General features: G+C 38.5%; 58 protein-coding genes and 3 pseudogenes. 9 read left to right on the forward strand and 52 right to left on the reverse strand.

The window, feature by feature from the left end:
• The 5 genes and pseudogenes from BM211_RS18225 to BM211_RS18245 all read right to left on the reverse strand — a co-directional run.
• Positions 1–389, reverse strand: a pseudogene (locus BM211_RS18225) (NADH-quinone oxidoreductase subunit C); the annotation flags it as partial.
• Positions 386–904: an NADH-quinone oxidoreductase subunit NuoB gene (gene nuoB, locus BM211_RS18230; protein ID WP_035430612.1), complete on the reverse strand. Its 519-nt coding sequence runs from the start codon at positions 902–904 to the stop codon at positions 386–388. The gene nuoB and the pseudogene BM211_RS18225, both read right to left, overlap by 4 nt.
• Complete coding sequence (locus tag BM211_RS18235; RefSeq protein WP_035430613.1) at positions 895–1,263, reverse strand: NADH-quinone oxidoreductase subunit A; 369 nt, start codon at positions 1,261–1,263, stop codon at positions 895–897. The genes nuoB and BM211_RS18235 overlap by 10 nt, the downstream gene beginning before the upstream one ends.
• A gap of 268 nt (positions 1,264–1,531) precedes the next feature.
• The gene (locus BM211_RS18240) at positions 1,532–2,185 is read right to left on the reverse strand and encodes a DUF975 family protein (RefSeq protein ID WP_035430614.1); all 654 of its coding nucleotides are present in this window, start codon (positions 2,183–2,185) and stop codon (positions 1,532–1,534) included.
• Positions 2,186–2,460: 275 nt separating this feature from the next.
• Positions 2,461–2,821, reverse strand: a pseudogene (locus tag BM211_RS18245) (low temperature requirement protein A); the annotation flags it as partial.
• Between the two features lie 107 nt (positions 2,822–2,928).
• Between BM211_RS18245 and BM211_RS18250 the strand changes: the two are divergent.
• From BM211_RS18250 to BM211_RS18260, 3 genes are all read left to right on the forward strand, one after another.
• A complete protein-coding gene (locus tag BM211_RS18250; RefSeq protein WP_035430615.1) occupies positions 2,929–3,372 on the forward strand; it encodes a MarR family winged helix-turn-helix transcriptional regulator in 444 nt (147 codons plus the stop codon).
• Positions 3,347–3,583 carry a (4Fe-4S)-binding protein gene (locus BM211_RS18255; RefSeq protein ID WP_081904787.1) on the forward strand — a complete coding sequence of 79 codons (237 nt, stop codon included), beginning with the start codon at positions 3,347–3,349 and terminating at the stop codon, positions 3,581–3,583. The genes BM211_RS18250 and BM211_RS18255 overlap by 26 nt, the downstream gene beginning before the upstream one ends.
• Positions 3,584–3,787: 204 nt before the next feature.
• A complete protein-coding gene (locus tag BM211_RS18260; RefSeq protein WP_035430616.1) occupies positions 3,788–4,063 on the forward strand; it encodes a GNAT family N-acetyltransferase in 276 nt (91 codons plus the stop codon).
• Between the two features lie 325 nt (positions 4,064–4,388).
• On the opposite strand, the gene BM211_RS18265 is transcribed toward BM211_RS18260, so the two are convergent.
• From BM211_RS18265 to BM211_RS18340, 16 genes are all read right to left on the reverse strand, one after another.
• The gene (locus BM211_RS18265; protein WP_035430617.1) at positions 4,389–4,790 is read right to left on the reverse strand and encodes a F0F1 ATP synthase subunit epsilon; all 402 of its coding nucleotides are present in this window, start codon (positions 4,788–4,790) and stop codon (positions 4,389–4,391) included.
• Between the two features lie 20 nt (positions 4,791–4,810).
• Complete coding sequence (atpD, locus tag BM211_RS18270) at positions 4,811–6,205, reverse strand: F0F1 ATP synthase subunit beta (RefSeq protein WP_035430619.1); 1,395 nt, start codon at positions 6,203–6,205, stop codon at positions 4,811–4,813.
• 109 nt (positions 6,206–6,314) lie between these two features.
• Positions 6,315–7,172: an ATP synthase F1 subunit gamma gene (gene atpG, locus BM211_RS18275; RefSeq protein WP_035430620.1), complete on the reverse strand. Its 858-nt coding sequence runs from the start codon at positions 7,170–7,172 to the stop codon at positions 6,315–6,317.
• A gap of 207 nt (positions 7,173–7,379) precedes the next feature.
• On the reverse strand, positions 7,380–8,888 hold the full coding sequence (atpA, locus tag BM211_RS18280) for a F0F1 ATP synthase subunit alpha (protein WP_035430622.1): 1,509 nt from the start codon (positions 8,886–8,888) through the stop codon (positions 7,380–7,382).
• 11 nt (positions 8,889–8,899) lie between these two features.
• Positions 8,900–9,442, reverse strand: a complete 543-nt coding sequence (locus tag BM211_RS18285; RefSeq protein WP_035430623.1) for a F0F1 ATP synthase subunit delta — start codon at positions 9,440–9,442, stop codon at positions 8,900–8,902.
• Positions 9,439–9,948 (reverse strand): F0F1 ATP synthase subunit B, encoded by a 510-nt coding sequence (atpF, locus tag BM211_RS18290; protein WP_035430624.1) that lies wholly within the window; start codon positions 9,946–9,948, stop codon positions 9,439–9,441. The genes BM211_RS18285 and atpF overlap by 4 nt, the downstream gene beginning before the upstream one ends.
• A gap of 126 nt (positions 9,949–10,074) precedes the next feature.
• Positions 10,075–10,293 carry a F0F1 ATP synthase subunit C gene (gene atpE, locus BM211_RS18295; RefSeq protein ID WP_020061436.1) on the reverse strand — a complete coding sequence of 73 codons (219 nt, stop codon included), beginning with the start codon at positions 10,291–10,293 and terminating at the stop codon, positions 10,075–10,077.
• A 57-nt stretch (positions 10,294–10,350) separates the two neighbouring features.
• Positions 10,351–11,073: a F0F1 ATP synthase subunit A gene (gene atpB / locus BM211_RS18300; protein ID WP_035430626.1), complete on the reverse strand. Its 723-nt coding sequence runs from the start codon at positions 11,071–11,073 to the stop codon at positions 10,351–10,353.
• A 7-nt stretch (positions 11,074–11,080) separates the two neighbouring features.
• On the reverse strand, positions 11,081–11,473 hold the full coding sequence (locus BM211_RS18305; RefSeq protein WP_090998915.1) for an ATP synthase subunit I: 393 nt from the start codon (positions 11,471–11,473) through the stop codon (positions 11,081–11,083).
• Positions 11,473–11,697 (reverse strand): AtpZ/AtpI family protein, encoded by a 225-nt coding sequence (locus BM211_RS18310; RefSeq protein ID WP_035430628.1) that lies wholly within the window; start codon positions 11,695–11,697, stop codon positions 11,473–11,475. The genes BM211_RS18305 and BM211_RS18310 overlap by 1 nt, the downstream gene beginning before the upstream one ends.
• 485 nt (positions 11,698–12,182) lie before the next feature.
• Complete coding sequence (gene upp / locus BM211_RS18315) at positions 12,183–12,812, reverse strand: uracil phosphoribosyltransferase (RefSeq protein WP_020061432.1); 630 nt, start codon at positions 12,810–12,812, stop codon at positions 12,183–12,185.
• Positions 12,813–13,635: 823 nt separating this feature from the next.
• Positions 13,636–14,877 (reverse strand): serine hydroxymethyltransferase, encoded by a 1,242-nt coding sequence (gene glyA / locus BM211_RS18320; protein ID WP_035430629.1) that lies wholly within the window; start codon positions 14,875–14,877, stop codon positions 13,636–13,638.
• 179 nt (positions 14,878–15,056) lie between these two features.
• Positions 15,057–15,629, reverse strand: a complete 573-nt coding sequence (locus tag BM211_RS18325; protein ID WP_035430630.1) for a TIGR01440 family protein — start codon at positions 15,627–15,629, stop codon at positions 15,057–15,059.
• A 66-nt stretch (positions 15,630–15,695) separates the two neighbouring features.
• A complete protein-coding gene (gene rpiB, locus BM211_RS18330) occupies positions 15,696–16,139 on the reverse strand; it encodes a ribose 5-phosphate isomerase B (RefSeq protein ID WP_035430631.1) in 444 nt (147 codons plus the stop codon).
• Positions 16,140–16,227: 88 nt separating this feature from the next.
• A complete protein-coding gene (locus tag BM211_RS18335) occupies positions 16,228–16,668 on the reverse strand; it encodes a low molecular weight protein arginine phosphatase (protein WP_035430632.1) in 441 nt (146 codons plus the stop codon).
• 146 nt (positions 16,669–16,814) lie between these two features.
• Positions 16,815–17,312: a PTS sugar transporter subunit IIA gene (locus BM211_RS18340; protein ID WP_035430633.1), complete on the reverse strand. Its 498-nt coding sequence runs from the start codon at positions 17,310–17,312 to the stop codon at positions 16,815–16,817.
• A gap of 318 nt (positions 17,313–17,630) precedes the next feature.
• On the opposite strand from BM211_RS18340, the gene BM211_RS18345 reads away from it, so the two are divergent.
• Entirely contained in the window at positions 17,631–18,017 is a 387-nt protein-coding gene (locus BM211_RS18345; RefSeq protein ID WP_035430634.1) for a DoxX family protein, read from the forward strand.
• A 184-nt stretch (positions 18,018–18,201) separates the two neighbouring features.
• On the opposite strand, the gene BM211_RS18350 is transcribed toward BM211_RS18345, so the two are convergent.
• Together BM211_RS18350 and BM211_RS18355 are read right to left on the reverse strand one after the other, a co-directional pair.
• A complete protein-coding gene (locus BM211_RS18350; RefSeq protein ID WP_090998919.1) occupies positions 18,202–18,621 on the reverse strand; it encodes a GNAT family N-acetyltransferase in 420 nt (139 codons plus the stop codon).
• Between the two features lie 261 nt (positions 18,622–18,882).
• Positions 18,883–19,500, reverse strand: coding sequence for an HAD family hydrolase (locus BM211_RS18355; RefSeq protein WP_035430636.1), 618 nt, complete (start codon positions 19,498–19,500; stop codon positions 18,883–18,885).
• A 248-nt stretch (positions 19,501–19,748) separates the two neighbouring features.
• Here BM211_RS18355 and BM211_RS18360 point away from each other — a divergent pair, with 248 nt between their 5' ends.
• Positions 19,749–20,357, forward strand: a complete 609-nt coding sequence (locus BM211_RS18360) for a flavin reductase family protein (protein WP_035430637.1) — start codon at positions 19,749–19,751, stop codon at positions 20,355–20,357.
• A gap of 166 nt (positions 20,358–20,523) precedes the next feature.
• On the opposite strand, the gene BM211_RS18365 is transcribed toward BM211_RS18360, so the two are convergent.
• The 14 genes from BM211_RS18365 to BM211_RS18430 all read right to left on the reverse strand — a co-directional run bounded on the left by BM211_RS18365 (position 20,524) and on the right by BM211_RS18430 (position 33,021).
• Positions 20,524–20,787 carry a DUF3935 domain-containing protein gene (locus BM211_RS18365; RefSeq protein WP_035430638.1) on the reverse strand — a complete coding sequence of 88 codons (264 nt, stop codon included), beginning with the start codon at positions 20,785–20,787 and terminating at the stop codon, positions 20,524–20,526.
• A gap of 32 nt (positions 20,788–20,819) precedes the next feature.
• Positions 20,820–21,380 (reverse strand): manganese efflux pump MntP, encoded by a 561-nt coding sequence (locus tag BM211_RS18370; RefSeq protein ID WP_035430639.1) that lies wholly within the window; start codon positions 21,378–21,380, stop codon positions 20,820–20,822.
• Between the two features lie 57 nt (positions 21,381–21,437).
• Entirely contained in the window at positions 21,438–22,481 is a 1,044-nt protein-coding gene (locus tag BM211_RS18375) for an L-threonylcarbamoyladenylate synthase (protein ID WP_090998921.1), read from the reverse strand.
• Between the two features lie 107 nt (positions 22,482–22,588).
• Positions 22,589–23,047 carry a GNAT family N-acetyltransferase gene (locus tag BM211_RS18380; RefSeq protein WP_090998923.1) on the reverse strand — a complete coding sequence of 153 codons (459 nt, stop codon included), beginning with the start codon at positions 23,045–23,047 and terminating at the stop codon, positions 22,589–22,591.
• A gap of 52 nt (positions 23,048–23,099) precedes the next feature.
• Positions 23,100–23,927 (reverse strand): stage II sporulation protein R, encoded by an 828-nt coding sequence (gene spoIIR, locus BM211_RS18385; protein ID WP_090998925.1) that lies wholly within the window; start codon positions 23,925–23,927, stop codon positions 23,100–23,102.
• A 330-nt stretch (positions 23,928–24,257) separates the two neighbouring features.
• A complete protein-coding gene (gene prmC / locus BM211_RS18390) occupies positions 24,258–25,106 on the reverse strand; it encodes a peptide chain release factor N(5)-glutamine methyltransferase (protein ID WP_035430643.1) in 849 nt (282 codons plus the stop codon).
• Positions 25,106–26,173 carry a peptide chain release factor 1 gene (gene prfA / locus BM211_RS18395; protein ID WP_035430685.1) on the reverse strand — a complete coding sequence of 356 codons (1,068 nt, stop codon included), beginning with the start codon at positions 26,171–26,173 and terminating at the stop codon, positions 25,106–25,108. The genes prmC and prfA overlap by 1 nt, the downstream gene beginning before the upstream one ends.
• 147 nt (positions 26,174–26,320) lie before the next feature.
• A complete protein-coding gene (locus BM211_RS18400; RefSeq protein WP_035430644.1) occupies positions 26,321–26,905 on the reverse strand; it encodes a thymidine kinase in 585 nt (194 codons plus the stop codon).
• A 209-nt stretch (positions 26,906–27,114) separates the two neighbouring features.
• Positions 27,115–27,360 (reverse strand): type B 50S ribosomal protein L31, encoded by a 246-nt coding sequence (locus BM211_RS18405; protein WP_034635411.1) that lies wholly within the window; start codon positions 27,358–27,360, stop codon positions 27,115–27,117.
• A 142-nt stretch (positions 27,361–27,502) separates the two neighbouring features.
• On the reverse strand, positions 27,503–28,774 hold the full coding sequence (gene rho, locus BM211_RS18410) for a transcription termination factor Rho (protein ID WP_035430645.1): 1,272 nt from the start codon (positions 28,772–28,774) through the stop codon (positions 27,503–27,505).
• Positions 28,775–28,987: 213 nt separating this feature from the next.
• On the reverse strand, positions 28,988–29,953 hold the full coding sequence (gene glpX / locus BM211_RS18415) for a class II fructose-bisphosphatase (protein WP_035430646.1): 966 nt from the start codon (positions 29,951–29,953) through the stop codon (positions 28,988–28,990).
• A gap of 80 nt (positions 29,954–30,033) precedes the next feature.
• Positions 30,034–31,323 carry a UDP-N-acetylglucosamine 1-carboxyvinyltransferase gene (locus tag BM211_RS18420; protein WP_035430647.1) on the reverse strand — a complete coding sequence of 430 codons (1,290 nt, stop codon included), beginning with the start codon at positions 31,321–31,323 and terminating at the stop codon, positions 30,034–30,036.
• Between the two features lie 261 nt (positions 31,324–31,584).
• Positions 31,585–32,442, reverse strand: coding sequence for a class II fructose-bisphosphate aldolase (locus BM211_RS18425; RefSeq protein ID WP_035430648.1), 858 nt, complete (start codon positions 32,440–32,442; stop codon positions 31,585–31,587).
• A gap of 210 nt (positions 32,443–32,652) precedes the next feature.
• Positions 32,653–33,021 carry a response regulator gene (locus tag BM211_RS18430; RefSeq protein ID WP_035430649.1) on the reverse strand — a complete coding sequence of 123 codons (369 nt, stop codon included), beginning with the start codon at positions 33,019–33,021 and terminating at the stop codon, positions 32,653–32,655.
• Between the two features lie 331 nt (positions 33,022–33,352).
• On the opposite strand from BM211_RS18430, the gene BM211_RS18435 reads away from it, so the two are divergent.
• Complete coding sequence (locus tag BM211_RS18435; RefSeq protein ID WP_090998929.1) at positions 33,353–33,880, forward strand: DUF2529 domain-containing protein; 528 nt, start codon at positions 33,353–33,355, stop codon at positions 33,878–33,880.
• 38 nt (positions 33,881–33,918) lie between these two features.
• On the opposite strand, the gene pyrG is transcribed toward BM211_RS18435, so the two are convergent.
• The 8 genes from pyrG to BM211_RS18475 all read right to left on the reverse strand — a co-directional run bounded on the left by pyrG (position 33,919) and on the right by BM211_RS18475 (position 43,952).
• A complete protein-coding gene (gene pyrG / locus BM211_RS18440; RefSeq protein WP_035430651.1) occupies positions 33,919–35,526 on the reverse strand; it encodes a CTP synthase in 1,608 nt (535 codons plus the stop codon).
• Between the two features lie 261 nt (positions 35,527–35,787).
• Positions 35,788–36,321: a DNA-directed RNA polymerase subunit delta gene (gene rpoE / locus BM211_RS18445; RefSeq protein ID WP_090998931.1), complete on the reverse strand. Its 534-nt coding sequence runs from the start codon at positions 36,319–36,321 to the stop codon at positions 35,788–35,790.
• A gap of 281 nt (positions 36,322–36,602) precedes the next feature.
• Entirely contained in the window at positions 36,603–37,247 is a 645-nt protein-coding gene (locus tag BM211_RS18450) for a TetR/AcrR family transcriptional regulator (RefSeq protein ID WP_035430653.1), read from the reverse strand.
• A gap of 71 nt (positions 37,248–37,318) precedes the next feature.
• Positions 37,319–38,458 carry an acyl-CoA dehydrogenase gene (locus BM211_RS18455; protein WP_090998933.1) on the reverse strand — a complete coding sequence of 380 codons (1,140 nt, stop codon included), beginning with the start codon at positions 38,456–38,458 and terminating at the stop codon, positions 37,319–37,321.
• A gap of 13 nt (positions 38,459–38,471) precedes the next feature.
• Positions 38,472–39,602 carry an acyl-CoA dehydrogenase gene (locus tag BM211_RS18460; protein ID WP_035430655.1) on the reverse strand — a complete coding sequence of 377 codons (1,131 nt, stop codon included), beginning with the start codon at positions 39,600–39,602 and terminating at the stop codon, positions 38,472–38,474.
• Positions 39,603–39,678: 76 nt separating this feature from the next.
• Positions 39,679–40,530, reverse strand: a complete 852-nt coding sequence (locus tag BM211_RS18465; RefSeq protein WP_035430656.1) for a 3-hydroxybutyryl-CoA dehydrogenase — start codon at positions 40,528–40,530, stop codon at positions 39,679–39,681.
• A 16-nt stretch (positions 40,531–40,546) separates the two neighbouring features.
• Positions 40,547–41,743, reverse strand: coding sequence for an acetyl-CoA C-acetyltransferase (locus BM211_RS18470; protein WP_371261890.1), 1,197 nt, complete (start codon positions 41,741–41,743; stop codon positions 40,547–40,549).
• Positions 41,744–41,843: 100 nt separating this feature from the next.
• Entirely contained in the window at positions 41,844–43,952 is a 2,109-nt protein-coding gene (locus tag BM211_RS18475; protein WP_090998937.1) for a (Fe-S)-binding protein, read from the reverse strand.
• 277 nt (positions 43,953–44,229) lie between these two features.
• On the opposite strand from BM211_RS18475, the gene cls reads away from it, so the two are divergent.
• Positions 44,230–45,423, forward strand: a complete 1,194-nt coding sequence (cls, locus tag BM211_RS18480; protein WP_035430659.1) for a cardiolipin synthase — start codon at positions 44,230–44,232, stop codon at positions 45,421–45,423.
• An 89-nt stretch (positions 45,424–45,512) separates the two neighbouring features.
• Here cls and BM211_RS18485 read toward each other — a convergent pair whose 3' ends face one another.
• A complete protein-coding gene (locus BM211_RS18485; RefSeq protein WP_035430660.1) occupies positions 45,513–45,659 on the reverse strand; it encodes a quorum-sensing peptide PapR in 147 nt (48 codons plus the stop codon).
• Positions 45,660–45,746: 87 nt separating this feature from the next.
• Positions 45,747–46,604 (reverse strand): helix-turn-helix domain-containing protein, encoded by an 858-nt coding sequence (locus BM211_RS18490; protein WP_035430661.1) that lies wholly within the window; start codon positions 46,602–46,604, stop codon positions 45,747–45,749.
• A gap of 242 nt (positions 46,605–46,846) precedes the next feature.
• On the opposite strand from BM211_RS18490, the pseudogene BM211_RS27605 reads away from it, so the two are divergent.
• Positions 46,847–47,128: pseudogene (locus BM211_RS27605) on the forward strand (hypothetical protein); the annotation flags it as partial.
• Positions 47,129–47,269: 141 nt separating this feature from the next.
• Here BM211_RS27605 and BM211_RS18495 read toward each other — a convergent pair.
• From BM211_RS18495 to BM211_RS18510, 4 genes are read right to left on the reverse strand one after another with little or no spacing between them, the layout of a single operon-like run.
• Positions 47,270–47,872 carry a response regulator transcription factor gene (locus BM211_RS18495; RefSeq protein WP_035430662.1) on the reverse strand — a complete coding sequence of 201 codons (603 nt, stop codon included), beginning with the start codon at positions 47,870–47,872 and terminating at the stop codon, positions 47,270–47,272.
• The gene (locus tag BM211_RS18500) at positions 47,869–48,996 is read right to left on the reverse strand and encodes a sensor histidine kinase (RefSeq protein ID WP_035430663.1); all 1,128 of its coding nucleotides are present in this window, start codon (positions 48,994–48,996) and stop codon (positions 47,869–47,871) included. The genes BM211_RS18495 and BM211_RS18500 overlap by 4 nt, the downstream gene beginning before the upstream one ends.
• 1 nt (position 48,997) lies before the next feature.
• Positions 48,998–49,732, reverse strand: coding sequence for an ABC transporter permease (locus tag BM211_RS18505; RefSeq protein WP_090998939.1), 735 nt, complete (start codon positions 49,730–49,732; stop codon positions 48,998–49,000).
• Positions 49,729–50,631: an ABC transporter ATP-binding protein gene (locus BM211_RS18510; RefSeq protein WP_035430665.1), complete on the reverse strand. Its 903-nt coding sequence runs from the start codon at positions 50,629–50,631 to the stop codon at positions 49,729–49,731. The genes BM211_RS18505 and BM211_RS18510 overlap by 4 nt, the downstream gene beginning before the upstream one ends.
• Positions 50,632–50,777: 146 nt before the next feature.
• Between BM211_RS18510 and map the strand changes: the two genes are divergently transcribed.
• Entirely contained in the window at positions 50,778–51,572 is a 795-nt protein-coding gene (gene map / locus BM211_RS18515) for a type I methionyl aminopeptidase (RefSeq protein WP_090998940.1), read from the forward strand.
• A gap of 213 nt (positions 51,573–51,785) precedes the next feature.
• Here the strand turns inward: map and BM211_RS18520 are convergent.
• Positions 51,786–51,962 (reverse strand): LPXTG cell wall anchor domain-containing protein (locus tag BM211_RS18520; protein WP_141771668.1); only part of this gene is annotated, 177 nt, incomplete at its 5' end.

The raw sequence follows: 51,962 nt of genomic DNA on the forward strand, positions 1-51,962 counted from the left end.
TTCTCACTATCTTCCGAACCTGATTCTTTTTCCTTTTCTTTCTGCTTTGCTAGTGCGGCCGCTTTCGCTTTTGCTGCTGCCGCTGCTTTTGCCTTTGCGGCGACGATTGCTTTCTCCTTCTCCTCATCTTCCGGCCCTGCTGCTTTTTCATCATCACCAGATGCCTTTTGTGCAGCTAGTTCCTTCGCCTTCGCTTTTGCTTCCTCTGCTGCGCGGCGCTTTGCTTCTACTATATCTATTTCACTCTCTTTTGATAGCGCTTTCTCTTTTTCTTCTACACGATGAACCTCATTTTCCTGACGTGCTGCGAGTCGCTTTTTTGCTTCTTCCTTTGCCCGTCTTGCCGCCTCTTTTTTCAGGTCATCTATATTTTTATCTTGATCGCTCATTTATTCGTCACCTGCTTTCCTGTCTTTGCTTCGTAACGAATTTTTTCTTTTAATTTATTAATCCCGTAGATTAAAGCTGCTGGATTCGGCGGACAACCAGGAATATACACATCCACCGGTACGATTTGATCTACCCCTTTTACAACAGCATATGAATTTACATACGGTCCACCCGCCGTTGCACACGATCCCATCGCAATGACCCACTTCGGTTCTGGCATTTGATCATATAAACGCCGAACAATTGGAGCCATTTTCTTCGTTACCGTCCCAGATACAATCATGACATCCGATTGACGCGGAGATGTACGGAAAAACGAGCCAAATCGATCTAAATCATAATGCGAAGAACCGACTCCCATCATCTCAATTGCACAGCATGCCAATCCAAATGTCATTGGCCATAATGAATTACTGCGTGCCCAACCTTTTACTTGCTCAAGCGTCGTAAAAAATATATTTCTTTCTAACTCAGCGCGTTCTTGCGGGTGAATATTTTCAAAATTTATAGCCACTGTAACACCTTCTTTTTCCAAGCATAGACAAGACCAATAAGTAGCATAATAACAAAAATGAGCATTTCCACTAATGCAAATAATCCCAGTTTGTCGTACGCTACCGCCCACGGATATAAAAACACAGTTTCTACATCAAAAATGACAAAAAGCAATGCAAAAATATAATAGCGGGCATGGAAGCGGACGTTTGCATCATGAAACGGCTCAATTCCACTTTCATATGTTGTTTTCTTCGCTGCACTTGGTTTATGTGGACGCAGTATTTTCCCCAAGGTGAGTGCTACAACCGGCAACAATATACCTAATAGCAAAAAAACACCGACAATCATATAACTATTTTCATATACATTTACCATCGTGAAACTCTCTCCCCCCTCATAAAAACAAGTTCACTTAGTACACGTTATGATTCATTTGCATCATTTATTATTTTTTAATTTTTCTAAATAATGCAATTATAGATATTATAGCAAATTTCAAATTCTTATGTCGATACATTGGGAAAAAGAAAAACCAAGTAACTAGAGAAAGACTTTCCCTTACGTTACTTGGTGTACAGTAATTGCAACTAATTTTACTCTCATAAAAACTAGCATGAATAATTCATTTCATGCTAGTTGCTTTTTAAATAGTAGTCTCTTCTTTTTTATAATATCTCTTTGAAATCTCCTCATAAAACGCTGCAGATGTCGTGTAAAAATATGGAGTTGACCATAAGAAACCAATTCCTAAAGTAACGACACTTAATAAAAACCAACCTAGAAAACTTAAGCATAATAAGAAGTAGTCCATTTTATGTCCGTCCATCATACGGCGACTTTCAGTAATTGCTTGATTCGCTGTATACTCTGGGTGATCATTTAAAATGAAATACGTCATGGAATAAGAAAATGATTTAATAATTCCTGGAATAATAAGAAGGAACATCCATAAAACAAGGTACACATACATTAATAAGTATGTTAAAAATGATTTCATAAACGTATCGCCATCACCGAACCATTTAAATAAATAACCGATACGAACCTCTTTCCCACGAACTGCGTTTAAAACAAGATAATAAGCACCAAACGTTAACGGACCGATAATAAGCATCGCCACAACACTTACTGTAATAGAATCCTTTGCCTCTTCCCATCCCCAAAAGATTGAGAAAATACCTGTAATTGCTAAGTTCACAGCAAAAATAAGAATTCCGATTAATAAAGTCGCCCATGCCGCAAATCCCCATCTTCCTCTTAATGCATCAAGTGCTTCTCTTTTTAATTGACTAATCATATATAACCTCCCCCTAAATGGCATTATTTTATTGATATACCATTTATTTCATTATATACCTAAATTTAAGTTAAACACTATCCTTCTTTTAATATAAATAAGTCGTTGTTGTACTAAAGTATGGAGAAAGCTAAAGAAATAGTAGTAAAAGTTTTGTATTTTTCTTTAGCCAATTTGTTTAATATGGCTTTCGGTTAGTTGTTTTTCTATGCTACAGTGGAAATCAAGGTTTTTCGTTACATCCTCACAGCTTATATTTACGTAGTTGTTAAATGAGCAGCTTTCTTTCTATTCCCTTTTTCTAACTTCCGAACAACAAGATATTGAATCGCTGTAAGTGCTCTTAGTCCAATATAACCAATAAGAAAAGAAAAATAGTATTAATCAAAATCAACCGATAAACTGGATATCATAATCAGGACGAACAACATTTGAAAGATCATAAACATACGTTGATGCAAAATATCTTGTCCAAGCCCAACATATCGGGATAAATATAAGAATAAATTTTTAAAAATATTCTGGTTAAATATATCCATTTTCAACGTGAATTAAAACCTTAGTAGCAGTTGAGACCGCTGCTACTAATAGTAAGTCATAAAAAAGTTCCAACCACGTTACTTTTTTCTCTTCCATTTTTAACACTCCTTTTCACACAAAGTGTGATGGTAAACAAGTATAATATTGACATTTTATCAGTTTAGTTATAAATTGAATGTAAAAAAGAAAAATCAGGTGACCTAATGGAAAAAAAGGCAAACAACTCTTTATTATCTAAACAAGAGGAACGTCTCGGTTTAATGTTATGGTTCCGTCTCTCACGAGTATATAACCAGAGCATTCGCGAATCGAATCAATACTTAAAAAAATGGAATCTATCGGTAGCCCAGTTTGACGTCTTAGTTCAGGTCGGTTCCCATGAAAAATTGTCTCAACAGGAATTAGCAAATAAGCTTTTTGTTACAAAGGGAAATATCACGCAATTGTTAAGCAAAATGGAAGTATTGGGATTGGTTAAACGAGAGCAAGAGTGGAAAACAAAATACCTTTCATTGACAGAGGAAGGCAAAAAGTTATTTCATGAAGTGGTTCCAGACCAAGAACACTTTCAAGCTTCACAATTTTCCAATTTGAATCACGAGGAAAAAAAGCAGCTTTTAGATTTACTTCGAAAAATTCAAAAGTAAACGTTATGCAGGAAAAGATATTGCTGTCTTTTTCAACGCTGAAATCTACGCCCATGCCGCAAAATGCGTAAAAGGATTACCAGAGGTTTTTGATATAAATAAGAAGCCGTGGGTTAACGCTAATGGCGCAGAGGCTGACGAAATTGCAAAGGTTATTGATCAATGTCCAAGCGGTGCATTGAAATATGTAAAAAAAGATAGTAGTAAATAAGAATATGAAAAGAAACGGTTCCACATACGTGCATTACATAAAATCACTGTAACTACTCAGTCACTCTATGAAAAAAGGCAGAAAAGCATTTTTAAAATGGCCTGGGAGAGCCTGGCTATATATAGGAGCGGTTAGGGCCTTTTCCTGCCACGCGTATAGTTTTAAAACAAAGAAAGGTACAGCATTAAAAGGAGGGCATATAAAATGCTTGAAATAAAAAAAGATACCAATAGTTTTTATGTAGGAGAACCAAATAACAAAGAGGCAGAAATAACTTATGTTCCAACTGGAGAAGAAAAAATTATTGTAGACCATACATTTGTTTCAGACAACCTGAGAGGTCAAAGAGTCGGAGAAGCATTAGTGAAAAGAATCGTCGAGTTCGCTAGGGAAGAAGGGAAAGTTATTATCCCACTATGTCCTTTTGCGAAAAGCCAAATTGAACGTAATGAAGAGTACCATGATGTGTTAGCAAAATAATAAAGTGACGCATTCTACATTATCATCAAAACATTGATATTATAGTAAAAAAGTCTGATCTCCCTGTACTAAGGAAGAATCGGGCTTTTTTATTATATATATCCACTTTGATTTTTTAACATCTAAGTTGCTGGTATGTAAAACAAAAAGTGATATGCTACTTCCCTTTGTTTTCATATTGCCTGTGGCAGAAAAAGGACCTGACCGCTCCAAGCATGGCCAGGCGCTCTCGCACATCTAAAAATAGTGGTTTTTATGTTGGTTTTTCTCGTTTATATATAAACGAGAAAAAGCCACAAAGGTTCATCCCTTTGCGGCCTTGTCTTTACTTCATATTGGAAACGTCTAAACGGTTAATCGCACGTTTAAGTGCCATTTCTGCACGTTTGAAGTCAACATGTGCTTGTTTATCTTGCATACGTTGCTCAGCGCGGCGCTTCGCTTCGTTTGCGCGATGAATGTCGATATGATTTGCTGTTTCAGCAGATGGTGCTAATACTGTTACTTTATCAGGGCGAACTTCAATAAAGCCACCGCTAACTGCTACGTAATCTGTATGCCCACCATTTTTCAAGCGAATTGCACTAATTTTAAGTGGTGCAACAGTTGGAATGTGACCTGCTAAGATCCCCATTTCCCCGCTCTCTGCTCTTACACTTACCATTTCAACTTCGTTTTCGTAAACCGGTCCATCAGGAGTTACAATACTGACTGGAAATGTCTTCATAATTCGTCCCTCCTAAGGCCTTATGCCATCATTTTCTTCGCGTTTTCAACAACTTCTTCAATACCACCAACCAGACGGAATGCGTCTTCTGGAAGGTCATCATGTTTTCCTTCTAGAATTTCTTTGAATCCACGAACTGTTTCTTTTACAGGTACGTAAGATCCTTTTTGACCTGTAAACTGTTCTGCTACGTGGAAGTTCTGTGATAAGAAGAACTGAACGCGACGAGCGCGATGTACAACTAATTTATCTTCTTCAGATAACTCATCCATACCTAAGATAGCGATGATATCTTGAAGCTCTTTGTAACGTTGCAGTGTTTGCTGAATTTGACGAGCAATTGCATAATGCTCTTCTCCTACGATTTCTGGAGATAGTGCACGAGATGTAGATGCCAATGGATCTACCGCTGGGTAAATACCCATTTGTGTTAAACGACGCTCTAAGTTTGTTGTTGCATCTAAGTGAGCGAACGTTGTTGCTGGCGCTGGGTCAGTGTAGTCATCGGCTGGTACATATACCGCTTGGATAGACGTGATAGACCCTTTATTTGTTGATGTAATACGCTCTTGTAATTGACCCATTTCTGTTGCAAGTGTTGGTTGGTAACCTACCGCAGATGGCATACGACCAAGTAGGGCAGATACTTCAGAACCAGCTTGCGTGAAACGGAAGATATTATCGATGAACAGAAGTACGTCTTGTCCTTGCTCATCACGGAAATGTTCAGCCATTGTTAAACCTGTTAACGCAACACGTTGACGCGCTCCAGGTGGCTCGTTCATTTGTCCGAATACCATCGCTGTTTTCTTGATTACGCCAGAATCACTCATTTCGTGGTATAAGTCGTTACCTTCACGAGTACGCTCACCTACACCAGCGAATACAGAGATACCACCGTGCTCTTGTGCGATGTTGTTAATTAATTCTTGGATTAATACCGTTTTACCTACACCAGCACCACCGAATAGACCGATTTTACCACCTTTAATATAAGGAGCTAATAAGTCTACTACTTTAATACCAGTTTCAAGAATTTCTACTTTTGTAGATAACTCTTCGAATGCAGGTGCTTGGCGGTGAATTGGATCACGGCGTACATCCGCTGCTACTTCTTCACCTAAGTCAATTGCATCACCTAATACGTTAAATACACGACCAAGTGTTGCATCACCAACTGGAACAGAAATTGGTTTACCAGTGTCTTCTACTTCTGTACCACGAACAAGTCCATCAGTAGAAGACATTGCTACTGTACGAACTGTATTATCACCAAGATGAAGCGCAACTTCTAAAGTTAAGTCCATTGCTTCTTCTTTGATTCTAAGGGCATTGTAGATTTCAGGTAGCTTTCCGCCGTCAAACTTAACGTCTACAACCGGACCCATGATTTGCGTAACGCGCCCTTTATTCATCGGGTTCCCTCCTAGCTTTCTTTTAATTAACCGGCTTTTCTACGAACAGTCGGTTTTCGTTTTTTATATTTCATTTCGCTTTTGAGATTATCGCTTCCGCTTTTTCTCTCTACTCTAACGCAGCTGCACCGCCAACGATTTCCGTAATTTCTTGCGTAATCGCTGCTTGACGAGCGCGGTTGAAAGAAAGTGTAAGTGTATCGATAACTTCCATTGCGTTGTCTGTAGCACTTTTCATTGCTGTCATACGCGCTGCGTGTTCACTTGCTTTACCATCTAGCAATGCGCCGTAAACTAAGCTTTCTGCGTATTGTGGCAATAATACTTTTAAAATATCTTCTTCAGATGGTTCAAATTCATATGAAGTTGTTGCTTTGTCAGATGCCACATCCGTAAGCGGTAAAATTTTCTTCTCCGTTACTTCTTGTGAGATCTTACTTACATAATGATTGTAGTAAATATACAATTCATCATAAGCACCATCTGTAAACATAGAAATTGCTCTTGAAGCAATGTCTTTAATATCAGCGAATACTGGTTGATCCGATAATCCAAGTACTTCATCAATGATATTAAAGCCACGACGTTTTAAGTAATCACGTCCTAGACGTCCAAGTACAATAATTGCGTACTGACTTGCATCCATGTTGTGACGCTCTTTCACTACGTTACTTACTGCACGTAAAACGTTACTGTTATATCCACCTGCTAGTCCGCGATCCGATGTAATAACGATGTATCCTGTTCGCTTTACAGGACGCGCTGTTAGCATTGGATGATTTACCCCGCTACCTTGCGCTATGCTCGCTACTACTTCTTGAATCTTATCCATATACGGAACGAAAGATTTAGCATTTTGTTCTGCACGGTTTAACTTCGATGCAGATACCATCTCCATCGCTTTCGTAATTTGACTCGTTTTCTTTGTCGAGTTAATTTTCGCTTTTATATCGCGTAAAGATGCCACAGGTTTTCACCACCTTTTTTCCGGAAGTTGGCATGATCAGAAAGACTTCCATTTTGTCGGTCTTCCTAATCGTTATACTTGTTCATGATTGAAGGAAAAGAATAGGTGCACCTACTCTTTTCCTCTTCATATCCGTTAGCACTCTATGTAAGAGCCCTGTTTATATAGAAGTGGAGCGGCTTAACGAGCCGCTTCCGCCTTTTATTATTACTCAGATGCTACGAAAACTTTTTTGAAGCCGTTAATAGCAGTTGCCATTTTTTCGTCTTCAGGAAGTTTTGTTGTTGTACGAATTTCAGTTAATAATTCAGCAGCATTTGTATCTAACCAAGCATGCAACTCGTCTTCGAAACGAGTGATATCTACTACTGGGATATCATCTAAGAATCCGCGTGTTAATGCGTAAAGAATCATAACTTGCTTCTCTACTTTTAATGGCTTATGTAAGCCTTGTTTTAATACTTCTACTGTACGTGCACCACGGTTTAATTTCGCTTGTGTTGCTTTATCAAGGTCAGAACCGAACGCAGCGAACGCTTCTAATTCACGATAAGATGCAAGGTCAAGACGAAGTGTACCAGATACTTTGCTCATCGCTTTGATCTGAGCCGCACCACCAACACGAGATACAGAAGTACCTGCGTCGATCGCTGGACGTACACCAGAGAAGAATAGATCAGATTGTAAGAAGATCTGTCCATCTGTAATAGAGATTACGTTTGTTGGGATGTAAGCTGATACGTCCCCTGCTTGTGTTTCGATGAAAGGTAATGCTGTTAAAGAACCAGCGCCTTTTGCATCACTTAATTTCGCCGCACGCTCTAGTAAGCGGGAGTGTAAGTAGAATACATCCCCTGGATACGCTTCACGACCTGGAGGACGACGTAATAGTAATGATAATTCACGGTATGCAGCCGCTTGTTTTGATAAGTCATCATATACAACTAATACGTGTTTGCCGTTGTACATGAATTCCTCACCCATTGTTACACCAGCATATGCAGCTAAGTATAATAATGGAGCAGGTTGAGATGCAGATGCAGTTACAACGATTGTGTACTCTAATGCACCGTGCTTACGTAATGTTTCAACTACGTTACGAACTGTAGATTCTTTTTGTCCGATTGCTACATAGATACAAACCATATCTTGATCTTTTTGGTTCAAGATTGTATCAAGTGCTACAGCTGTTTTACCAGTTTGGCGGTCACCGATGATTAACTCACGTTGTCCGCGGCCAATTGGTACAAGAGCGTCAATCGCCTTAATACCAGTTTGAAGTGGCTCATGAACTGACTTACGATCCATTACGCCTGGTGCTGGGCTTTCGATTGGACGAGTTTTTGTTGTGTTAATTGGACCTAAACCGTCTACTGGTTGACCTAGTGGGTTTACAACACGACCGATTAACTCTTCCCCTACTGGTACTTGCATGATGCGACCTGTACGACGTACTTCGTCACCTTCACGAATTTCAGTATAAGGTCCTAAAATAATGATACCTACGTTATTTTCCTCTAAGTTTTGTGCTAGTCCCATAACGCCGTTAGCGAACTCAACAAGCTCACCAGCCATAACGTTATCAAGACCATGAGCACGTGCAATACCGTCACCAACTTGAATAACTGTACCAACATCGCTAACTTCGATCTCAGACTGATAGTTTTCAATTTGTTGCTTAATCAGTGCGCTAATTTCTTCAGCTCTGATGCTCATGCGCTTCACCCCTATCTATTCTTCATAAGTTCACGCTGAATACGTGCTAACTTTCCTTGTAAACTGCCGTCGTAAATGCGGTTTCCAATGCGTACTTTAATACCGCCTAGTAAATCTTCATCTACAACATTTTGAACGCGAATTGCATCTTTTCCTGTTTTCTTTGCAAATGCTTCTGCAATGCTAATCTTCTCATCTTCTGATAAAGGACGAATAGAGTAAACAGTTGCATCCGCTACGTTACGCTCTTCATTAGCAAGGGCAACATACACATCTACAATTTCAGGTAATAATGTTTCGCGATGATTATCGATTAAAATATATAACGTGCTTAAAATCGGCTGAGAAACAGTAGAAAACACGTTAGAAAGAAATTGTTTTTTCTTTTCAGCTGAAATGCTTGGTTGACCTAAAAATGTATGTAGTTCTTTACTACTTACAAAAGCACTTTGCACAAGGCGCAGTTCTTCTTCAAACATTTCTAGTACGTGTTTTTCTTTTGCGATTTGAAAAAGAGCGACGGCATAACGTTTAGCTACAATCTCATTGCTCATCGCGCTTCTCCTACCTCTTTAATATAATCACGAATTAATTGAACTTGGTCTTCTTCTTTTAGTTCTTTTTGCATTACTTTAGAAGCAATTTGGACAGATAAAGAAGCAACCTGTTCTTGAAGAGCAGCAATAGCTTGCTCTTTTTCGCGTTGAATTTCTTGTACAGCAGATTCTTTAATAGATACCGCTTCTTCTTTGGCAGCAGCAACAATAACATCTTTTTGATCCTCTGCTTGCTTTTTCGCTCTCTCGATTAATTCTTGCGCTTCAATGCGCGATTGTTTTAACATTTCACGTTGTTCTTCTACTAACTTTCTCGCCTCTGCATTGTTCTTTTCCGCAGCGTCAATTTCGTTAGAAATATGATTTTCACGGTCCTTCATAATTCCCATTAAAGGTCCAAATGCATATTTACGAAGTAATGCTAATAGAATTAAGAAAACAACGATTGTATAAAGCATCGTTCCGTATGGAACAGCAGCAGCTCCTAATAATAGAGTTGGCACAAGGATTCACTCCCTTCAAAAATCTAAATTAAACAAATGAAAAGACAAGTAATGTTTCATTCATAAAGCAATGGCGAAGAAGGTCCCAAAACGATCTTCGCCACTTATTGTAAGGGGAGCTATCCCTTATTTGTTTAATACGATAAACGCGATTACTACACCGATGATTGGAAGCGCCTCAACTAACGCTACCCCGATGAACATGATTGTTTGAAGTACACCACGTAATTCTGGTTGACGAGCAACACCCTCAACTGTGCGAGATACGATAAGACCATTACCAATACCAGCACCTAATGCAGATAAACCAATTGCAATTGCAGCTGCGATTACACCTAAACTCATTTTAAAAGTCCTCCTTTTTATCAATAAAAAATAAATTTTGTACTTACTTTAAATATATTAATGGTCGTGGCTTACTTTATGAGCCATGTACACCATCGTTAACATTGTAAAGATAAACGCCTGGATAGCGCCTACGAAAATACTGAAGCCCATCCATGCTAACATCGGCAGAACAGCACCTAATGCGCCGCCAAACGTACCGCTTGCTCCTAACTGAGCAAGTAACGTTAATAAAATCTCACCCGCATAAATGTTACCAAATAAACGCAGACCTAACGTCAATGTATTTGCAAATTCCTCAATTACCTTTAAAGGGAATAAGAATTTCATTGGTTGAATATAGCCTTTTAAATATTCTTTCGTACCCTTCATCTTAACTCCATAATAATGGGTAAGGGCAACTACCATCACGGCTAATGTTAGAGTAACTGCTGGGTCAGACGTTGGAGATCTCCACCATGCAATATGCTCTCCGCCTTCAGCTGTCGCAATCATGAACGGCAAACCGAGCATGTTTGCTACAAAGATATACATAATGAGTGTAACTCCAAGCGTTAAAAAGCGTCCGCCTGTTTTCCAATCCATCGTACTATCAATCATACCTTTTACAAAGTCCACAACCCATTCAAAGAAGTTTTGCATTCCTGTTGGGCGCAAGGCTAAGCGACGGGTACACATAATAGCAATGATAAATACGATTACTGCCGCAACAGTCGTCATCATAACTGAGGACAAGTCGAACGTTAAACCTAGAAATTCAACTAATTTACCGTGTTCCACTAGTAATTCACCTCTCTTCCCTGCTCTTATACTGTAGATAAAGAAAATCTATGATCATGACAAGATATCCTGTCAGCAATCCTAATCCTAAGCTCCACATCGCCATTAAATGTTGATATTTAGCTGCAAACAAAATTAATAGCCCTATCGTGGCTAATCTCGAATATGTACTCACTGCAGTCGCTTTATACTTCACTTCCTCACCTTGTGTAACACGATCTAACAGCTTGTTCGTCTTATGTGCAACGATGCGCAAACTAAGAAAACCGAAAATCGTTCCGATAATCAGTCCTAAAAAGACATCTTTGTATGAGGTAAAGCCCCATCCTAATACAAAGAGTGCGAGAAGGTTGTACATATATTTCTTTTGTCTTTGGACAAGTTCATGTACTTCTATCATCATTGCTCTCCCGAATAAAATTGTCGAATGAGTCGAATCATCGCATAAACCCCTGTTCCAAGTCCTAATAATAAACCGATTACTAGAAATAATGGAAACGTTCCAAGCTTACCATCTATCCATTGCCCGCCAAAAATCCCAACTAAAATAGCGCCAACGAGCTGAGAAAGAATTCCTGTCATTAAAGCATATGCCTTAAATGGACTACGCTTGTTTCCTTCCAAGGATTCATCCCTCCATGATATACAGCCTCATTCACTATGTGTGTAAAGAATGTGTTAATAATAACTCATTTATTTGCATAAATCCTAATTAAATAAGAAAGTTATTTTTTTTGTCAAAGAATAGACGAAAATTTGACAATGAAAACCCTACCATCTATCCCCGTAGTTAGCATACAATAGGGTATTAAACAGTGTCAACGTCAAATCGAAAAAAATCAAAAAATTTGAGCTTTAGGTATTTCCTTCCATATCTGAAAACGTTCTCCTTCAAAAAAATGTTAAAATACGTCTAATTTCTAGACCTTTTCTATTTATAATAGAAGAGAAAAGTTCACAAGTTTGTCACTATTATGTTTTTTGAATATATAATTTCCCTTCTATTATATAACTTTCTCAAGTAAGAAGTTTCTATATTATATGCAATTTCACCTCATATTATGTTATATGAAAAAACAGACGAGAAGGATATCTTCTCGTCTGTTGTCTTACTTCGTTCCAAATAAACGGTCGCCAGCATCTCCAAGACCTGGTACAACGTATCCGTGATCGTTTAATTTTTCATCTAATGCAGCCACATAAATATCTACATCAGGATGGTCTTCTTGAATAACTTTTACCCCTTCTGGAGCACCGACGATACACATTAATTTAATATGCTTCGCACCGCGCTTCTTTAAAGAAGTAATTGCTTCCGATGCAGAGCCGCCTGTCGCTAACATTGGATCAAGTACGATAAAATCACGTTCTTCTACATCAGTTGGAAGTTTCACATAGTATTCTACAGGTTGTAATGTTTCTGGATCACGGTATAAACCGATATGACCTACTTTTGCTGCTGGAATTAATTTTAAAATTCCATCTACCATTCCTAAGCCTGCACGTAAAATAGGAATTAAACCAAGCTTCTTACCTGCAATCACTTTTGTTTTCGCTTTACTTACAGGTGTTTCAATTTCAATTTCTTCAAGCGGAAGATCGCGTGTAATTTCAAACGCCATCAAGCTTGCTACTTCATCTACTAATTCACGAAATTCTTTCGTGCCTGTATTCTTATCGCGAATATATGTAATCTTATGTTGAATTAAAGGGTGATCAAAAACATACAGTTTTCCCATGTGAATCGCTCCTTCAGATGATATTGATGCGTGAGACCACGCTGTTTTTACACTATGTACGATTGTAAAGAAAACGCTTCTAATATTCAAGGGTGAATTTGGGATATAGATGTAAAACAGCTATCATTTCTATTTATTTTCCTTATTTAGACAAAATACATACTTTTCTCTTCTCGAAAGGAAATACATGTGCTCCATATAGGAACCTACTCAAAAACAAGCAAAGAACAAGCCTACATTATAAAAATAGAATTAGCCGAATTGTTATTCACAAAAAAGGTTGCCCCATACATCCGTTACTCATACCGATGAAATAACCCTTTTTATCTACTCGGGCGTTTGTTTTGAGCATTTACAATTGAAATGCTATGAGGTGTGTAGAGCTTTTAAACTAGTTATATTGTATGCAATATTGCATACCAAAATAAGTTGTAAAGTGCATTATGCAAAAGTATAATAAGAATATAGATAGATAATTAAATATTCAGAAAGCAAGGGATTGTTTATGCAAATCGCTATGGAAATTTTAAAATTTCTAGGTTCAGTAATTCCATTCGTAGCAGATCTTTTAAAAGCAGTAATGTAAATCATATTTATTGCCATTATATTATTTTACAATTATTTCGCAAATGATCTGTGTATAAAACAAATATTGTATTGATATACAGATTTTTTGTATGAATGAAAAACAAATCATCCGCCTAAAAATAACATAGAAAAGGCGACTTTCCGTTCAATGTTGAACAGAAAGTCGCCTTTTCGCTTTACATGCTTTTTGCGAAATGAAAAACGTATGTTTTTCCGTTCACAATTTTTTTCTATCTTACAGCCCTTTATACATTGGGAATTTATCTGTTAAAGCATTTACACGCTTACGTGCTTCTTCTAATGCTGCTTCATTATCATGATTTTTTAATGTGTAAGCAATGATAGATGCAATTTCATCCATCTCAGCAAATCCGAAATCTCTTGATGTTACAGCTGCAGTTCCGATACGAACGCCGCTTGTTACAAATGGGCTCGCTGGATCAAATGGAATTGTATTTTTGTTTACTGTAATACCCACTTCATCTAATACATGCTCTGCAACTTTTCCAGTAATATTTAAATTACGAACATCAATTAAAACTAAGTGGTTGTCCGTTCCACCAGAAACAAGGGTAATTCCTTCTTTTTGTAGACCTTCAGCTAAACGTTTTGCATTGTTAATAATGTTTTGTGCATATGTTTTGAAGTCATCCTGCAATGCTTCTCCAAATGCAACTGCTTTTGCTGCGATTACATGCATAAGCGGTCCGCCTTGAATACCAGGGAAAATGGATTTATCAATTTGCTTTCCAAATTGTTCTTTACATAAAATCATACCGCCGCGTGGTCCGCGTAATGTTTTATGAGTTGTTGTTGTTACAAAGTCAGCGTATGGTACTGGGTTTGGGTGTAAGCCTGCTGCTACAAGTCCGGCGATATGTGCCATATCTACCATTAAATATGCGCCAACCTCATCAGCGATTTCACGGAATTTCTTGAAATCAATCTCACGAGGATATGCACTTGCACCGGCAACGATTAATTTTGGTTTATGCTCTTTTGCTTTTTCTAATACATCTTCATAATTAATACAATGTGTATCAGGATCTACACCGTATTCAATGAAGTTATATTGTATACCACTAAAGTTAACAGGGCTTCCGTGTGTTAAGTGACCGCCGTGGGATAAGTTCATACCAAGCACTGTGTCACCTTGCTCTAGAATTGTGAAGTATACAGCCATATTTGCCTGTGCACCAGAGTGCGGTTGAACGTTTACGTACTCTGCGCCAAAAATTTCTTTTGCGCGATCGCGCGCGATATCTTCGACGATATCTACATGCTCACAACCACCGTAATAACGTTTCCCAGGATATCCTTCTGCATACTTGTTCGTTAATACAGAGCCTTGCGCTTCCATTACTGCTTCACTTACAAAGTTTTCAGATGCAATAAGCTCAATTTTTGAACGCTGTCTTCCTAATTCTAATTCAATTGCAGCAAACACCTTTTCATCTTGACGTTTTAAATGCTCCACCAAAATCCCCCTTTTTTTGAGCGAACTACACCTATTTTCGATATTTTCCCTTCATTTCCTAAGAAAAAACGAAAGTTCTAGTTGTAATCCTTTTAAATCTTCACATTTTCAACTACATTCTAACACGACTACACACATGATAAAAGAAAAAAAAGACCGAATTTGGTCTTTTTTCTTACTTAAATACAAGTAAACGTTTCCTCTTTTATTGCATATACTGCACGCGCTCCGCCGATTAACTTCGGACGTGTTTTCGCCATCGTTACATGAGCATGCCCAATCTCTTTCACTCGTGTGCGCACTGGAACAGCTACATGTTTTAAATGCATACCGATAAATGTATCTCCAATATCAATACCTGCATCCGCTTTTACGAACTCCACAATAACTGGATCTTTCATATTATGATATGCATATGTTGCAAGAGCCCCACCCGCTGATCTGACAGGCGTAACATTTACAATTTCGAACTGATGCTTTTCTGCGACTTCCCTTTCTACCACTAAAGCACGGTTTAAATGTTCACAGCACTGAAATGCTAGGGCAATACTACACTGCTCTTGAAAATGTGTTAACTCAGAAAAAATTGCCTCTGCTACTTCCATCGTTCCTGATGTTCCAATTCTTTCACCAAGCACTTCACTCGTACTGCAGCCCACAACAAAAAGGTTTCCGTTTCGCAGCGCGGCTTGCTCTTGAAATTCAAAAAGCGCCGTTTGCAACTGCTCTTTTAATTGTAATATTTCACTCATTACGCTCTTCCTTTCGCAGGTAGGTTCAACAAATTATATTACTTCTTACTAGAAGTTAGAATACAATTACTTCGCTTCGTATGCTTTAATTTTTCCAACACGATTTTCGTGACGGCCACCTTCATAGTCCGTAGTTAACCAAATTTTCGCGATGTCGCGTGCTAATCCAGCTCCAATTACACGCTCACCCATTGCTATCATGTTCGTATCATTGTGCTCTCTCGTTGCTTTTGCACTAAATGTATCATGCACTAATGCGCAGCGAATGCCGTGTACTTTATTTGCCGCAATTGACATACCAATTCCTGTTCCACAAATTAAAATACCGCGATCTACTTCTCCATTTGCAACCATTTCTGCTGCTGGGAATGCAAAATCAGGATAATCTACAGATCCTGCCTCGCACTCACAACCTAAATCAATATATTCAATGTTCAATTCTTCTAATAGACTTACGATTTCTTTGCGAATATTCATTCCGCCATGATCAGATGCTACAACTACTTTCATTGTAAACCCCTCCAAATATAAAATGAAACTTCTATTAGTGGAAATCTCTTCTTTCCATTAACTCCAATATCGTATTATACACGAAACATTAGCTTTCTGAGTGTTTTTTCACCAAAGTTTGCACAAGTTGTTCCATTTCTTCTAATGTTGCTTTATAAATAGCAAGCGAACCGCCAAAAGGATCAGAAATATCCTTATTTGTACCTTCTACAAATTTATAGAATGTATGCACTTTTTCACTTATTTCTGGATGGTGCGCTAATAAAAGTTGGCGATGTCCTGCTGTCATCGTCAATACAACATCCGACCACTCTAACAACTCTGCCGTCACCAGCTTTGAAGAATGGGCAATTGAAATCCCCTTTTCTTCTAGCGCATTTTTAGCATGAAGAGATGCATCAGTACCAACCTCCGCAAAAACACCGGCAGATTGCACGTCAAACTGCTCCTTACCATGATGATGTAATAACGCCTCTGCCATCGGGCTGCGGCACGTATTACCTGTACAAACGAATAATACTCGCTTCACCAAACACCACTCCTTATGATGAATATCTATTTTCATCATAACGCACAATGGTAGCGAAAAAAAGAAATGTATGTATAAGTTAAAAAAACGGACATAAAAAAGAATCCACTCCAATTATGAAATGGATTCCTTACTTATCAAAATGATTATTTCATTGTTACTTTCATTACTCCAGTTGAACCTTTTGTAGCTGTTACACCTACAGTTGTTTCAATAGATTCTGTTTCACCTGTGTTTGTAATAACGATTGGTGTAATTGTACTTTTCGCTTTTTCACGAATTAATTCTAAATCGAAAGAGATTAATTTATCACCAGCTTTAACAGCTTGTCCTTCAGAGACGTATGTTTCAAAACCTTCGCCTGCCATGTTTACAGTTTCTAATCCAACGTGGATTAAGATCTCCGCACCGTTTTTCGCTTTAATACCTACAGCATGTTTTGTGTGGAATAATTGTACAATCTCACCATCTACCGGAGATACTACCACACCTTCAGTTGGATCAATGGCAACACCATCTCCCATCATACGACCAGCAAATACTGGATCTGGTACTTCTTCAATATTTTTCACTTCTCCAGTTAATGGAGAGACAATTGTTTCTGCATTTGTTTTAGAACCAAAACCAAATAATTTTTTAAACATAGGTTAATCCTCCTTATCATTCATCGCTTTAGCGATATAAAAACGTTCCCATAAAATGAAATCGTTAACCAGACTTTTATTGTATCTTCTCAAAAAATTCCAGTCAATTCAGACTGTCTGAATTCAATTGAAAAAGAAGTGAACTTTCTCCATTTTCCCCCATAAATTGTATAAACCCCTTAACAACATCATTGTTTTTTCATCTATTATTTGTAAAATTTATTTTCGTTTTTTAGATAATTAGCTTGACTAAAGTAAGTAACTATTTTATTATTACTTACATAAGGTAAGTAAATAACTTTTTGGAGGTTTTATAAAATGATGAACATTGGTCTTCTTATTATCCGTCTTATTATTGGGATTACTTTCATGGGGCATGGCACACAAAAATTATTTGGCTGGTTCGGCGGTCACGGTTTAAAAGGAACTGGCGGCTGGATGGAATCAATCGGTTTACGACCAGGCGTATTTATGGCATTTATGGCCGGAGCAACTGAATTACTAGGCGGTTTCTTATTTGCTGCTGGTATTTTCACTTGGGTAGGTGCTCTATTTATTGTCGGCACAATGTTAGTAGCCATCATCACAGTTCACGGAAAAAATGGCTACTGGGTTACACAAAACGGTTTTGAATATAACCTTATTTTAATTACAGTTGCAGTTGGCGTTGCCCTTATCGGACCTGGCGCTTACACTTTAATTTAACTAAAAATCTTGAATTCGAGATTTTTTCAACCCATTAAAAAAGTCGATCTCTTAACCAAGAAATCGACTTTTTTTATTTGTCCTTATTCAACTAAAGCTCCTGTTAGCTTAATAAGGAAAAAAGGTTACTAGAAGAATAATGGCTTTTATGTTGATTAATACCTTCTTCTAAAATTTATTATGTCTATTCTTTTGAAATTACAGTAAACATCCCCGTCATGTTGGGTGAGTAATCTTTAAAATCATATTTTTCATAGAATGGTTCTTTACCTTGTGATGCAAACAAACCAACAAACGCTTTATCTGGGGCATTCCGATTTAAGTATTCGACCAAAATACTCATTATTTCCTTTCCAATACCATTCTTTTGATAATCTGGATGAACCACTATATCTTGAATATAGAAATAGATAGCCCCATCGCCAACAATTCTCCCCATACCCACAATTTGATCATTATCATGGACTGTGATGCAGTGAATAGAATTTTGAAGTGATGTCTCCACCACTTCAAAATTCATATAATTAGTCCATCCCACAGAGTCACATAAATATTTATATTCTTCCAATGTTGGAATGTTATTTTTAATCTCATATTTCTTCAAAATGGATCCTCCCAGCCTTCAATTTCACCAAATAAAGTATATTCGAAACAGTTTTATCTAATCCTCTTACTAACTGAACCTGCCCCGTTAGGTTTTCCGCTTAACATTGTAAATCCGCATAAACCTGACGCTACTCCATGCCCATCAAGCTAAGAAAGGCAAATACCCAAAAAAATAAAAAAACCTTCAGATAAGCCGATAAGTATCTTAAAATCACAATCTGTTATTCTGTTAGTTCCTTTAATCATTTGTTATTATTCTTTAGAATAGGTCTAAAAGATCATCAAATTTCTCTATAACTTGATCATATTCACTTACATTTCCAAAACCGTACTTTGCGTAAACAAAAGGGATACCCGCATACCTAGACGCCTTTAGATCACTCTCTGTATCCCCAACATAAACAGGTTTTGAAAGGTTGTTTCTTTCAATTATTAATTTGATATTGTCTCCTTTTGAGAGACCCGTTCTACCAGGGTTTTCATAATCTAAAAAGTAATTCTCAAGTTTATGATACCGATAAAATCCCTCAATATAACCCTGTTGACAATTGCTAACGATAAAAAGTTTATATTTCTTAGAAAGGTTATATAGTACATCTTCCACGTTTTCAAAAAGAACCCCACCGTGTTTCTCTATATATTTACCTTCGATCTCAAAGCACTGTTTAATGATTTGTGTTCGAGTGTTTAAATCTAAGTTTGGAAATAACTTGCTACTTATGTCTTCCATTTGAAGTCCCATAGTACCTTCGAAGTCTCTTCTTGTTAACTTCTTTTCTATTTGCTTATTTTCCTCAACTACACTATTCCATGCAAGTAGTACAGTGTTTATAGAATCCCAAATAGTTCCATCCAAATCAAAAATTATACTATCCATATGTATGCTCTCCCCATCATTTATAATATATACGTACGAAACTCAGCTAAACCGCCCCGAATTTCCTATATATGTAAATCATATCATAAACACAAAATTTTTGTGTAGGCCTATTTAAAGATAGTAACTTGATAGGGATATGACGCTATCCCCTTTACAAAAATATATTTTTTCAGCAGGAGTTTCCCCCTCTTATCTTGTAAACAAACAAAGAAGTGTTACACATATTAAGAAGGGAGATTACATATATGCGATCTATTAATCCAAATGAACAAACTGAGAAAGACAATTACAAATTACTAACGGGGAGTATCATTCCACGCCCAGTTGCATTCGTCACAACCGTTACAAATGATGGGGTACTAAACGGCGCTCCATTTAGCTACTTTAATATCGTTGCGGCAAATCCGCCTCTTATCTCAGTTTCCGTACAACGAAAAGACGGAAAGCCAAAAGATACAGCACGAAATGCGATGGAGAAAGAAGAATTTGTCGTTCATATTTCTGATGAATCTTATGCAGAAGCCATTAACGAAACAGCAGCTAATCTTCCTCCAAATGAAAGTGAAATCGAACTCGCAAAACTAACACCGATCGATAGTGATGTAATTTCTGTACCAGGAGTAAAAGAAGCAAGCATTCGTATGGAATGTATATTAGAGAGCGCTATTCAATTAGGCGGAACAGAAAACTCCCCAGCATGCGATCTACTAATCGGTCGCATCGTACGATTCCATATCGCTGAGCACCTATACGAAAATGGACGCATTAACGCTGAACAACTAAAACCAATAAGCCGATTAGCCGGACATAACTACGCAAAACTTGGAGAACAGTTTGAGCTTGTAAGGCCATAATTAAAAGCGGAGGCGGCTCGATCAGAACAAGAGGGGGATGGAGCTTCTGACATAGAGGCGCTTTTTGCCTCGGCGGAAGACGCGAAGCCACCGACTGTTCTAGTCGCCGATATATTATGTATACAACTATGAAAGCCCAGCTACTTATCACAGCTGGGCCTTTACGCTATTCTTCACGAAATGATTCTACTTCTTCTTTCTTCGGTTTTTCTAATTTCACAACAAAGAAATATAAAGAAATAAGGGTTACAATAAAGACAATTAAAAATGGGTACGGAGAATAGAAAATATGCGCTCCGCCTGTTTGGTCATCCATAAATTTTAGTGCATCTATATCAAAAAACTCTGCTAATCTTTGAACACCTAGCATACTAAACCAGAAAACAAAAAAGCTAACAATAATACCGAAAAATTGTTTAATTTTAATCATAGCTGTCATCCTTTCTAAGAAGTTGGCTACGTTCATACCGAAAATAATAATTTTATCCCAAATCCAACAAGTATAATACCGCCAAGCACTTCTCCATATGTCCCAAAAATACTTTGTGCCCTGCGGCCAATTAACAATCCGAACCAAGTAAGCATCATGCTCACGACACCAAATATGAGAATTGTGACAAACGTACGCGCTCCGTAAATACCGAGACTTAAGCCAACAGAAAAACTATCCATACTTACACTAAAAGCAAACAATAGTAAACTTGCCCCAGCCGGAACACTTCTATATTCATCATTGTGAGATATTGACGTATACACAATGTGAAATCCTAATCCCATTAATAAAACACTACCTATAAAAGTGGCAATGGAGCCAAATTGCTCTGATAAAAAACGGCCAAGTATCATACCGATAAAAGGCATAATTATATGAAATGTACCAATTGTAATGCCGATAAAAAAAATTTGACGCAGCTTAAGCGCAATCATTCCCATACCGAGACTAACCGAAAACGCATCAAGCCCTAGCGCAAATGCCATAATAAATAGCGGCAACAATTCGCTTATAATATGTTCAATTGTCATAATGTCCCCCCTCGGACTTGCTACTTCACAATATGCACGTCCGAGGAGAGTTAGAATTTATTTTTCGAATATGATGTGGTGACCCGCGGCTTTTGTTAAACGATTCATGATTGCACTACCTATTCCTTCACTTGGGAACGACTCACTAAAAATAATATCAACACCGCTTGCGTCAAATGTACGCAATACATCATAAAGCTTTGTCGCAACGGTTGCTAAGTCACTGCGCTGTCCGCAAGATAGAACAACGTCTGCTTGATAGACATGCTCATATTCCTCTGTTGTTAATACGCCTACTTTATAACCTTCTTGCTTTTTATTATCCACAAGTTGTTGAATAAATGTACGCGAACCCTCAACAATACTAAGCGGAGCTTTCGGTGCATAATGCGTATATTTCATCCCTGGCGATTTTGGTTTTTCTGTTTCATCCTTTAATGCCGGATCTAATAAAACAGGTCCAATTACTTCTTCTAATTGCTCCTTCGTAATACCACCCGGACGCAAAATCGTTGGTATTTCACTCGTACAATCTAGTACAGTTGATTCCACACCAACACCAGTTGCCCCGCCATCCACAATACCAGCAATTTTCCCATCTAAATCTTCGTATACATGAGAAGCGAGCGTTGGACTAGGGCGCCCGGAACGATTCGCACTTGGAGCCGCTACTGGTACACTTGCTGCTTCAATAAGCGCTAATGCTACTGGATGATCTGGCATGCGAACTGCTACCGTCTCCAACCCAGCTGTTACTTTTTCAGAGATCCCGTCTTTTTTCGGAAAAACAAGCGTTAATGGCCCTGGCCAGAAATGCTTCATTAATACATTTGCAATTGGCGGAACATGAGCTACAATACCATCTAATTGTTCTTCCGTACCAATATGTACAATAAGCGGATTATCACTTGGTCTTCCTTTTGCTTCGAAAATTTTTGCAACAGCTTCGTCACTTAATGCATTCGCACCAAGCCCGTAAACTGTTTCAGTCGGAAAGGCTACTGCTTCATTTTCTCGTAATAAATGCGCTGCTTCTTGTAATTGTGGATAATCTTTTTTTATTTCCACAACATTATCCACAGTCCACATTTTTGTATTCATTTTTTTCCACGTCCTTTTCTGCCATGAAATACTTGTTATTTGTAGTTTACTATGAGATTTATCCAAAAGACAAATAAGATTTATCCACAAAATGTGGATAAATCCATTTAATCAGTGGATAACTTTGTGAATAGCTGACAATTTAGTATAATTACATTCGGTTGTTTTATATTTTCACAAAAATGTTCTAATTCCTGAATCCCTTCTGATACAACGTCCTTTTCAACCGTTTCAAATTGAAAAAACTGAAATATCGTCACAGATTGTGGACTATTTGTGAGTAAAAATAATTGCTCAATATTTTTTTCTTTAATATATTGTAAAAACGTTTCAAAAAAATGCAAGAACATAGATTTATCCACAGCAAGTGTGAATAAACACGAGCGAAGAAGCGCATCACTTCCAGCTTGCTCATATCCAACAGCCGCTTGAATTTGGTCCTCTTCTTCTAATATCATAAAATTCCCATACAGTTGATCTAAACGTTCTTCGTTCATCCGAACTTGTCCAAAAAAGGTTTGTAGTCTTTCCACATCTGCTTTTGTAGCAAAACGTATGTGCTTCATACACAATCCCTCCTCATACTTTTATATATGAGGAGGGATTCTCTTTTAGAACCTATTTTGAAAATAAAGATGTAAATGCTTCTACGATAAACAATTTTACTTCCGGCTTTTCTTCCGTTTCTTCTACTACCTTCACTTGCTCTTCTTGTTTACTAACATCCGGTTCTTCTTGCTTACTTTCTTCTTGTAATTCTTTTTCAATACGTTTTTCTTGCGCATCCTTTGCTTTCACTTTTTGTTTCGGTGCGATGCGCGTCTCTTTCTTATCCTTAGGAGATTGTGTTATTTCTTCTTTTACAATTTCCTTTTGCACATAATTTTCTTCTATATCATCCTCATCAATCGTTTCGGCTTTCACAACAGGCTCTTCTCGTTTTACAGCTGTACCACTAGAGAAATCTAAGAAACACATAGGCGGAAATAACACGCACCACCAATTCGCCCCTTCACCTTTTCCAATTGTCACAAGTACTGCTTCATACTCTCCAGCTGGATAAATAAAATTCCCATATACTTTCGTTGGAAATTTGATATGTTTATTAAACTGAACCGTAAAAGTTTCCTTACTACCTTCTCGTTTCAATGTTTTTGCAACTGTTTGTTCAAGCTCTGGGATACGGCTTTGAATGACGCGACGTGCGTCTTCAAACGATTTTAACTCTGCCACCCAACCATCGATTTGCGCTTTCACTTCATCACGCACTTTACGTTTTAACTCTTGATCTTCCTTCGAATCACTATTAGCCAAAATACGTAATCGAATCGCCTCTTTCGGAATTACGACAGGTCCTTTCGCATCAACTTTCATATATCCAAAGTGCGCAATCATTTGTGCACCAATTAATAATAAAAGTAGATAAGCAATCGCTTGTTTTTTCATCTTATCTCCACCGTCCCTTCAGTAAAACAGTGTAGACAAGTTTTCTTCTTTCTAAACTACTAAATTTAGAATCTATTTATTTTTATCCAATCGTTCTTTTTATCGGCGCTTTTTAAAATATATCAGCGCTTCGGCACAATATACAGTGAAACTTCCATCAGTGACGCCTTTTTCACTGATGGTTAGCTCTCACCAATCGGGCTTTTACGGGCTGTTTTCTTCCCTGCTCTTCTCCAGCTTTTACTGCCCGTTAATGCGGGATAAAGACCCTTCAACACCGTTTGACACGCTAAATACACTACAGGGAGCTGACTCAGCTCCCTGTTAACATTACATTTCCGCGAAGACCATGCGATCTTTCCCGTTAATATCAAATACAACTTCTACATGCGCATGAGGGAATGTTTCTTGCAGTAAGGCACGCACATCTTCACCTTGTCCTACGCCTACTTCAAAAGCAACAATCGCCTCTTCTTGCAACACCTTTGGCAATTCCTCCATAAAGCGTCGATAGAAGTCCAGCCCATCTTCACCGCCAACGAGCGCACGCTTTGGCTCATGCTCTTTCACTACGGAAGAGAGCCCTCTCCAATCCTCTTCTGGAATGTAAGGAGGATTCGACACAACAACATCTAGCTTTTGCTTCGTTTCCTGAAACGGCGACAATAAATCACCGTGATAGAACGTTACATTCGCCTGTAATTCTGCTGCATTTTTCTGCGCCACTTCAATCGATTCTGGAGCAATATCGACTGTATATACATGTAAACGGGGATTTTCTAAAGAAAGTGTAATCGAAATTGCCCCGCTACCAGTGCCAATATCAGCCACATGTACACCCTTATCTCCAAATTTACGACGAATACGTGTTAATATTCCTAGCACAAGCTCCTCTGTTTCCGGTCTTGGAATAAGCACTTCTTCATTGACAAAAAATGAACGCCCATAAAACATTTCATATCCAATTAAGTACTGAACAGGCATGCCCGCTACATGCTTGTGGATAAAGTCTGCAAAAATGCGCTCTTGTTCTGCCGTTAATTCTTCACGCATGTTCATCATTAAACCTGTTCGATTCGTCTTTAATACATGACAAAGGACAATTTCTCCCGCATTTTCATCTCGCCCATTTTCTTGTAAAAAAGAAGAAGCCCATTTCAGGGCTTCATAGACACGCATTACTCAGCTGCCTCCATCTTTTGCGCCTGATCTTCCATCACTAAGGCATTGATGAAATCATCTAACTTACCTTGTAAGATTTGATCCAGCTTCTGAATCGTTAAACCGATTCGATGGTCTGTAACACGATTTTGCGGGAAGTTGTACGTACGAATACGCTCAGAACGGTCTCCCGTACCAACAGCTTGTTTACGGTTTTGATCGTACTCAGCTTGCGCTTCTTGTCTAAACTTATCATAAACACGCGCACGTAATACTTTCATTGCTTTTTCTTTATTCTTAATTTGTGACTTTTCATCCTGACAAGAAACAACTACACCAGTCGGTAAATGCGTTAAACGTACCGCTGACATCGTTGTATTAACACTTTGTCCACCAGGACCACTAGAAGCAAACGTATCCACACGAACATCTTTTTCATGAATATCGATTTCTACTTCTTCTGCTTCCGGTAATACAGCTACAGTTGCTGTAGAAGTATGGATACGTCCTCCAGATTCTGTTTCCGGAACACGTTGCACACGGTGCGCACCATTTTCAAATTTCAACTTTGCAAAAGCGCCTTTACCGTTGATCATAAAGATAATCTCTTTATATCCACCTAGTTCTGTATAGCTCGCTTCGATAATTTCAGTTTTCCAACCTTGCACCTCAGCATAACGGCTATACATACGGTATAAATCACCAGCAAATAATGCCGCTTCATCACCACCAGCAGCACCACGAACCTCTACGATAACGTTCTTATCATCATTCGGGTCCTTTGGAACAAGTAAAATTTTCAGACGCTCTGATAATTCCTTCTCTTGTCCCTCTAGCTCAGACACTTCTTCTTTTACCATTTCACGCATGTCAGCATCTAACTTCTCTTCTAACATCGATTTTGCATCTCTTAATTGTTCACGAGCATCTTTATACTCACGGTACACCTCTACCGTCTCTTGTATATCAGATTGTTCTTTTGAATACTCACGAAGTTTGTTCGGATCACTTATAATCTCTGGATCACTTAAAAGCTCGTTTAACTTTTCATAACGGTCCTCTACAGCTTGCAAACGATCTAACACAACATTCACCTCAACATCCTAGTCTCTAATCTAATACAAATAGTATATGGTACATAACAAAAAAAACGCAAATTATATTTAAAAGTGGCGACGGCTCATTCAGCCCCTACGCATTTTCTAAAAAAACCCGCCTTATGTAGCGAGTTTTTATCTCTGTTCAATTGGTACAGCATGACAATGACGACAACGTGGTTCATATGATTCTGATGCGCCAACTAAAATAATTGGATCATCAAAAGAAGCTGGTTCCCCATTGATTAAACGTTGCGTACGACTTGCAGGAGATCCGCATTCAGCACATACTGCTTGCAGTTTTGTTACATGCTCCGCAATTGCCATAAGCTGAGGAACTTGTCCAAATGGTAGACCACGGAAATCTTGGTCTAAACCGGCAACAATTACACGATAGCCGCGGCTTGCCAATTCTTGCACCACTTCCACAATGTCCCCATCAAAAAATTGTACTTCATCAATTGCTATAACATCAATATCCTCCGTTACGTGTTCAAATATCTCCTTTGAAGCCGCAACAGGAACTGCTCTTACTTTCAATCCATTATGCGACACAACGTCTTCTTCACTATAACGATTATCAATACACGGTTTAAAGACTATCGCATTTTGCTTTGCAAATTGCGTACGGCGCACACGGCGGATGAGTTCTTCTGATTTCCCGGAGAACATGCTTCCACAAATCACTTCAAGCCAACCGTGTTGATTTATTACGTACATAAAAGCCCCTCCGTTCACCTATATGAATCCATTTTGATTTTCTGACATATAAATTGGCCAGATGCCCTCGCCACCTAAAAAAGATGGTTTTATGTCGTTTTTTCATTTGGATTTATATGCTTATTCTCACTTTAAGTAGGTAAAGATTTATATTTTCGCAAAAAAAACAGACAAGCGGATATATACACTTGCCTGCTTTATGTTTGTTATTACTTAAGGCCGTATTTCTTGTTGAAGCGGTCAACACGTCCGTCTGCAGTAGCAAACTTCTGACGTCCTGTGTAGAATGGGTGAGAATCAGAACTGATCTCAACTTTTAGTAATGGATAAGTGTTACCATCTTCCCACTCAATAGTTTCGTTAGAACCTTTTGTAGATCCGCTTAAGAATTTGAAGCCTGTGTTTGTATCCATAAATACAACTTTCTTGTAATCTGGATGGATTCCTGCTTTCATTCTTTTCATCTCCTTCCGCCCTGAATCATTTTCGAAACAGAGTTTTTTCATCGTTAGCTGCAATCACAACTATAGTTGATGAAACGCACATGATGAAATTATAACAAGGCTATCTACATTTTGCAACTACCTGTTTTTAGCATTACTTCATCGTGACATATCTCTTTGAATCTGCAGGGATATTTTGCAAGAATTCTTCATTTGTCTTTGTTTGACGTAGCTTACGCAAGAAGCTTTCGATGAAGTCTGGCGTATCTCTCATTGTTTTACGAATACCCCATAACTTATCTAAATGTTCTTTTGGAATCAATAAATCTTCTTTACGTGTACCAGAACGACGAATATCAATAGCTGGGAAAATACGACGTTCTGCTAAAGAACGATCTAAGTGAAGCTCCATATTTCCTGTTCCTTTAAACTCTTCATAAATAACATCATCCATACGAGACCCTGTATCAACAAGAGCTGTTGCTAAAATTGTTAAGCTACCGCCCTCTTCGATATTACGAGCTGCTCCGAAAAAGCGCTTTGGTCTGTGGAATGCTGCCGGATCGATACCACCAGATAACGTACGGCCGCTTGGCGGAATCACAAGGTTGTACGCACGCGCTAAACGGGTAATACTATCCATTAAAATGACAACGTCTTTTTTATGTTCAACAAGACGCATCGCACGCTCTAATACAAGCTCAGCTACTTTAATATGATTTTCTGGTACCTCATCAAAAGTAGAACTTACAACATCACCTTTCACAGAACGTTCGATATCCGTTACTTCCTCTGGACGTTCGTCAATTAAAAGTACAATCAGTTCTGCTTCTGGATGATTTGTTGTAACGCTATGTGCAATTTCTTTTAACAGTATCGTTTTACCAGCCTTTGGCGGCGCAACGATTAGACCACGTTGCCCAAATCCAACTGGTGCAATTAAATCCATGATGCGTGTTGATAATTTCTTTGTTTCCGTTTCCAATTTCATTTGACGATTTGGATATAACGGTGTTAGCGCTGGGAAATGCACACGTTCTTTCGCTGACTCTGGATCATCTCCATTAACCGCCTCAACTTGTAGCAATCCAAAGTAGCGTTCATTTTCTTTCGGAGGTCGCACTTTACCAGAAACCTTATCTCCATTACGCAAATCAAAACGACGAATTTGCGAAGCTGAAATATAAATATCTTCAGAACTCGGAGAATAGTTGATTGGACGTAGGAAGCCAAATCCTTCTGATTGAATAATTTCCAGTACGCCTTCCATGAAAAAGAAACCTTCTTTTTCTGCTCGCGCTTTTAAAATTGCAAAAATTAACTCTTTCTTCGTTAATTTGCTGTAATAAGAAATCTTAAATTCTTTTGCAAGTTCATATAACTCTTTTAACTTCATGTTTTCTAATGCTGAAATTGTTAAATTCATTCGGACACCACACTTTAATATTATTCTCTTTTTTCATTGGGTAAGGGAAATTATGGAAGGTTAATGCATATTAATGAAAGGCAATAAGTACAAGTAGAGTAATATTCACTATTGTAACCCTTTTACCTCATTTTAATCAATACATTGCGAGACAAATACAAGAAGCGAAGACAACAAAATTTGTCTTCGCTCTATCTATCACTTTCACACTTCCTATTTTATAACTAAATTTGGTTTTTTATTTAAACTATGACGACCGTCAACAAAGCGAACTGTTCCCGATTTCGCGCGCATAACAAGAGAGTGTGTTGTACCAGTACTTCCTTTAAATTGAACACCGCGCAGTAATTCACCGTCAGTAACACCGGTTGCTGCAAAGATTGCATCGTCACCTTTTACTAAATCTTCCATATAAAGAACACGGTTAACATCATCGATGCCCATTTTTTTGCAGCGTTCTAGTTCTGCTTCATTTTGCGGAAGAAGCTTCCCTTGAATTTCTCCACCTAAACATTTTAATGCTACAGCAGCTAGAACTCCCTCCGGTGCACCACCAGATCCGAATAAAATATCAACACCCGTGCGATCAAATGCTGTGTTAATAGCACCAGCTACATCACCGTCGTTAATCAATTTAATGCGTGCTCCCGCTTTACGAATTTCCTCAATAATTGCTTGATGACGTGGTCTATTTAAAATAGTTGCTACAACATCTTCAATATTTTTATTTTTTGCTCTCGCAACTGCACGTAAGTTATCAATAACTGGTGCATTAATATCAACTGCACCAACTGCTTCTGGACCAACCGCAATTTTCTCCATATACATGTCAGGTGCATGTAATAAGTTTCCATGGTCTGCTACGGCAATGACTGCTAACGCATTCCATCCTCCTGCTGCAACGATATTTGTTCCTTCTAATGGATCAACTGCTACATCAACGCGCGGACCATATCCAGTCCCTAATTTTTCACCGATATATAGCATTGGTGCTTCATCCATTTCCCCTTCACCAATTACTACAGTTCCTTTCATCGGTACTGTGTCAAACACATCGCGCATCGCTGAAGTTGCTGCCCCATCTGCTTCATCTTTCTTACCAAGCCCCATCCAGCGTGCTGATGATAACGCTGCAGCCTCCGTTACACGTACTAATTCCATGGATAAACTTCTTTCCAATCTAATCCCTCTCCTTTAAACCTTAATATTTCTCCCATAATTAACATTCACCATGCGCCCTATTATAGACGCAAAGCTCTTTAGGCGTTTTTCATCTGTTCAATCTCTTGTCTTGTCATTTTTTCACGCCAAATTTTTGCGCCAAGACCTCGAAGCTTGTCCTCTAAATTTTCATAGCCGCGATCAATATGCTCCAGCCCTGTAATCTCAGTGATCCCTTCTGCCATTAAACCTGCAATAACAAGAGCAGCCCCGGCACGTAAGTCACTTGCTTTCACTTTCGCTCCTTGCAGCGAAATAGGCCCTGTCACGATAGCAGAACGACCTTCTACTTTAATTTGCGCATTCATTCTTCTTAATTCATCTATATGTTTAAATCGTGCGCCGTAAATTGTATCTGTTACAACTGCCGTTCCGCTTGCCTTTGTTAATAACGTCGTAAACGGTTGCTGTAAGTCAGTTGGAAACCCTGGATATACGAGCGTTTTTACATCTACCATTTTTAACTGGCGATCCCCACTTACCACAATTTGATCATCATGTGTTTCTACTCTGACACCCATTTCCCGAAGCTTAGCCGTTATAGATTCTAAGTGCTGCGGAATCACATTATCAACTACAACTTCACCGCCAGAAGCCGCACCCAGAATCATATATGTTCCAGCTTCAATGCGATCAGGAATAATAGAGTGATAACAGCCGTGAAGCGATTCAACACCATCGATACGAATTACGTCTGTTCCTGCTCCTTTAATGCGAGCTCCCATACTTGTAAGCAATGTGGCTACATCAATAATTTCAGGTTCTTTCGCTGCATTTTCAATGATTGTCCTACCTTTTGCACGCACGGCAGCAAGCATAATGTTAATTGTCGCACCTACACTGACAACATCTAAATAAATACGTGCTCCCCGCAGTTCCTCTGCACGTAAATATATTGCACCTTGCTCATTCGTGACATGTGCTCCAAGCGCTTCAAACCCCTTAATATGCTGGTCAATTGGCCTTGGTCCTAAATGACATCCACCAGGAAGTCCAATTACCGCTTGTTTAAAACGACCGAGCATTGCTCCCATTAAATAATAGGAAGCACGCAGCTTTTTTACCTTTCCATTCGGAAGAGGCATTGCTACCATCTTAGAAGGATCAATTGTCATTTCTTCATCTTGATGATATGTGACTGATCCACCAATTTCCTCTAACAAATCACCGAGTATTTTCACATCAGAAATATTAGGTACACCACCAATTGTAACGGGTGTTTCTGCTAAAATGGTCGCAGGAATAAGCGCAACAGCACTATTTTTTGCACCACTCACACGAATTGAACCATGTAAAGGTACACCGCCTTCAATCAGCAACTTATCCATCTTAAGCCCCCTTCTTGTGAATTCATTTCCCGATCCATTCCCTACTGTAACGGGTAAGTTCACTACTTCGGATACATTCTTACACTTGCGAGTATGTCCATGCTCTCTGTTCCCTTTATTTTTACATAATTACAAAAATAATTCTCTTAAAATGCCCTAACAAGCAGAAATTTGTCTATTCCGCAAAATGTTCACGCTTTCATTATACAACGAAACGAAACCGTCTAAAAGGCTAGACGGTTTCTAAAGTCATTTTTAAAATTATGCTTGACCGTTAGAACCAAACTCACGAATTTTACCGATTACAGTCGCTTTAATTGCTTCACGACCAGGCCCGATAAATTTACGAGGATCGTAAACTTCTTGGTCTTTATTTAACACTTCACGAACCGCTTTTGTAAACTCGATTTGGTTTTCAGTGTTTACGTTGATTTTAGAAGTACCTAAAGAGATAGATTTTTTGATGTCAGCTGTTGGGATACCAGTACCACCGTGAAGTACTAAAGGTACACCAGTTACGTCACGAACTTCTTCCATCTCTTTGAATCCTAAGTTAGGCTCACCTTTGTAAGGACCATGTACAGAACCTAATGCTGGAGCAAGGCAATCAATACCTGTTGCAGCTACTAGTTCTTTACACTCTTGAGGATCAGCGTAGATAACACCTTCAGCTACTACGTCATCTTCTTGTCCGCCAACTGTACCAAGCTCAGCTTCTACAGATACGTTACGAGCGTGTGCATATTCTACTACTTTTTTAGTAGTTTCGATATTTTCTTCAAATGGGTGGTGAGAAGCATCGATCATTACAGATGTGAAACCTGCATCAATTGCTTCTTTACATTTTTCGAAGCTTGAACCATGGTCAAGGTGAATCGCAACAGGAACAGTGATGTTCATTTCTTCGATTAAAGCTTTAACCATAGCTACAACTGTTTTGAAACCAGTCATATGACGAGCTGCACCTTCAGATACACCTAAAATTACAGGAGATTTTTCTTCTTCTGCAGCAGCTAAGATAGCTTGTGTCCACTCTAAGTTATTCATGTTGAATTGACCAACTGCATATTTTCCTTCTAGCGCTTTGTTTAGCATTTCTTTCATGGAAACTAAAGGCATGGTAAATCCTCCTAAAAACGTTTTTTTGTATCCGATAAGTTCTTATCGGTGGTAGTATGACCACAATAAGGAAAAATATGTATAATCACATACCGGACTTTTTTCTACACTCCATAGGATACCAACTTGTACTCAAAAACTCAACTGCATTCACCTGCTCATTAGTTTATGAAAACGCTTTTTTCCTATTTTTTAATAAAAAATTCACGATTATGCTTCTACAGCAATTTCTTTTCGCACAGCACTTCGAATTTCATCAATATCAAACGGCTTTGCAAAGTGCATTAACGCACCGAGTTCTTTCGCTTCTTGAATCATATCTAACTCGCCATAAGCCGTCATTAAAATCACTTTAATGTCTTGATTAATTTTTTTCACATGTTTTAAAATTTCAATTCCGTCCATACCCGGGATTTTCATATCTAAAATAACTAAATCTGGACAATCTTTTTTCACAATATCGAGGGCTTGAAAACCGTTTGCTGCTTGAAATGTTTCGTAACCTTCCTTTTGAAACACCTCATGTAATAAAACTCGAATGCCGTATTGATCATCAACGATTAAGATTTTCCCTTCCATATTCCCCAACCTTTCTATATAAATACAAAATTTGTATTTCTCGTATCCCTATAAATCCAAATTAAAAAACAGACATAAAAACCATTCTTTTTATATAGCCTGGGAGCATCTGACCATGCATAGAAGCGGTCAGAACTTTTTTCTACATAGCAACAATCTAGATGTCGAAAAATTAAAATGGATTCATATCTTTCGATTAATTTCGCTACTTTTTATCAAATTCCTTCCTATTCTTTCTTATTTTACTGCTTCCTATTTCCTAGCGCTAGCACCGTTATGAATAAATAAGCTATAATGAAAGCCGATAAGCATGCTAGAAAGGAGCATCACCATGTTTAAAATTTTTTCCACCCAGCTAGGTGGCTATTTCACAAAAATTGCTCAGAAAGAAGAGATGAATATAGAAGATAGTTCTCGTTTACTTGCACAAGCATTAATCGGAGATGGACACATTTACTTGCACGGTACGAAAGAGATGGAAGGTGTAATTTCCGAAGCTTTATACGGAGCCGAGCCTATGCAACATGCAAAACGATTATTTGCGGACGATAAACAAGAAGACGTAACCGTTGCCGATCGCATCCTACTGATTAGCCGTTTTTCTACAGATGAAGAGATTATTTCACTAGCGAAACAATTGCAAGAAAACGGTCATTTTATTGTTGGTATTTCCGCTAAACAAGAAGGCGAATTGTCATTAGAACAATTCACCGATGCACATATCGATACACAACTTATCAAGCCATTAATTCCAGATGATGACGGATCTCGGTATGGATTTCCAAGTTTAATGACAGCTTTATTTGCCTATCACGGATTAAAGTTTACAATTGATGACATTATGAATGAATATGAGTAACGCAAAAAGGCGCCCTATAATAGGACGCCTTTTTCTTATTACTTACCTTCTTTATTAATAATAGAAGCTTGTACAAAGTCACGGAACAACGGTTGTGGACGGTTTGGACGAGATACAAGTTCTGGGTGGAACTGTGCTGCCACGAACCAAGGATGTTCTTTCAATTCGATAATTTCTACTAAACGGCCATCTGGACTTGTACCAGAGAAGATGAACCCAGCGCCTTCCATATCTTTACGGAATTCATTGTTGAACTCATAACGATGACGATGACGTTCATATACAACTGGCTCATTATATGCACTATAAGCATTTGTTTCTGGCGTAAGCTTACATGGGTATAGACCAAGACGAAGTGTACCACCTAAGTCTTCTACGTCTTTTTGCTCTGGTAATAGGTCGATAATTGCATAAGGCGTGTCAGGATTAATTTCAGAAGAGTTCGCACCTTCTAATCCTAATACGTTACGTGCAAATTCGATTGATGCAAGTTGCATACCTAAGCAAATTCCTAAGAATGGAACTTTGTTTTCACGTGCATATTGAATTGCAGCGATTTTACCTTCAACGCCGCGGTCACCGAAACCACCTGGTACAAGGATACCATCTGTATCGCCAACTAATTCTTTCACGTTTTCTGCTGTTACGTGCTCAGCATTTACCCATTTCACTTCTACATCTGTATCAAATTTATAACCTGCATGACGAAGTGCTTCTACAACAGAAATGTATGCATCTTGAAGCTCTACATATTTACCAACAAGAGCAATTTTTGTTTTCTTAGACAGATTGCGTACTTTCTCAACTAATGCATTCCACTCTGTCATATCGGCAGCTGGATTGTCTAATTTTAAATGATCGCAAACGATTTGGTCCATGTTTTGCTCTTGAAGAGATAATGGAACTGCATATAATGTATCTGCATCGCGTGCTTCGATTACTGCTTTTGTATCAATGTCGCAGAATAAAGCAAGCTTATCTTTCATATCTTGAGAAACAGGAAGTTCTGTACGAACAACGATAATATTTGGCTGAATACCTAAGCTGCGAAGTTCTTTAACACTATGCTGTGTTGGTTTTGTTTTCATTTCGCCAGCTGCTTTTAAATAAGGGATTAACGTACAATGAATGTACATTACATTGTCACGGCCAATATCGCTCTTAATTTGGCGAATTGCTTCTAGGAACGGTAAAGACTCGATATCACCAACAGTTCCGCCGATTTCTGTAATCACAACGTCCGCATTAGTTTCGCGGCCTGAACGATATACACGCTCTTTAATTTCATTTGTAATGTGAGGAATAACTTGAACAGTTCCTCCTAAATATTCACCACGACGCTCTTTTTGAAGAACAGAAGAGTAAATTTTACCTGTTGTTACGTTGCTGTATTTATTTAAGTTGATGTCGATGAAACGCTCATAATGACCAAGGTCTAAATCTGTTTCTGCACCATCATCTGTAACGAATACCTCACCGTGTTGGTATGGGCTCATTGTTCCTGGGTCTACGTTAATATACGGATCAAACTTTTGAATCGTTACGTTTAAACCACGATTTTTTAATAATCTTCCAAGGGATGCTGCTGTGATCCCCTTTCCTAGAGATGATACTACACCGCCTGTTACAAAAATATACTTAGTCATGAATGTACTCCCTTCTACTTTGCTGTTATATAATTACCGCTGCAAATTGCAACGTATGTAGATAACACTTACCTTATCTTATCTTATTGTTAGACTCTTTCATTTTTCTAAACAAAAAACAAAAAAGAAAATTGCTCCCTTTATTACACAAAGTAATGAATAGGGAGCAATTTTCTTTTATATTTATAAGAAAAAATTATTATCGTCTTTTTTAAAGAGCCCAAAAATGATTCTACATGGACGATAATGAAAAGTCAAGAACTACAGCTCTTCCTCTTCTTCTTCTGATTCGTCGTATTCTAATTCATCTTCATCAGCGAAATCATCATCATCTTCTTCTTCATCTAAGTCATCAAGATCATCTTCTTCATCTTCTTCATCAAGAAGCTCATCAAGATCTTCTACGTCTTCTTCTTCATCTTCTTCGAAGTCGCCATCGTCTTCGAAATCATCTTCCGCTTCGATGTAGTCATCTTCTACTTCTTCAACTTTACGTTTCTTCTTAGGCTTCGCTTGAGGTAAAATTTCCTCATCAATTTGCTCGTACGGGTACCATCCACGTAGTCCCCAACGATTTTCTCCAAGATTGATAAAGCGGCCATCGATATTTAAATCTGTATAAAATTGCGCGATTCTCGCTGCAACTTGTTCTTCAGATAGTTCTAGTAATTGAGCGATTTCTTGAACTAGATCATGAAAAGGTGTTGCTTGTCCTTTTTCCTCTAACAAGCTATGTACAACTTCAATCATGGACAATTCTTTTAGCTCTTCTGGTGAAATTTGCTTTAAATTCACTTGTGCGGCACTTCCTTTCTTAAAATATATCCTAATTATATAAAGGCCTGTTCAAAAAAATCCATACTATTCATTATAAACAAAACTGCACCAAATATGCCACAAAAAAATAGGGAATCATCAAGTGATCCCCTCTGCATATGGAAGGTCATTTTCCTTTCATATGAACCCATTTTCATTTTTCGATATATAGACTGCTGCTAGGCAGAAAAAGACCCTAACCACTTCTATACATGACCAGACGCCCTCGCCCACCTAAAAAATGCTTTTATTTTATTTTTTTAATTTGGATCTATATAGCTCGGAATCATATGAGCACCATTTAATACATAACGAATTTGCATCTCTGTATACTCTTCCAATGTATAAAGTTTCTGCAACGCCCAGCGCCGAAATCCCCACATTTGTCCTTGAATAAAAATATTATGAGCAAGCAGTTGAATCTCATTTTTTGTTAAAGTAAATACTTTATTTTGAACACATTGCTGCAAAATATCTTCGAACATCCCTACCATTTGAAATTCTTTCTCTAGTACGTAAGGCAGCGATTCTTTTGGTAGAAAACGAACTTCTTGATACATAATAAGAACCTCTTCTTGCAATTCATCCATCACTTTAAAATAATTTGTAATCGCTGCTTTTAAACTATCAACATTTCCTTTTCCTTTGCAAAGCACTTGCTCTAAACGCTCTTTTACATGTTCATAAATACTATCACACACTAAATAAAGCACATCATCTTTCGTTCGAATATATTCATAGAGTGTCCCAATGCTAAAGCCTGCTGCCTTTGCAATTTCTCTCGTTGTTGTGCGCGGAAATCCTTTTTGTTTAAAGAGCTGCACAGCACCTTTAATCATTTGTTCACGCCGAAGTGCAATAAGTCTTTCATCTTTCACAGATGCTTGTACATTGTGCTTAACCATCTATATCCTTCACCCCTTTTCTATCATTTTGCAGGAAGAAGCGTAGGAGGCTCCTACGCTTCTAATCTCTTCTACTTTGTTAACATACGTGAAATAACAAGACGCTGAATTTCTTGCGTTCCTTCATAAATTTGCGTAATCTTTGCATCGCGCATAAAGCGTTCTACTGGATAATCTTTTGTATAACCGTATCCTCCAAATACTTGCACAGCCTCTGTCGTCACTTTCATTGCTGTATCTCCTGCAAATAATTTCGACATTGCTGATTCTTTTCCATACGGCAAACCTTCTGATTCAAGCCAAGCTGCTTGATATGTTAATAAGCGCGCCGCCTCTACTCCAGTTGCCATATCCGCTAGTTTAAAGCCAATTCCTTGCTGCGCGACAATTGGCTTCCCAAATTGCTGGCGTTCCTTCGCATAATCAGCCGCGGCATCAAGCGCGCCTTGTGCGATACCAACCGCTTGCGCCGCAATACCGTTACGGCCGCCATCTAACGTTTTCATTGCAATTTTAAATCCTTGCCCTTCCTCGCCAAGTAAGTTCTCAGCTGGAATGTGGCAGTCCTCAAATATAATCTCCGTCGTCGGTGAAGAACGAATACCAAGCTTGCTCTCTTTCTTTCCAACAGAGAATCCTAGCGCACTGCTTTCCACAATAAATGCACTTGTACCGCGCTGCTTTGATTCTGAATCTGTCAGTGCAAATACCACATAAATATCCGCAATGCCGCCGTTTGTAATGAAAATTTTCGAACCGTTTAAAATATAATGATCACCGTCACGCTTTGCCGTTGTTTTCATTCCGCCAGCATCTGATCCAGAACCCGGCTCCGTTAAGGCGTAAGCACCGATTTTCTTTCCTTCTGCCATTGGACGTAAATACTTCTGCTTTTGCTCTTCTGTACCGAATGTGAAAATTGGCCAACCTGCAAGCGATGTATGAGCTGATAATGTTACACCTGTAGAAGCACAAACACGTGACAACTCTTCCACCGCGATCACATAAGCTAAGTAATCGCTTCCAATTCCGCCGTACTCTTCAGGCCACGGAATACCAGTTAAGCCAAGTTCCGCCATTTGATCAAATAAAGCGCGGTCAAAGCGTTCCTCTTCATCACGCTCCGCTGCTGTGGGTGCGACTTCATTTCTCGCAAAATCACGAACCATTTTCCGAATCATTTCATGCTCTTCCGATAATTTAAAATGCATCTCTATTTCCCCCTTAAAGCGCTCTGCTAATAACTAAACGCTGAATCTCACTTGTTCCTTCATAAATCTCACATATTTTTGCATCGCGGAAGAATCGCTCTGCAGAATACTCTTTTGTATAACCATAACCACCTAACACTTGCACAGCTTCAATTGCCACTTCTACTGCTGTTTTGGAAGCAAATAATTTTGCAATTGACGCTTCCTTCCCGCACGGTAAACCTTGCGTTCTTAATGATGCAGCGCGGTATACAAGCAGACGAGCTGCTTCAACGGCTGTTGCCATATCCGCTAGCTTAAACCCTAATCCTTGCTGCGCGGCAATCGGTTTGCCAAACTGACGACGTTCTTTCGCATAATCAGTAGCACAATCTAGCGCTGCTTCAGCGATACCAAGTGACTGTGCCCCGATACCGATGCGACCAGCATCTAAATTTGCCATTGCCACTTTAAAACCTTGGCCCTCTTCGCCAAGCAAATTCTCAGCAGGAACTTTCATATCTTCAAACGTTAATTGCACTGTTCGAGAACCTAATAACCCCATTTTGTGCTCATCTTTTCCAATAACTAAACCTGGTGTATCTTTCGGGACAATAAATGCCGATATTCCGCGCGTACCCGCATCCGGATTCGTAGAAGCAAAGACAATATATGTATCTGCCTCGCCGCCGTTTGTAATAAATACTTTCGAACCGTTAATAACGTACTCATCGCCTTGCCTAACCGCCCTTGATTTCAGACTCCCAGCATCCGATCCTGCGCTTGGCTCTGTTAATGCAAATGCCCCTAAATATTCACCCGTTGCTAACTTTGGAATATATTTTTTCTTTTGCTCTTCTGTTCCAAAATATAAAATAGGATTCGTTCCAACAGAAGTATGTACTGATAAAATGACCCCTACCGTAGCGCTTACTTTTGAAATTTCATGAATGGCTAAAATATACGAAATAAAGTCCATTTCCGCCCCGCCGTATTTCGCTGGAATTGGTATCCCCATTAGTCCAAGCGCGCCCATTTTCTTTAGAACTTCTCTAGGAAACACCCCTTGTTCCATCATTGGAACAAAGGGAGCAATTTCCTTCTGAGCGAAGTCCCGAACCATTTTCCGCATCATTTGCTGCTCTTCTGTAAATTGAAAGTTCATCTACTTCACCTCAAATTGTTTTTTATTATGATTGAATGGCTTAGTAAGACCACTAGTACACCGGAAGAGGTATTAATTATTCATAAACGTAAAAACCGCGTCCTGTCTTACGTCCTAACCAGCCTGCATTTACATATTTACGTAGGAGCGGGCATGGTCGATATTTGCTATCCCCTAATCCTTCATGCAGCACTTCCATAATGTATAAACAAGTATCTAAACCGATAAAATCAGCAAGTGTCAATGGTCCCATCGGATGATTCATGCCAAGCTTCATAACCTCATCGATCGCTTCTTTTGTTGCAACGCCTTCATATAGCGTATAAATTGCTTCGTTAATCATTGGCAATAAAATACGGTTAGAAACAAACCCTGGGAAGTCATTTACTTCAACTGGGACTTTGCCGATTTTTTTTGTAATATCCTCAATCGTTTCATATACAGCGTCCTCCGTTGCTAAGCCGCGAATAATTTCGACAAGCTTCATAACCGGAACAGGGTTCATAAAGTGCATACCGATGACTTTTTCTGGACGATTCGTAACAGCTGCAATTTCAGTAATTGGCAGCGAAGATGTATTTGTTGCTAAAATCGTATGCTCCGGTGCTAATTCATCTAGTTTCGCAAAAATTTGCTTTTTAATGTCCATTCTTTCCACAGCTGCTTCGATGACAAGATCTGCTTCTTCTACACAATCTAGCGTAATCGTTGCGGTCAGACGCTGTAACGTTGCATCCTTATCATTTTCACTCATGCGGCCTTTCTCAACTTGCCGAGATAAATTTTTCGTAATAGTTGCGATTCCGCGGTTTAGCTGCTCTTGCTTTAAATCTTGTATATATACGTCATAGCCTGCCATCGCACACACCTGTGCAATTCCAGAACCCATTTGCCCCGAACCAATTACAACAATCTTTTGTACTGTCATGTTTATAGCCCCCTTTTTACTGAACCTCAATCATGATTGCGTCGCCTTGACCACCGCCGCTGCAAATAGATGCAATTCCAATTCCACCGCCGCGCTGCTTCAATGCATGGATAAGAGTAACGATAATGCGCGCCCCGCTTGCTCCAATTGGATGCCCCATCGCAACTGCTCCGCCGTTTACGTTAATCTTCTCGGGATTAATACCTGCAAGGTTTGCGCTTGCAATCGCTACAGCAGCAAACGCTTCATTAATCTCAAATAAATCAATGTCTTCCACTTTCTTGCCTGTTTTCTTTAATAACTCATTAATGGCATAGCCTGGTGTTCTCGGAAAATCCTTTGCTTCAACCGCGATCGCTGTATGCCCTAAAATCGTTGCAAGCGGCTTTCTTCCTTCTTCCTTCGCACGTTCTTCACTCATTAACACGAGCGCTGCTGCTCCATCATTTAAACCTGGTGCATTCCCAGCCGTAACCGTTGCATCCTTATCAAATACAGGTTTTAGCTTTGCTAATTTTTCAATTGTTGTATCTCCGCGCGGCGCTTCATCGTGCGCTACGACTACCGGCTCCCCTTTTCGATGCGGCACAGATACAGGAACAATTTCTTCTGCAAAGCGGCCTTCCTTTTGCGCTTCAATGGCAAGCATATGACTTCTGCATGCCCACTCATCTTGCATTTCACGAGAAATACCGTCTTCTTTGGCAACATCGCCGCCATACACACCCATATGCACGCCAGTAAATGTGCACGTTAAACCATCCGCCACGTTTAAGTCGGCAACTTCGTTATGCCCCATGCGATATCCCCAGCGCGCGCCGCGTAAAATATATGGACTATTGCTCATCGATTCCATGCCGCCTGCTACAAGCAACGAATGATCACCAGTGCGAATAATTTGATCCGCTAACGTTACAGCACGAAGTCCAGATGCACAAACTTTATTCACTGTTTCTGTGCGAGTCTCCCACGGAATCCCTGCTTCTCTAGCTGCTTGGCGCGATGGAATTTGCCCTTGTCCTCCTTGAATAACCGTCCCAAATACAACTTCTTCAATATCACTTGCTGCAACATTCGCACGCTCTAAAGCCGCTCCAATTGCAATTCCTCCAAGCTCTGTTGCCTTTACATCCTTTAAAGCTCCCCCAAACTTTCCAACAGGTGTTCTTGCAGCACTTAAAATTACTGTTCTTGTCAAAACATATTCCCCCATTTCTTCTTATTACGGCGTTGATTGAACGCTCGTTCAGTAGCGCTGTCGTGAGAAAGAGGTGCAAAATTTGCACCCCTTTTATCTAAAGTTGTACGGATTCTTATATTGCTTCTTTCTTCGGTCCAATGACAGAGCGCTCTAGAATCTCCGTTATATCAAGCGTTTGTACGCGCTCTTCTACTTCTTTCGCCTTCGTACCATCGCTGATCATCGTTAAGCAATACGGGCAACCCGTACCGATCATCGTCGGCGATGTCGAAAGTGCTTGTTCAGTACGTGCCACGTTAATACGCGAACCAGCCGTCTCTTCCATCCACATAAGACCGCCGCCCGCTCCGCAGCACATTCCTGTTTCACGGTTACGTTCCATTTCAACAAGCTTCACACCTGGAATCGCTTTTAAAATATTGCGCGGTGCTTCGTACACTTCGTTGTAACGTCCTAAATAACAAGAGTCGTGATACGTAATCGTTTCTTCGACGCGGTGAACTGGCTTTAAGCGCCCTTCTTTCACCCACTGTGCTAACAATTCTGTATGATGATAGACTTCTGCTTGTAAGCCAAAGTCTGGATACTCATTTTTAAACGTGTTATACGCATGCGGATCGATTGTAACAATCTTCTTCACGCCTGCTTTCTCAAACTCTTCAATATTTTTACTTGCCATCTCTTGGAAAACAAATTCATTTCCAAGGCGGCGCGGTGTATCTCCTGAGTTTTTCTCTTTATTTCCGAGGATCGCAAAGGAAATACCAGCTTCATTCATTAATTTCGCAAAAGATAACGCAATTTTCTGGCTACGGTTATCATAAGATCCCATAGAACCTACCCAGAATAAATATTCAAACTCTTCGCCTGCTTTTGCTTTTTCTTTCACAGTTGGAATGGAAACTTCCTCTTCCATCGTACGCCACGTTTCACGCTCTTTACGATTCAGTCCCCAAGGGTTTCCTTGACGCTCGATATTTGTCAGAGCACGCTGCGCTTCTGGATCCATTTTTCCTTCTGTTAAAACAAGGTAGCGGCGCAAATCAATAATTTTATCAACGTGTTCGTTCATAACTGGACATTGATCTTCACAGTTACGACACGTTGTACAAGCCCAAATTTCTGTTTCAGTAATGACATCTCCAATTAAACTTGGATCGTATGCGAGCGTTGCGGCAGATTCATTTTGTCCATCTCCAGCTGCCATCATCGCTAGTTGATTGCCTTTTGTTTTGTTAAATGCAACGGTTGGTACCCACGGTGCGCGCGACGTTACTGCTGCACCTTTATCCGTTAAATGGTCACGCAGCTTTAAAATTAAATCCATTGGCGATAGCATCTTACCAGTTCCTGTTGCCGGGCACATATTCGTACAGCGGCCGCACTCTACGCATGCATATAAATCAATAAGCTGTGTTTGTTTGAAGTCTTCAATTTTCCCAACGCCAAATGTTTCTTGCGTTTCATCTTCAAAATCAATTTTTTCTAATTTCCCTGGGTTTGTTAAACGGCTAAAGTATACATTTGCTGGTCCTGCAATTAAATGCGCATGTTTCGATTGTGGAACGTAAACTAAAAACGTTAACAAAATTAGTAAATGCAACCACCACGCAAAATAGAACACGACAATTGCGGCTGTTTCGCCAATCCCAGAAAATAAGTAAGCGATTGCAGAAGCGATCGGTTCACTCCATGATAATTCCTCGCCATGCCAAATGATGCCCATTCCATTACCAAGAAGAACAGATAACATTAAGCCTCCGATGAAAATTAAAACAAGCCCTGCTTTAAAGTTCCTCTTTAAGCGAACAAGCTTCTCAATATACCTTCTATAAAAAGCCCAAAAGACTGCGATTAAAATAACGAGTGTGACGATTTCTTGGAAGAATGTAAATGCAGAATATAGTGGTCCAAGTGGAAGATGCGATCCTGGCGCTAAGCCTTTCCATATGAAGTCAATTGCTCCAAATTGGACAAGAATAAATCCGTAAAAAAACATAACGTGCATAATGCCACTTTTTTTATCTTTGAGTAATTTCTTTTGTCCGAAGACATTCCCTTTAATAAGATCCCATCTTTCTTTGAAGCGGCGATCAAACTCTACTTTTTTTCCTAATCGTATGTAGGTAATCCGTGTTCGTATAAGATACACAAATAAATAAGCTGCATACGCAACGATGGCAATTGTCGCCAACCAATTTACAATTAATAAGCTGTTCATATTTCTGCCAACCCCTCTCCATGTAGTATACTTTTTTATTTTCGAATCTTCAAAAATAAATAATTTTCTGAATTCATTACCCCTACTCCCATTATATGATGAGTGAGCATTCAGTCAACAGTTTTTTGTTATACAACAATATATTTTTTCATAAAGCTTTTTATTTCGGTGAAACTATAAAGCGAAGCTTCCGTCAGTAGTTTTTTCATATCCCATTGATACTTAGAACGAATCCGGCGAATTGCAAGATAAAAATGAATATAGAGGAGGGAACTTCATGAACTTTTTATTTCTCATCCTTATCTTTCTCTTACTGTGGGCAGCTTTTGACTTCATCTATGGAAGAAAAATTCATTTAAACAATCTTAAACCACGTTCCTTTCCTATACGCCATAGTAATTTTAAACTTTATACATATGGGAAAGCATTATATAAGGAGCTATTTACTGATATACAACACGCTAAACATCATATACATATTTTGTTTTTTATCGTAAAAAATGATGAGATTAGCCATACATTTTTACAGCTTTTAATGGAAAAAGCAGCGCAAGGTATTGAAGTGCGTCTTCTTCTTGATCGAATCGGCAGCCATCGTTTATCAAAACAAACGATTCAGAAATTAAAACAACACGGTGTGCACTTTTCATTTTGTCATAAAATTCGTTTTCCCTTTCTCTTTTTCTCTGTTAACCAAAGAAACCATCGAAAAATTACTATTATTGATGGGAAAATTGGGTACATTGGAGGTTTCAACATCGGAGAAGAATATTTAGGACATAACCAAGAGCTAGGTCCTTGGCGTGACTATCACCTACGCCTTACCGAAGAAGGTGTACAAGATTTGCAAACGCAGTTTCTACATGATTGGCGCGATGATACAAACGAAGACTTATTGGATGAAAATTGTTATTTTCCAATACTAAAAAAAGGCGAAACTTCTCATCAATTCGTACCAACTGACGGCGCATATTTGCAGCAAACTTTTCTCGATCTCATTGAAAAGGCAACAAAAGAACTGTATATTGGCACGCCCTATTTTATTCCTGGAAAAGAACTAATGAACGCATTGCTGTGCGCGCGAAAAAGAGGAGTTCGTATTACTATACTCGTGCCTAAAAAAGCGGATCATCCATTTGTTCGCGAAGCAAAACTTCCGTATTGTCGGAAACTTATTAAAGCAGGTTGTCATATTTACGAATTTCTAGATGGTTTTTTTCACGCGAAAATTGTAATGGTAGATGGATGGATTTGTGATATTGGAACGGCCAATTTTGATAAACGAAGCTTATATATGAATCATGAAATCAATTGTATATTATATGATTCACCGTTTTTAGAACAAGTGAAAAAAGAAATCAATCAAGATCTAGAATCCTCCAATTTACTTTCTATGGAAGACGTTTCTTCTTTATCCCCTTTAGATAAAGGAAAAGAATGGATCGGAACATTATTTTCTTTTTTTCTATAAAGTGAAACCCGCATTGTTGGACTGTTCTTATGCAAAAAGGCCTAAAAAAAGAAACAACCGTCTTGACTAGACGGTTGTTTCTTTTTATTTTAATATTCAAATGGTAAATCTGAAGCTAATTGTACTACATCATTATGATTTGTTACTGCTTGATTTTGGTCTACTAGCGCACTGCCAAATGAAATACCTGCTAACATTGCTAATGTCAATAAACTACCAACAAGAAGTTTTTTCATATTCCATTCCCCCACGTCTTTTTTTCTAATATAACATGAAATTTTATCCATAAGACATGCAATTATGCATACCCTTTTTTTACCTGTTTAAATTTTCATTTTGTTTAACAGCGTATTTTTATAAGAATGTAGATCTAATAGTTCAAAAAAGAACAGCGCTTTTGCATAAGCAATTCTAATCTCATCTTCTGAATGCCCTAGCTTTTCAAGACATTCTCCTTTTTGATAGAATAACTGGCCAATGAGTGTCATGTTACTATTCTGGCATGATGTTTCAATTGTTTTTTCAACATTGTAAAGAGCTTCTTCATACCGGTCATCTAAATACAATGCCTTTGCATAATTATAGCCAACCTTTATAGCAAATTCCTCGTTACTATGTAATGATTTCAACTGTTTTAAAATATGTTTATAAACTTCAATGCTTTTTTGAATACATTCATTTTCCGCATAAATATTTGCAATTGAATTTTCGATATATAAACTTTGAAAGACATCCATACCCACTGATTGCTGGGTGATTAATTTTTTCAACTCTAAAATGCAGTATTCATAATTCACCTTTTTCAACATATACGCCGATAAATGATGATGCCAAAGAAGAAATTGCTGAAACTCTGGATGATCTTCTTCTTTCTTTAGCTCATCCCATGTTTTTTTATAAATTTCTTCATATTTCTTTTGTTTGCATAGCGATTGAATCAGATCTTTAAATTGTTTTTTTCGTTCAATATCAGAATAAGCCACTACTTCATAAAAATGAATAATCGGTACTTTTAACTTTGCTGCAATTCCTTGTAATATGTCCATACTCGGATATACTACTCCTGATTCAATTCTACTTATTTCCGACTGATGACATATGTTATCAGCTAAATGCTTTTGTGTTAAACCTCGCATCCTTCTAATCTTTTTAATTTCGTCTCCCAGCTTTTCCGCATGCACGTTAGTTCACCATCCATCCCATTTATTGCAATTTAGTTTTAAAAATGGTCATACCAATACAATACTGCCATTTCGACAATTTTCGATATGAAATATTGCATAATTTATATAAAATTCCGCAATTTTGTCTTACACTTAATCTCATACACTTGTGAGATTAAGTGTGTTAGAGAAAAATCACAAAAAATGACCAGTTCTCTTCTTTCGGCTTGCTCTGTCCTTAAGCAATTCGTATCCAAGAAATGAATAATAAACAAATAAAAGTTGCAGCTGCTCAGCCCGGGCTAACAATCGAAACATTAGCAGGATCTCAAAGTAGCACGAAAGAAAATATCGTGAAAAAGTACTTGAAAGGTGAAGTACAAGAAAAAAAAGTACAATAACCCAATCTTAATATAACAAATTTTTTGTCGAAAAATGAAGTGAAAATTTTCTTACGAAATGCTCTGCAAATTCCAAACGATATGTCAGAAAAAGAATTTACTAGTGAAATTGTCATTTGTAAAAAACGAGAAGGCGACTACATACGTTGATATTATTAAATTCATATATTAAAATTATAACCCAATTATTAGCGATTACACAATTATTGATGTAATTTCACTTGTTACACAGTTACCCGCAAAAAAAGATGTTTACCGATTCACATTGGTAAACACCTTTTTTCATATCCATCCTTTTTCTTCCGCAATCGTAATCGCCTCAATCCGATTTTTTGCATCCAGCTTCGTTAAAACATCCGAAATATAATTTCGAACGGTTCCAGATGAAAGATATAGTGTTTTGGCGATTTCATTTGTCGTCTTTCCTTCTTTCGCTAATAGAAGAACTTCTTTTTCCCGATCTGTTAATGGATTTTGTTCTTGCCAAAGTCCGAACATAAGCTCAGGGGAAATTTCTCGCTTTCCATTCATAACATTACGAATTGCCGCTGCGAGATCTTCACTCGGACTATCTTTTAATAAATACCCATGAACATTTGCTTTCATTGCGCGCTCGAAATAACCAGGTCGAGCAAATGTTGTTAAAATCATAACCCGGCACAATGATTGCTGCTTCCGCAATGTTTCAGCAACATCCAGACCGCTTTGAATCGGCATTTCAATGTCCATAATACTAATATCAGGCTGTACTGTTTCAATGAGCTTCAAAGCCTCTTCTCCATTTTCCGCTTGCCCAACAACTTCAATATCATCCTCTAAATCCAGCAAAGCCCCTAACGCCCCGCGAAGCATACGCTGATCTTCTGCAATGATGATTCGAATCATGCATGCGCACCTTCTTTCCCTGTTCTTATGACAATTGGAACATGTATCGTTAACATCGTTCCATTATGAATATCATCTAATTTAAGTACTCCATCAATGAGAGCTAATCGCTCCCTCATGCCAAGTATACCGTTCCCATCGTGATTGTTTTGTAATCCAACACCATTATCCTTTACTTGCACCATCAACTTCCCTTGCGCCTCAAGTAAAATAATTACGCACTCCGTTGCCTTACTATGCTTCACAACATTTGTCACCGCTTCACGTACACACATTCCGACAATGTTTTGTTCTAGCGGTGATAATACATTCGTACTTGTCTCCTGCTGCACCTCTAGCGATATGCTAGCAGCTTGAAGAATCACCTTCACTTGTTCTAGCTCTTCTTCGACAGTAATCATCCGCATATCAGAAATTAATTCCCGTAATTGTTTTAACGCCGTTCTGGATGTTTGCGTAATTTCCTTTGCCTCTAGACAAGCGCGTTCCGGATTTTTCACAATAAGCTTCTCAACAAGCTGGCTTTTTAATGTAATGAGCGATAACGTATGCCCTAACGTATCATGTAAATCCCTTGCAATGCGCTGCCGTTCTTCGCGTTTTACTAAATCACGAATTTGTTCATTTGCTTCAATTAATTGTGTTCTTAATACTTTTTTCTGGTTAAAATTCCGCATACCGAATGGTGTAACAATCATTAAAATAAACATCGGGATCACAGTTATAGCAGATGTGTTTGTAAACACGCGGATGTTCACCAACATAAACGAACAAATCATTACGATCAAAAGGAAAAATAATAAACGAAATTGTTTTTTTGTCTGTGCAAATGCTATTGCATTTGCTGTAAAAAATCCAAAGAAAATCATATATGGGTCATAAAACGTACTAAATAAGAATGTAATCACCAGTTGAATACAAGCCCACATAATAAAATTCTTTGGCACAAAATAAAGCTGGCGGTATGCAATAACAAAGAGTACAAGCATACCGCCTCCTAATATCAATTTCCATCCTGATTGCCCCATCAAATAGTAAAGAGGATACAACAAATATACGAGCCATATATAAGGGAAAAAACCCATCTGTTTCGGAAATAGTTCAAACTGCTTCTTTTCGATCATTTTATACCGCTTCCTGTCTTTTTCTTATATATATTGATAGTACAACAAAAGCGATAAAATAACCTCCTAAAATTGTCGCATTTTCCCAACCAATTGTCTTGCCAGCAACAATATCCCAAGCCCCGCTTCCGAAGTGATATGTCGGCGTCCATTCTCCAATGCTTCTTAACGTCTTTGGAAATATTTCAATCGGCATCCACAAGCCGCCTAGAACTGCTAAACACATATTTAATATATTCGCTAGTCCAGTAGCCGCATCCGCTTTCTTAATCGCACCGATAATCGTTCCAAGTGCTAAAAATGGCGTAACACCAACCAATAACCATAATCCAGCGCCAATCCACTGTCCTATTGTTAACTGTACATCATTAATGACTATACCCGCGATGAAAATAACAATGATTGAAAAAGCATTTACAACCGTTTGAGCAATAATTTTAGCTGTTAAATATACGCCTTCTGGTAGCGGTGTAATTTGTAAAAGCTGTGTCCATCCTTGCCCTTTTTCTTGTGAAAGACGAACACCAAAACTAAAGAGTGCCGTTCCTACAATACTAAACGTAGCCATTGAAATTAAATAATGTGCTTTCCATGCATCTCCGTTTTGCGGCACTGACACAACATTAGTAAAAATGTAGTAAAACATAACTGGCATTAATAATGAGAAAAAGATAAATAATTTATTGCGAAACGTACGTAATATTTCTATTTTACATTGCATCCAAAACGCTCTCATACGATTCCCTCCTTCTGATTTGCGACAAACTGTTCAAAAGCTTCATCCAAGCTACCGCGCTCAACAACAACATCCTTAACAGGCAAGTTTTTATGATAAATTTCTCGAAGCGTAGCGTCCGTATCATCTGTTGTCAGTACCACATGCTTTTCATTACATTGGACATTTGTAACATGAGATAGGCTGCGAAGCATACCCATCGGTACCTCTTCTTTTACATAAAACGAAATTGTTTTTTGAGAAATCGTTGCTTTCATTTCATCTGGCGTACCATCAGCGATGATTTTGCCGTTACCGAATAATAAAATTCGATCTGCTAGTGCATCTGCTTCTTCTAAGTAATGTGTTGTTAAAATGATTGTTTTCCCTTCAGCTGCCAATTTTCGAATTGTATCCCAAAAGCTTTTTCTAGACGTAATGTCCATCCCTACTGTTGGTTCATCTAAGAAAAGTAAATCGGGATTCCCAGCAAGTGCGAGCGCGAAATTTAAACGTCTTTTTTGGCCACCAGATAACTTTTCACATCTTTGCTTTCTTTCTGAAGCTAAATTGGATAGCTGAAGTAATGTTTCTTTTGCAACTGGATTCGTATAATAACTACGAAACAAGTCAATTGCTTCTTCTACTGACACACTATCAATGACGCTCACTTCTTGCAGCATTGCTCCAAGGCGATTGCGAACATCTCGGTGTTTTGGGCTCTTACCGAAGATAGAAACTTTTCCTTCTGAAGGATCCCTTAATCCAAGCATCATCGAAATTGTTGTCGTTTTACCAGCTCCGTTTGGTCCAAGTAATGCAACAATTTCCCCTTTCGCTACTGTAAATGAAACGTTATTTACTGCTTTTTTATGTTTAAATGTTTTTGAAACACCATTTACTTCAATTATCTGTTCCATTTCTCCACCCCCGTCGTTCTTATATTTATATTGTATAAATTGGAAGAGGTGGAAAACAGTATGAGACGTCATGACATGGATATGACAAATGTCATGAAATCTTGAAATGAGCGACTCCCTAGGTAAGTAGCAGGACAAAAATAAACATGATACAATCATGTGAGATGTACATTCGAGGAAGGACAGTGGTTTTCATGATTATTCGAAATGAACAAGATTTAGAAGGCTTACGCAAAGTCGGCCGCATCGTTGCGCTTGCTCGCGAGGAAATGAAAAAACAAGCGAAACCAGGCATGACAACGAGAGAGCTTGATTTAATCGGTAAGAAAGTATTAGATGAGCACGGTGCTATTTCTGCACCTGAAAAAGAATATAATTTTCCAGGTACAACTTGCATTAGCGTCAATGAAGAAGTTGCACACGGCATCCCAGGAGACCGCGTTCTAAAAGAAGGCGACTTAGTAAACGTAGACGTATCTGCGGCACTTGATGGTTACTATGCAGATACAGGTATTTCATTTGTTCTTGGACAAGACGAAGCAAAAGAAAAACTTTGTGCTGCTGCTGAAAGTGCATTTTGGGCAGCCATGAAAAAAGTAAAAGCTGGCGCAAAACAAAACCAAATTGGCCGTGCAGTTGCCAACGATGCTCGTAAAAATGGCTATACAGTCATTCAAAACTTAACAGGACATGGCATTGGCCTTAGCCTACACGAAGCACCAAATCATATTTTAAACTATTTCGATCCAATGGATAGCGCTCTCCTAAAAGACGGACTTGTCTTAGCAGTAGAACCATTCGTATCTATGCATGCAGATCATATTATCGAACGCGGTGATGATGAATGGACATTTGTCACACCAGATAAAAGCCTTGTTGCACAGTGCGAGCATACAATTGTTGTAACACGCGGTGAACCAATTATTTTAACAGCGCTATAAACAAAAACATACGGTTATAGTCATCTTAACAACATAAGAACTATAAAGCAGCGCGCATCGAACCTCAATTGATGCGCGCTATTTATTCTCCATTTGAAAACACTTCCTTTTTCCTATAAAAAAACCCTTTAGGTTTCATTCTTTTCTTCACCTGTCCATGAAGTTTTTTGAATGATTCCCTAAAGGAGTTATCAAATAATACTCTACAGCTTTTTATTGTTTCATTCGTTGACGAGCAAATAACATTCCACCTAAAACGAACAATACCATACCGCCAACAATTGAAATCATCTCCGCTGGTGCTCCTCCTGTTTTAGGAAGTAATACTGTCGTTTTATCGTTTTGTTTATTAGATGGAACTCTTGGATCGCTATTTGTGCTTGTATTTGT

This window comes from Bacillus sp. 491mf (genome assembly GCF_900112415.1).
In the GTDB taxonomy this organism is placed as follows: domain Bacteria; phylum Bacillota; class Bacilli; order Bacillales; family Bacillaceae_G; genus Bacillus_A.

Coding starts and splice junctions, on each gene's coding strand:
- BM211_RS18235 (WP_035430613.1), bottom strand. CDS start 1,263: ATGGTAAATGTATATGAAAATAGTTATATGATTGTCGGTGTTTTTTTG.
- BM211_RS18240 (WP_035430614.1), bottom strand. CDS start 2,185: ATGATTAGTCAATTAAAAAGAGAAGCACTTGATGCATTAAGAGGAAGA.
- BM211_RS18250 (WP_035430615.1), top strand. CDS start 2,929: ATGGAAAAAAAGGCAAACAACTCTTTATTATCTAAACAAGAGGAACGT.
- BM211_RS18260 (WP_035430616.1), top strand. CDS start 3,788: ATGCTTGAAATAAAAAAAGATACCAATAGTTTTTATGTAGGAGAACCA.
- BM211_RS18265 (WP_035430617.1), bottom strand. CDS start 4,790: ATGAAGACATTTCCAGTCAGTATTGTAACTCCTGATGGACCGGTTTAC.
- atpD (WP_035430619.1), bottom strand. CDS start 6,205: ATGAATAAAGGGCGCGTTACGCAAATCATGGGTCCGGTTGTAGACGTT.
- atpA (WP_035430622.1), bottom strand. CDS start 8,888: ATGAGCATCAGAGCTGAAGAAATTAGCGCACTGATTAAGCAACAAATT.
- BM211_RS18285 (WP_035430623.1), bottom strand. CDS start 9,442: ATGAGCAATGAGATTGTAGCTAAACGTTATGCCGTCGCTCTTTTTCAA.
- atpE (WP_020061436.1), bottom strand. CDS start 10,293: ATGAGTTTAGGTGTAATCGCAGCTGCAATTGCAATTGGTTTATCTGCA.
- BM211_RS18305 (WP_090998915.1), bottom strand. CDS start 11,473: ATGATAGAAGTACATGAACTTGTCCAAAGACAAAAGAAATATATGTAC.
- upp (WP_020061432.1), bottom strand. CDS start 12,812: ATGGGAAAACTGTATGTTTTTGATCACCCTTTAATTCAACATAAGATT.
- BM211_RS18325 (WP_035430630.1), bottom strand. CDS start 15,629: ATGAGTGAAATATTACAATTAAAAGAGCAGTTGCAAACGGCGCTTTTT.
- rpiB (WP_035430631.1), bottom strand. CDS start 16,139: ATGAAAGTAGTTGTAGCATCTGATCATGGCGGAATGAATATTCGCAAA.
- BM211_RS18340 (WP_035430633.1), bottom strand. CDS start 17,312: ATGTTTAAAAAATTATTTGGTTTTGGTTCTAAAACAAATGCAGAAACA.
- BM211_RS18345 (WP_035430634.1), top strand. CDS start 17,631: ATGATGAACATTGGTCTTCTTATTATCCGTCTTATTATTGGGATTACT.
- BM211_RS18355 (WP_035430636.1), bottom strand. CDS start 19,500: ATGGATAGTATAATTTTTGATTTGGATGGAACTATTTGGGATTCTATA.
- BM211_RS18360 (WP_035430637.1), top strand. CDS start 19,749: ATGCGATCTATTAATCCAAATGAACAAACTGAGAAAGACAATTACAAA.
- BM211_RS18365 (WP_035430638.1), bottom strand. CDS start 20,787: ATGATTAAAATTAAACAATTTTTCGGTATTATTGTTAGCTTTTTTGTT.
- BM211_RS18370 (WP_035430639.1), bottom strand. CDS start 21,380: ATGACAATTGAACATATTATAAGCGAATTGTTGCCGCTATTTATTATG.
- BM211_RS18375 (WP_090998921.1), bottom strand. CDS start 22,481: ATGAATACAAAAATGTGGACTGTGGATAATGTTGTGGAAATAAAAAAA.
- BM211_RS18380 (WP_090998923.1), bottom strand. CDS start 23,047: ATGAAGCACATACGTTTTGCTACAAAAGCAGATGTGGAAAGACTACAA.
- spoIIR (WP_090998925.1), bottom strand. CDS start 23,927: ATGAAAAAACAAGCGATTGCTTATCTACTTTTATTATTAATTGGTGCA.
- prmC (WP_035430643.1), bottom strand. CDS start 25,106: ATGCGTGTCTATGAAGCCCTGAAATGGGCTTCTTCTTTTTTACAAGAA.
- BM211_RS18400 (WP_035430644.1), bottom strand. CDS start 26,905: ATGTACGTAATAAATCAACACGGTTGGCTTGAAGTGATTTGTGGAAGC.
- BM211_RS18405 (WP_034635411.1), bottom strand. CDS start 27,360: ATGAAAGCAGGAATCCATCCAGATTACAAGAAAGTTGTATTTATGGAT.
- rho (WP_035430645.1), bottom strand. CDS start 28,774: ATGAATTTAACAATTTCAGCATTAGAAAACATGAAGTTAAAAGAGTTA.
- BM211_RS18420 (WP_035430647.1), bottom strand. CDS start 31,323: ATGGATAAGTTGCTGATTGAAGGCGGTGTACCTTTACATGGTTCAATT.
- BM211_RS18425 (WP_035430648.1), bottom strand. CDS start 32,442: ATGCCTTTAGTTTCCATGAAAGAAATGCTAAACAAAGCGCTAGAAGGA.
- BM211_RS18430 (WP_035430649.1), bottom strand. CDS start 33,021: ATGGAAGGGAAAATCTTAATCGTTGATGATCAATACGGCATTCGAGTT.
- BM211_RS18435 (WP_090998929.1), top strand. CDS start 33,353: ATGTTTAAAATTTTTTCCACCCAGCTAGGTGGCTATTTCACAAAAATT.
- pyrG (WP_035430651.1), bottom strand. CDS start 35,526: ATGACTAAGTATATTTTTGTAACAGGCGGTGTAGTATCATCTCTAGGA.
- BM211_RS18450 (WP_035430653.1), bottom strand. CDS start 37,247: ATGGTTAAGCACAATGTACAAGCATCTGTGAAAGATGAAAGACTTATT.
- BM211_RS18455 (WP_090998933.1), bottom strand. CDS start 38,458: ATGCATTTTAAATTATCGGAAGAGCATGAAATGATTCGGAAAATGGTT.
- BM211_RS18460 (WP_035430655.1), bottom strand. CDS start 39,602: ATGAACTTTCAATTTACAGAAGAGCAGCAAATGATGCGGAAAATGGTT.
- BM211_RS18465 (WP_035430656.1), bottom strand. CDS start 40,530: ATGACAGTACAAAAGATTGTTGTAATTGGTTCGGGGCAAATGGGTTCT.
- BM211_RS18470 (WP_371261890.1), bottom strand. CDS start 41,743: ATGGGGGAATATGTTTTGACAAGAACAGTAATTTTAAGTGCTGCAAGA.
- BM211_RS18475 (WP_090998937.1), bottom strand. CDS start 43,952: ATGAACAGCTTATTAATTGTAAATTGGTTGGCGACAATTGCCATCGTT.
- cls (WP_035430659.1), top strand. CDS start 44,230: ATGAACTTTTTATTTCTCATCCTTATCTTTCTCTTACTGTGGGCAGCT.
- BM211_RS18485 (WP_035430660.1), bottom strand. CDS start 45,659: ATGAAAAAACTTCTTGTTGGTAGTTTATTGACATTAGCAATGTTAGCA.
- BM211_RS18495 (WP_035430662.1), bottom strand. CDS start 47,872: ATGATTCGAATCATCATTGCAGAAGATCAGCGTATGCTTCGCGGGGCG.
- BM211_RS18500 (WP_035430663.1), bottom strand. CDS start 48,996: ATGATCGAAAAGAAGCAGTTTGAACTATTTCCGAAACAGATGGGTTTT.
- BM211_RS18505 (WP_090998939.1), bottom strand. CDS start 49,732: ATGAGAGCGTTTTGGATGCAATGTAAAATAGAAATATTACGTACGTTT.
- BM211_RS18510 (WP_035430665.1), bottom strand. CDS start 50,631: ATGGAACAGATAATTGAAGTAAATGGTGTTTCAAAAACATTTAAACAT.
- map (WP_090998940.1), top strand. CDS start 50,778: ATGATACAATCATGTGAGATGTACATTCGAGGAAGGACAGTGGTTTTC.